A 56,651-nucleotide genomic window follows, 5' to 3' on the forward strand; every position below is an offset into this window, starting at 1 on the left:
GCAGTTCATCGAGCACGACATTCCGCCGGAATTGATTTGTTTCGAAATTACCGAGACCAGTGCCATTGCCAATCTGAGCAGCGCCATTCGTTTCATCAATGAATTGAAAGGCCTGGGGTGCCGTTTCTCGCTGGATGACTTTTGCGCCGGCATGTCGTCGTTCGTCTATCTCAAGCATTTGCCTGTAGACTTCCTGAAAATCGACGGTAGCTTCGTCAAGGACATGCTCGACGACCCCATCAACCGGGCCATGGTAGAGGTCATCAATCACATCGGCCATGTGATGGGCAAGAAAACCATTGCCGAATTCGTGGAAACGCCGTTGATCGAGCAAGCCTTGATGGAGGTCGGTGTCGACTATGCCCAAGGCTATCTGATAGAACGTCCGCAAGTATTCAACAGCGCCAGCCTGCAACGCCGTCACCAGCGCTCCAGGCCCTTGTTGTTCAAGGCGCCCGGCACGTTTCGCTGATGGTTGCACAGCCACCGAGTCAAAAGGAGTCGACAGTGACAGACGCGTTTAACCGAACCGGTCCCTTGATGGAGGTCGGTAGTTACCCTGCGTGGGCGCGGCAATTGATCCAGGATTGCAGCGAGAGCAAGCGCCGGGTCGTGGAACATGAGCTGTACCAGCGTATGCGTGACGCTTCGCTGAGCCCCAGGACCATGCGTCAGTACCTGATCGGTGGCTGGCCGGTGGTCGAGCAATTTGCCTTGTACATGGCACAGAACCTGACCAAGACCCGTTTCGCCCGCCATCCTGGCGAAGATATGGCGCGGCGCTGGTTGATGCGCAACATCCGGGTCGAGCTGAACCATGCCGACTACTGGGTGAATTGGAGCCAGGCCCATGGCGTCAGCCTCGAGGACTTGCAGGCGCAACAGGTGCCTGGGGAGCTTCAGGCACTGAGCCATTGGTGCTGGCACACCAGTTCTTCCGACTCTCTGGTCATCGCCATTGCCGCAACCAACTACGCCATCGAAGGCGCCACAGGCGAATGGTCGGCGATGGTTTGTTCCACTGGCGCCTATGCTGCCGCGTTTCCCGAAGAAGGGCGCAAGCGGGCGATGAAGTGGCTGAAGATGCATGCCCAGTACGATGACTCGCATCCCTGGGAGGCACTTGAAATCATTTGCACCCTGGCAGGCAACAATCCGTCCACTGCTCTGCGTGACGAGCTGCGGCGGGCGATCTGCAAGAGTTATGAGTATATGTACCTGTTCCTCGAACGCTGCATGCAGTTCGAGCAGCACCAACCCGCGCATGAACGGATGGCACTGCTCGAAGACTGAGGTGCTCGTTATGGCTTATTGGGCGTTGAACGCCTGGCCATTGATGCCGGCGCTGTCAGGGCCCATCAGGTACAGGTAGACCGGCATGATCTCTTCGGGCAACGGGTTGATGTCCGGATTCTCGCCCGGGTAGGCCTGGGCGCGCATGCTGGTGCGCGTAGCGCCAGGGTTGACGCTGTTGGCGCGGACCGGCGCCACACCATCCAGTTCGTCCGCCAGGGTCTGCATCAGGCCTTCAGTGGCAAACTTGGAAACGCCATAGGCGCCCCAGTAGGCCCGACCCTTGCGGCCAACGCTGCTGGAAGTGAAGATCACGGATGCATCCTGGGACAGCTTGAGCAGCGGCAGCATGGTGCTGGTCAGCATGAACATGGCGTTGACGTTGACGTGCATGACGCGCATGAAGTTTTCGCCAGACAGCTGTTCCAGCGGCGTTCTCGGCCCGATGATCGAGGCATTGTGCAGCAGGCCGTCCAGGCGACCGAACTCGTTTTCGATCATGGCCGCCAGTTCGTCGTACTGGTGGGGCAGGGCCGTTTCCAGATTGAACGGGATGACCGCCGGCTGAGGATGGCCGGCTGCCTCGATTTCGTCGTAGACCTCGATCAGGTTGGCTTCGGTCTTGCCCAGCAGCAGGACGGTGGCGCCGTGGGCGGCATAAGTCTTGGCGGCGGCAGCGCCGATTCCGCGGCCTGCGCCGGTGACCAGGATTACCCGGTCCTTGAGCAGTTCTGGGCGGGCGGAGTAGTCAAACATGGGTAGACCTCGAATTAGGTGGTGACTTCATCGCTGGCAAGCCAGCTCCCACAGTGGATCCCAGTAAATTCACAATTTTGTGAATGACACCTGAACTCTGTGGGAGCGGGCTTGCCCGCGATAAGGTCCAAAGGACCTTCAAATCAGCAGCTACACAAAGCGCTATCAAGCACCTTGCGCAAATCCAGCGGATGATCGACTACCACATCCGCCCCCCAGTTGTTCGGGTTGTCCTGAGGATGAATATAGCCATAGGTCACGGCGGCGGTGCGGGTGCCGGCATCGCGCCCGGACTCGATATCGCGCAGGTCATCGCCGACGAACAATACGCTGGCCGGGTCCAGGTCGAGCATCTTGCAGGCCAGGATCAGCGGCTCCGGGTCTGGCTTGCTGTTCTTGACGTGGTCGGGGCAGATCAGCAGGGCCGAGCGTTCGGCCAGGCCCAGTTGCTGCATGATCGGCTCGGCGAAGCGCACCGGCTTGTTGGTGACTACGCCCCAGACCAGGTCGGAGCTTTCGATGTCGGCCAGAAGCTCGGCCATGCCGTCGTACAGTTTGCTGTGGACCGCGCAGTTGCTTTGGTAGCGTTCCAGGAACTCAAGGCGCAGGGGCTCGAACTCTGGCGATTCGGGCGACAGGCCAAAGGTCACTTCGACCATGGCGCGGGCGCCACCGGAAATCACGTCACGAATCAGTTGTTCGTCCATTGCCGGCAAGCCGCGATCGGCGCGCATGCCCTGGCAGATGGCGATGAAATCCGGCGCCGTATCGAGCAGGGTGCCGTCCATGTCGAAAAGTACTGCTCTTAAACGCATGCTCATTCCTCGCGCAGGGTCTGGATCATGTAATTGACGTCTACATCGGCAGCCAATTTATAGTGCTTGGTCAGCGGGTTGTAGGTCAGGCCGATGATGTCCTTGACCGTCAGACCGGCGGCACGGCTCCAGGCACCCAGTTCGGAAGGGCGGATGAACTTCTTGAAGTCGTGGGTGCCGCGCGGCAGCAGCTTCATGATGTATTCGGCACCGACGATGGCGAACAGATACGCCTTTGGATTGCGGTTGATGGTCGAGAAGAACACCTGGCCACCCGGCTTGACCATGCGGAAACAGGCGCGGATCACCGACGCTGGGTCCGGCACGTGCTCGAGCATCTCAAGGCAGGTGACGACGTCGAACTGCTCGGGCATTTCCTCGGCCAGGGCCTCGGCGGTGATTTGCCGGTATTCGACGTTCACGCCCGATTCCAGTTGATGCAACTGGGCCACGGCCAAGGGCGCCTCGCCCATGTCGATACCGGTGACGGTGGCGCCGCGCTGGGCCATGGCTTCGCTGAGAATGCCGCCGCCGCAACCGACGTCGAGCACCTTCTTGCCGGCCAGGTTGACCCGCTCATCGATCCAGTTGACCCGCAGGGGGTTGATGTCGTGCAGTGGCTTGAACTCGCTTTCGCGGTCCCACCAGCGGTGGGCCAAGGCCTCGAATTTGGCGATTTCAGCGTGGTCGACGTTGCTCATGGACTGTCCTCTGAAGCTTGAAAATTCTGCGTGCTTGCCGGCAGGTCAGGCGCCTGCCGGTGGGTTATTCGGTGTGGCCGCCGATGCGTTTGCCCCAGGCCGTGGCCGTGGCATGCAGCTGTTGTTCATCCAGGCGAGTCAGGCGGCGCTCGTCGAGCAGCTGCTTGCCGGCGACCCAGACATGTTTCACGCAATCGCGACCGCTGGCATAAATCAGTTGCGAGACCGGATCGTAGATCGGTTGCTGGGCCAGGCCCGACAGGTCGAAAGCGACCATGTCGGCAGCCTTGCCAGGCTCCAGTGAGCCGATAGCGGCGTCCAGGCCCAGCGCCCTGGCGCCGTTGAGGGTAGCCATGCGCAGGGCGCGATGGGCATCCAGGGCGGTGGCGCAGCCGGCGACGGCCTTGGCCAACAGGGCAGCGGTACGGGTTTCGCCGAGCAGGTCCAGGTCGTTGTTGCTGGCGGCGCCATCGGTACCGACTGCGACATTGACCCCGGCTTGCCACAGACGTTCGACCGGACAGAAGCCGCTGGCCAGTTTCAGGTTCGACTCGGGGCAATGAATTACGCTGGTGTTGGTTTCTACCAGCAGGGTGAGGTCTTCGTCGCTGACCTGGGTCATGTGCACGGCCTGCATGCGCGGCCCGAGCAGGCCCAGGTGCGCCAGGCGAGCCAGCGGGCGCTCGCCACGTTGCTCGAGTGACTGTTGCACCTCGAAGGCGGTCTCCTGAACATGCATGTGAATGGCGGCGTCGAGTTCTTCGGCCAGCACACGGATCTTTTCCAGGTTTTCGTCGCTCACTGTATAGGGCGCGTGGGGGCCGAAGGCGACGGTGATGCGTGGGTGGTGCTTGAGATCGTTGAACAGCTCGACGCCCTGGTGCAGGGCGTGATCGGTGTCGCGGGCGCCCGGAATCGGGAAGTCCAGGATCGGAATGGCGATCTGGGCGCGAATGCCGCTTTCATGGATACGTTCGCTGGCAACTTTCGGGAAGAAATACATGTCCGAGAAACAGGTGATGCCGCCTTTGAGCTGCTCGGCGATGGCCAGGTCGGTGCCGTCACGGACAAACGCCTCGTCGACCCAGCGCCCTTCGGCCGGCCAGATGTGCTCCTCCAGCCAGGTCATCAAGGGCAAATCGTCGGCCAGGCCGCGGAACAGGGTCATCGCGGCGTGGCCGTGGGCATTGATCAGCCCGGGGCTGAGCAGGCAGCCCGGCAGTTCGCGGACCTCGCTGGCGGCGAGCTTCAACGCCTCTTCGCGTGGGCCGATATAGGCAATGCGGCCGTCGCGGACGCCGACGCCATGGGCTTGCAGGACCACGCCGGCCGGTTCCACAGGCACCAGCCAGGTGGGCAGGAGCAGGAGGTCGAGCGGGGCTGCAGGGTTGGGCATGGCGGCTTTCCAGTGCTTTTGAACGGTGATGGCGAAGTATACCCGAGCGTCTTGGCCGGGGGCTCGCTATAATCGACCGCTTTTGATGTCCGAGTACGGGGTGTGGCATGCGCGATCGACTATTGGCTGCGGAGAAGGTTAAGGCCATCGATTGGCGAGAGGACGCCTTGTACCTGCTCGATCAACGAATTCTGCCCTTCGAGGAAACCTGGCTGGCGTATACCGACGCTGCGGGTGTCGCCGAGGCGATTCGTTCGATGGTGGTGCGTGGTGCGCCTGCAATCGGTATCAGCGCGGCCTATGGCATCGTGCTGGGGGCGCGCAAGCGGCTGGCTGCCGGTGGTGACTGGCACGCTGCGCTGGAAGAAGACTTCAAGGTGCTGGCGGCTTCCCGGCCCACGGCAGTCAATCTGTTCTGGGCGCTCAATCGCATGCGCGATCGCCTGGAGCGGCTCAAGCGCAGCGATGACCCCCTGGCGGGTCTGGAGGCTGAAGCGCTGGCGATCCATGAGAGCGACCGTGAAGCCAACCTGACCATGGCGCAGTTGGGCGTGGACCTGATTCGCAGGCATCAGGGCAATGTTCAGGCGCTGTTGACCCACTGCAATACTGGCGCCTTGGCCACCGGTGGCTTCGGCACGGCCTTGGGGGTCATTCGCGGGGCCTGGCTGGAGGGTATGGTCGAGCGCGTCTATGCCGACGAGACACGGCCCTGGTTGCAGGGGTCGCGCTTGACTGCGTGGGAATTGGCCAATGAGGGCATTCCGGTCACGTTGAACGCTGATTCCGCCGCGGCGCACCTGATGAAGACCAAGGGTATTACCTGGGTCATCGTCGGCGCCGACCGGATCACGGCCAATGGCGATGTGGCGAACAAGATCGGCACCTATCAACTGGCCGTGACAGCCATGCACCACGGTGTGCGGTTCATGGTGGTGGCGCCGAGTTCCACCATCGATATGAGCCTGGCCAGTGGTGAGGATATCCCTATCGAAGAGCGCGACGGCAGCGAATTGCTGGAGGTTGGCGGGCGACGGGTCGGCGCGAATGTCGATGCTTACAACCCGGTGTTCGATGTGACGCCTGCGGATCTTATCGATGCGATCGTGACCGAGAAGGGCATCGTTGAGCGGCCGGATGCGGCGAAGATGGCGCAGTTGATGTGTCGCAAGCGGTTGCATTGATGTGACGTTGGGTGTTCTTTCGGGCCTCATCGCGGGCAAGCCCGCTCCCACAGGGGTTGGTGCTGGTCCCCTCTGTGGGAGCGGGCTTGCCCGCGATCGGTCGCACAGCGACCGCTGTACTCCCAAGAACAAGGCGATTGTGGTAATATCCGACGGTTTCCAAGACCGCCCGTTTGGGCTGTCTTTATTGCGCAAATCCATGGCATAACTCGTTGATTTGTCGTAAGTCGTTGCAAGGCACAGGCCTGCAGCGGCGAGCTTCGTTCGTCCCATATGGATGTGACGGAGTTTCACCCGAAAAAAGGAATCAGGCTTCTCATGGGCGAACTGGCCAAAGAAATCCTCCCGGTCAATATCGAAGACGAGCTGAAACAGTCCTACCTCGACTACGCGATGAGCGTGATTGTCGGGCGTGCACTGCCTGATGCGCGTGATGGCTTGAAGCCCGTGCATCGCCGCGTCCTGTTTGCGATGAGTGAACTGGGTAACGACTGGAACAAACCGTACAAGAAATCTGCCCGTGTGGTCGGTGACGTGATCGGTAAGTACCACCCGCACGGTGATACCGCGGTCTACGACACCATCGTTCGTATGGCCCAGCCGTTCTCCCTGCGTTACCTGCTGGTCGACGGCCAGGGCAACTTCGGTTCGGTCGACGGCGACAACGCCGCGGCCATGCGATACACAGAAGTGCGCATGACCAAGCTGGCGCACGAGCTGCTGGCCGACCTGCACAAGGAAACCGTCGACTGGGTACCGAACTACGACGGTACCGAACAGATCCCGGCGGTCATGCCGACCAAGATCCCCAACCTGCTGGTCAACGGTTCCAGCGGTATCGCCGTGGGCATGGCGACCAACATTCCGCCGCACAACCTCGGTGAGGTCATCGACGGTTGCCTGGCGCTGATCGACAACCCCGACGTGTCGATCGACGAACTGATGCAGTTCATTCCCGGCCCGGACTTCCCGACTGCCGCGATCATCAACGGTCGTGCCGGCATCATCGAGGCCTATCGCACCGGTCGCGGGCGCATCTACATGCGTGCTCGCTCGACCGTCGAAGACATCGACAAGGTCGGTGGCCGCCAGCAGATCGTCATCACCGAGCTGCCTTACCAGCTGAACAAGGCGCGTTTGATCGAAAAGATCGCCGAGCTGGTCAAGGAGAAGAAACTCGAAGGCATTACCGAACTGCGCGACGAGTCCGACAAGGACGGCATGCGCATCGTGATCGAGCTGCGCCGTGGCGAAGTGCCAGAGGTGATCCTCAACAACCTCTACGCCCAGACCCAGCTGCAAGCGGTGTTCGGTATCAACATTGTTGCCTTGATCGATGGTCGTCCGCGGATCCTCAACCTCAAGGACCTGCTCGAAGCCTTCGTCCGTCACCGCCGTGAAGTGGTGACCCGTCGTACCGTTTTCGAACTGCGCAAGGCGCGTGAGCGCGGGCACATTCTCGAAGGCCAGGCGGTTGCCCTGTCGAACATCGATCCGGTCATCGCCCTGATCAAGGCTTCGCCGACGCCGTCCGAGGCCAAGGAAGCACTGGTCAGCACGCCATGGGAATCGAGCGCTGTGGTGGCCATGGTCGAGCGCGCCGGCGCAGACTCCTGCCGTCCGGAAAACCTCGATCCGCAATACGGCCTGCGCGAAGGCAAATACTTCCTGTCGCCAGAGCAGGCTCAGGCGATCCTCGATCTGCGTCTGCACCGCCTGACCGGCCTGGAGCACGAGAAGCTGCTGGCCGAATACCAGGAGATCCTCAATCAGATCGGCGAGCTGATCCGCATCCTCAACAGCGCCGAGCGCCTGATGGAAGTGATCCGCGAAGAACTCGAGCTGATCCGTGCCGAATACGGTGATGTGCGCCGCACCGAAATCCTCGATGCGCGTCTGGACCTGACCCTGGGTGACCTGATCACCGAAGAAGACCGCGTGGTGACCATTTCCCACGGCGGTTATGCCAAGACCCAGCCGCTGGCGGCCTACCAGGCCCAGCGTCGCGGTGGTAAAGGCAAGTCGGCGACGGGCGTCAAGGACGAGGACTACATAGCCCACCTGCTGGTCGCCAACAGCCACACCACGCTGCTGCTGTTCTCCAGCAAGGGCAAGGTGTACTGGCTGAAAACCTACGAAATTCCGGAAGCCTCCCGTGCCGCCCGTGGTCGTCCGCTGGTCAACCTGCTGCCGCTCGATGACGGTGAGTACATCACCACCATGCTGCCGGTCGAGGAATACACCGAAGGGCACTACATTTTCATGGCCACCGCCGGCGGTACCGTGAAGAAGACCCCGCTGGAGCAGTTCAGCCGTCAGCGCAGCGTCGGTCTGATCGCGCTGGAGCTGGACGAGGGCGACGTACTGATTTCCGCGGCCATCACCGATGGCGAGCGCGAAGTCATGCTGTTCTCCGATGCCGGCAAGGTCACCCGCTTCAAGGAATCCGACGTGCGTGCCATGGGCCGTACGGCCCGCGGTGTGCGCGGCATGCGACTGGCTGAAGGTCAGAAGCTGATTTCGATGATTATCCCGGAAGAAGGCAGCCAGATCCTTACCGCTTCCGAGCGTGGTTACGGCAAGCGCACGGCAATCGGCGAGTTCCCCGAGTACAAGCGTGGCGGCCAGGGCGTGATCGCCATGGTCAGCAACGAGCGAAATGGTCGTCTGGTGGGGGCTGTACAGGTGCTCGACGGTGAGGAAATCATGCTGATTTCCGACCAGGGTACCCTGGTGCGTACCCGTGTCGACGAGGTTTCCAGCCTGGGTCGTAACACCCAGGGCGTGACCCTGATCAAGCTGGCCAGCGATGAAACGCTGGTCGGTCTGGAGCGGGTGCAGGAGCCGTCTGAAGTCGAAGGTGAAGAGGCTGAAGGCGAAGAAGGCTTCGAAGACGCCGATGTTGCTGTAGCTGAAGAGCCACAACTGGACGCAGCCGCCGACGAAGAAACACCGCAGGACTAAATGTAGAAGCGCAATCCTTGTGGGAGCGGCGGTGCGACGACTCGACTTGCCCGCCTTGACGGCCTTGCAGGCAGATCGCAGGCAAGTCGAATCGTCGCACCGCTGCTCCCACAGACATCAAGATCAGAGCGAGAGTGGATGTGAGCAACCGAGCCTTTAACTTCTGCGCAGGTCCTGCTGCGCTCCCTGAAGCTGTCCTGCAGCGCGCCCAGTCCGAGATGCTGAACTGGCGTGGCAAGGGCCTCTCCGTCATGGAGATGAGCCACCGCAGCGACGAATACGTGGCCATCGCCGAAAAGGCCGAGCAGGATCTGCGCGATCTGCTGTCGATCCCGTCCAACTACAAAGTGCTGTTCCTGCAGGGTGGCGCGAGCCAGCAGTTCGCGGAAATCCCGTTGAACCTGCTGCCTGAAGAAGGCACTGCCGACTACATCGAAACCGGCATCTGGTCGAAAAAAGCCATCGAAGAAGCGCGTCGCTTCGGCAACGTCAACGTTGCAGCCAGCGCCAAGCCTTACGATTACCTGGCCATTCCTGGTCAGAACGAGTGGAACCTGACCAAGGGTGCCGCTTACGTTCACTACGCCTCCAACGAAACCATCGGTGGCCTGGAATTCGACTGGGTTCCGCAAACCGGTGATGTTCCGCTGGTGGTGGACATGTCTTCGGACATCCTGTCGCGTCCTATCGATGTTTCGCAGTTCGGCCTGATCTACGCCGGCGCGCAAAAGAACATCGGCCCGAGCGGCCTGGTTGTCGTCATTGTTCGCGAAGACCTGATCGGCCGTGCCCGCAGCACTTGCCCGACCATGCTCGATTACAAGGTCGCCGCCGACAACGGCTCGATGTACAACACCCCGGCCACTTATTCCTGGTACCTCTCGGGCCTGGTTTTCGAGTGGCTGAAAGAGCAGGGTGGCGTCGAGGCCATGGAAGCGCGCAACCGCGCCAAGAAAGACCGCCTGTACGGCTTCATCGACAGCAGCGACTTCTATACCAACCCGATCGCGCACAACGCCCGTTCCTGGATGAACGTTCCGTTCCGCCTGGCGGACGAGCGCCTGGACAAGGCCTTCCTGGCCGGTGCCGATGCGCGTGGTCTGCTCAACCTCAAAGGGCATCGTTCGGTGGGCGGCATGCGCGCTTCCATCTACAACGCCCTGGGTCTGGATGCGGTCGAGGCTCTGGTGGCCTACATGACCGAGTTCGAGAAGGAAAATGCCTGATGTCCGAGCAAGAGCTCAAAGCGCTGCGGGTACGCATTGACAGCCTGGATGAAAAAATCCTCGAGCTGATCAGTGATCGGGCCCGCTGCGCCCAGGAAGTCGCCCGGGTGAAAATGGCTACCCTGGCCGAAGGCGAGGCGCCGGTGTTCTATCGTCCGGAACGCGAAGCCCAGGTGCTCAAGCGCGTCATGCAGCGCAACCAGGGCCCGTTGGGCAACGAAGAGATGGCGCGGTTGTTCCGTGAAATCATGTCCTCGTGCCTGGCGCTGGAACAGCCACTGAAAGTCGCCTATCTGGGGCCGGAGGGTACCTTCACCCAGGCTGCCGCCTTGAAACACTTCGGTCACGCGGTGATCAGCAAGCCGATGGCGGCCATCGATGAAGTGTTCCGTGAAGTCGCTGCCGGGGCGGTGAACTTTGGTGTCGTGCCTGTGGAAAACTCCACTGAAGGCGCAGTCAACCACACCCTCGACAGCTTCCTCGAGCACGACATGGTGATCTGTGGCGAAGTCGAGCTGCGCATTCACCATCACCTGTTGATCGGTGAAAACACCAAGACCGACAGCATCAGTCGTATCTATTCCCATGCCCAGTCCCTGGCCCAGTGCCGCAAGTGGCTGGATGCCCATTACCCGAATGTCGAGCGCGTGGCGGTTTCCAGCAACGCCGAGGCGGCCAAGCGGGTCAAGGGTGAGTGGAATTCGGCGGCGATCGCCGGCGATATGGCGGCGAGCCTGTATGGTTTGACCCATCTGGCCGAAAAGATCGAGGACCGCCCGGACAACTCCACGCGTTTCTTGATGATCGGCAACCAGGAAGTGCCGCCGACCGGCGACGACAAGACCTCGATCATTGTCTCGATGAGCAACAAGCCCGGTGCGCTGCATGAATTGCTGGTGCCGTTCCATGAGAACGGTATCGACCTGACGCGTATCGAAACGCGTCCTTCACGCAGTGGTAAATGGACGTACGTATTCTTCATCGATTTCGTCGGTCATCACCGCGATCCGTTGATCAAGGCAGTGCTTGAGAAAATCAGTCAGGAAGCCGTAGCACTCAAAGTGCTGGGTTCCTACCCGAAAGCGGTTCTCTGAGGTAATACCCATGAGTGATTTCCTCGCCCTTGCGCAGGCGGGCGTACAACAGCTGTCGCCTTATGTTCCGGGCAAACCGGTGGACGAGCTGGCCCGTGAGCTGGACATCGATCCGGCCACCATCGTCAAACTGGCGAGTAACGAGAACCCGCTGGGGGCCAGCCCCAAGGCGCTGGCGGCGATTCGTGAAGCCCTGGCCGAGCTGACCCGTTACCCCGATGGCAACGGTTTCGCCCTCAAGCAACGACTGGCCGAGTGTTGCGGCGTGCAGCCGAACCAGGTCACCCTGGGCAACGGTTCCAACGACATTCTCGAGCTGGTGGCGCGCGCTTACCTGGCGCCGGGTTTGAACGCGGTGTTCAGTGAGCACGCGTTTGCGGTCTATCCGATCGTCACTCAGGCCGTAGGTGCCCGGGCCAAGGTCACTCCGGCCAAGGATTGGGGGCATGACCTGTCGGCGATGCTGGCGGCCATCGATGCCGACACCCGTGTGGTGTTCATCGCCAACCCGAACAACCCGACCGGGACCTGGTTCAGTGCCGAGGCCCTGGACGAATTCCTCCAGGACGTGCCGGGCCATGTGCTGGTGGTGCTGGACGAGGCTTACATCGAGTACGCCGAAGGCGGCGACCTGCCAGACGGCCTGGATTACCTGGCGGCCTACCCGAACCTGCTGGTTTCGCGCACCTTCTCCAAGGCCTACGGCCTGGCGGCGCTGCGGGTCGGTTATGGCTTGTCCTCGCCGGTCATTGCCGACGTGCTCAATCGCGTGCGTCAGCCGTTCAACGTCAACAGCCTGGCCCTTGCCGCTGCCTGTGCTGCGCTGGATGACGCCGAGTACCTGGCCGAGAGCCGTCGCTTGAACGAAGCGGGCATGCAACAGCTGCAGGCTGGCCTGCGTGAGCTGGGGCTTGGCTGGATCGAATCGAAGGGCAACTTCCTTGCCGTGGACCTCGCGCGTGAAGCTGCGCCGGTGTTCCAGGGCTTGTTGCGCGAAGGCGTGATCGTTCGCCCGGTGGCCAACTACGGTATGCCAAACCACCTGCGGGTGACCATTGGCCTGCCGGCCGAGAATGCGCGTTTCCTCGAAGCGCTGAGCAAGGTTCTGGCTCGTGGTTGATGCCTTGCCGGTTCAACAGCCCATCGTTGGCCGCCTGGTCGTGGTCGGCCTCGGCCTGATCGGCGGCTCTTTTGCCAAGGGTTTGCGTGAAAGCGGGCTGTGCCGCGAAGTCGTCGGCGTCGATCTGGACCCGAAATCGCGCAAGCTGGCCGTCGAGCTGGGCGTGGTCGATCGCTGTGACGATGACCTGGCGCGGGCCTGCGAAGGGGCTGATGTCATTCAGCTGGCCGTGCCGATCCTGGCCATGGAGAAGCTGCTCGCCAAACTGGCGCAGTTGAACCTGGGTGGGGCGGTATTGACCGATGTGGGCAGTGCCAAGGGCAATGTGGTGCGGGCGGCAAACGAAGCGTTCGGCGGCAAGCTGGCGCGCTTCGTCCCCGGGCATCCGATTGCCGGCTCCGAGCAGAGCGGGGTAGAGGCCTCCAATGCCAAACTGTTCCGTCGCCACAAGGTCATTCTGACCCCGCTGGCAGATACCGATCCTGCTGCGCTGGCGCTGGTCGACCGGCTCTGGCGTGCGCTGGGTGCGGATGTCGAGCACATGCAGGTCGAGCGCCATGATGAAGTGCTGGCGGCGACCAGCCACCTGCCGCATTTGCTGGCTTTCGGCCTGGTCGATTCGTTGGCCAAGCGCAACGAGAACCTGGAAATTTTCCGCTACGCGGCGGGTGGTTTCCGTGATTTCACACGCATCGCCGGCAGTGATCCGGTGATGTGGCATGACATCTTCCTGGCCAACCGCGAAGCCGTCCTGCGTACGCTCGATACCTTTCGCAGTGACCTCGATGCCTTGCGCGATGCGGTCGATGCCGGCGACGGGCATCAATTACTGGGCGTTTTCACGCGCGCCCGGGTGGCTCGCGAGCATTTCGGCAAGATCCTGGCCCGTCGGGCCTATGTGGATGCCAAGAGCGGCGGCGACCAGGTCTTCCTGGCGAGCCCGGGTGGGCGCCTGTCCGGGCGCGTTCGCGTACCGGGCGACAAATCGATTTCCCATCGTTCGATCATGCTCGGCTCACTCGCCGATGGCGTGACCGAAGTTGAGGGGTTTCTCGAAGGTGAGGATGCGCTGGCAACCTTGCAGGCATTCCGTGACATGGGCGTGGTCATCGAAGGTCCGCACCATGGTCGGGTGACCATTCACGGTGTCGGTCTGAACGGCCTCAAGGCGCCGCCTGGCCCGATCTACCTGGGTAACTCAGGTACTTCCATGCGGTTGCTCGCAGGATTGTTGGCGGCACAAAGCTTCGATTCGGTTTTGACAGGTGATCCGTCCTTGTCCAAACGGCCGATGAATCGGGTTGCCGATCCCTTGCGGCAGATGGGGGCGCAGATCGAAACCGCCGAGCTTGGGCGTCCACCGATGACCATTCGCGGCGGGCAAACACTCAAGGGCGTGAAATACGCACTGCCAATGGCCAGTGCCCAGGTCAAGTCCTGCCTGTTGCTGGCCGGGATTTATGCCGAAGGCCGGACCAGTATCACCGAGCCTGCGCCCACGCGTGACCATACCGAACGCATGCTGCGCGGTTTCGGCTATCCGGTCGGTGTCGAGGGGGCGACTGTTTCGGTCGAGTCCGGGCACAGGCTGGCCGCGGGCCGCATCGAAGTGCCTGGCGATATCTCTTCGGCCGCGTTTTTCCTGGTGGCGGCGTCGATTGCCGAGGGTTCCGAGCTGCTGCTCGAGCACGTCGGCATCAACCCCACCCGCACCGGTGTGATCGATATCCTGCGCCTGATGGGGGCCGATATCTCCCTGGAGAACCCGCGAGAAGTCGGCGGCGAGCCGGTGGCTGACCTGCGCGTGCGTGCGGCCAGGCTCAGGGGAATTGAAATTCCATCGGCGCTGGTGCCGTTGGCGATCGACGAGTTCCCGGTGTTGTTCGTGGCGGCGGCTTGTGCCGAGGGCCGTACGGTATTGCGCGGCGCTGAAGAACTGCGGGTCAAGGAGTCCGACCGTATCCAGGTCATGGCCGATGGTTTGCTGGCCCTGGGTGTGAAGTGTGAGCCGACCCCCGATGGGATTATCATCGAGGGAGGCCAGATTGGCGGCGGTGAAGTCCATGGCCGCGGTGACCACCGGATTGCCATGGCTTTCAGTATCGCCTCGTTGCGCGCCAGTGCGCCGATTCGTATCCATGACTGCGCCAATGTCGCGACGTCTTTTCCCAATTTCCTGGCGCTGTGCGCTCAGGTCGGGGTCCGTGTAGCAAAAGAGGGTAGGTCGTGATTGTGGCTCCGGTTATTACCATTGATGGTCCAAGCGGTTCGGGGAAAGGCACCGTTGCCGGCATCCTGGCCAAGCGTCTGGGGTGGAATCTTCTGGATTCGGGCGCGTTGTATCGCTTGCTGGCCTTTGCTGCCGGCAACCACGGTATCGACCTGACCAACGAAGAGCAGCTCAAGGTGCTGGCCGCTCATCTGGATGTGCAATTCATCGCGGCGACCGAGGGTCAGTTGCAGCGCATCATTCTGGAAGGTGACGAAGTCAGCAACTTCATCCGCACCGAAACCGTCGGCGCCGGCGCTTCGCAGGTTGCGGCACTGCCGGCGGTCCGTGAAGCGCTGCTGCAACGCCAGCGAGCCTTCCAGGAGGCGCCTGGGCTGGTCGCCGATGGGCGTGACATGGGCACGGTGGTCTTCCCCGATGCACCGTTGAAAATCTTCCTGACGGCCAGTGCCGAGGAACGGGCTCGACGCCGTTACTTGCAGTTGAAGGCTGCAGGCAATGATGTTAGTCTGTCGAGTCTGCTAGATGAGATACGTGCGCGTGATGAGCGCGACACCCAGCGAGCGGTGGCCCCGCTCAAACCGGCGGCTGACGCCATACAGCTGGATTCCACGGAATTGTCCATCGAGCAGGTGCTTGAACGCATCACGAGCGAAATCGCACTCCGCGATATCGCCGGGTGACCAAGAAAGCGTGCGGGAGACCAGTCATAGTCCTGCAGGCATTCTTTTACTTGAACGAAACCCGCATTGTCTGGGATGCGGCTGATGGGCGTTTTCTCCGCCCTTATTTACAGGAATTAAAATGAGCGAAAGCTTTGCAGAACTCTTTGAAGAAAGCCTGAAAACCCTCAACCTTCAGCCGGGTGCGATCATCACCGGTATCGTTGTCGATATCGACGGTGACTGGGTTACTGTACACGCCGGTCTGAAATCCGAGGGCGTCATCCCGCTCGAGCAGTTCTACAACGAAGCTGGCGAGCTGACCATCAAGGTCGGTGACGAAGTTCACGTTGCGCTGGACGCGGTCGAAGACGGCTTTGGCGAAACCAAACTGTCCCGTGAAAAAGCCAAGCGCGCTGAGTGCTGGATTGTTCTGGAAGCAGCTTTCGCCGCCGAAGAAGTGGTCAAGGGCGTTATCAACGGTAAGGTTAAAGGCGGCTTCACTGTCGACGTTAACGGCATCCGTGCGTTCCTGCCTGGTTCCCTGGTTGATGTCCGCCCAGTGCGCGACACCACCCACCTGGAAGGTAAAGAGCTCGAGTTCAAGGTCATCAAGCTGGACCAGAAGCGCAACAACGTTGTCGTTTCCCGTCGCAGTGTCCTGGAAGCCGAGAACTCCGCCGAGCGCGAAGCTCTGCTGGAATCCCTGCAGGAAGGTCAGCAAGTCAAAGGTATCGTCAAGAACCTCACCGATTACGGCGCATTCGTCGATCTGGGTGGCGTCGATGGCCTGCTGCACATCACCGACATGGCCTGGAAGCGTATCAAGCACCCATCGGAAATCGTCAATGTTGGCGACGAGATCGATGTCAAGGTTCTGAAGTACGATCGCGAGCGTAACCGTGTATCCCTGGGCCTGAAGCAACTGGGTGAAGACCCATGGGTTGCTATCAAGGCACGTTACCCAGAAAGCACTCGCGTAATGGCGCGTGTAACCAACCTGACCGACTACGGCTGCTTCGCAGAGCTGGAAGAAGGCGTGGAAGGCCTGGTACACGTTTCCGAAATGGACTGGACCAACAAGAACATCCACCCTTCGAAAGTCGTACAAGTCGGCGACGAAGTGGAAGTCATGGTTCTGGACATCGACGAAGAGCGTCGTCGTATCTCCCTCGGCATCAAGCAGTGCAAGTCCAACCCATGGGAAGACTTCTCTGGCCAGTTCAACAAGGGCGATAAAATCTCCGGCACCATCAAGTCGATCACCGATTTCGGTATCTTCATTGGTCTGGACGGCGGCATCGACGGTCTGGTTCACCTGTCCGACATCTCCTGGAACGAAGTGGGCGAAGAAGCCGTACGTCGCTTCAAGAAGGGCGACGAGCTGGACACCGTCATCCTGTCCGTAGATCCAGAGCGTGAGCGCATCTCCCTGGGCATCAAGCAACTGGAAGACGATCCGTTCTCCAACTACGTTGCTGTCAACGACAAAGGCGCTATCGTCAAAGGTACCGTTAAAGAAGTTGACGCCAAGGGCGCTGTCATCACCCTGGCTGATGACATCGAAGCTACTCTGAAAGCCTCCGAAATCAGCCGTGACCGCGTTGAAGACGCGCGTAACGTCCTGAAAGTTGGCGAAGAAGTTGAAGCCAAGATCATCAGTGTTGACCGCAAATCCCGCGTTATCAGCCTCTCCATCAAGTCGAAAGACGATGCTGAAGAGAAAGAAGCTATCCAGAGCCTGAAATCGGCTCCGGAAGCTGCTGCTGCCGATACCACCATGGCTGCACTGCTGCGCGAAGCAATGGCCAAACAGAACTAAGTTCTGCTTGATCATGAAAAAGGGCGACTTCGGTCGCCCTTTTTTGTACCTGAAATTCCTCTCCTTTGCTGGCATTGACACCCGTAGCCGCTGCCGCCAGACTGCGCTGGGCGCAAAGCGCCCCCAATCACCTCGCCCTCCCGAATTTACAACCTCGCCAAAATCCGTACTGTTCAAATCCCTCCGGTCATGCTAAAACCTAGGTAGCACTGATCTAGCTGCTTGATAAAGAAGGGAAAAATATGACGAAGTCGGAACTGATCGAACGTATTGTTACCCATCAAGGGCTGCTCTCATCCAAGGATGTCGAGCTGGCCATCAAGACCATGCTTGAACAAATGTCCCAGTGCCTGGCCACTGGCGATCGCATCGAAATTCGTGGGTTTGGCAGTTTTTCGCTGCATTACCGGGCTCCGCGGGTGGGGCGCAACCCCAAGACCGGGCAGTCGGTTAGCCTGGATGGGAAATTTGTGCCGCACTTCAAGCCGGGGAAGGAGCTGCGGGATCGGGTGAATGAGGATGAGGAGCACGAACTTTAATTCGGATAAAGGGAGCTTTTTTGTGCGCAACCTCAAGCGGTCGATTGTGGTCATGTTTTTCTTGTTGCTTGTGGCTGCAGTATCGATTTTTGTGCTGGAAAATCAGCAGCCTGCATCCCTGGTTTTTTTTGGATTTGCGTTACCTGTGTTGCCGTTATCGGTATTTGTGCTGGTGGCGTTAGTAGTGGGGATGGCCGTAGGGCCATTGTTGGTATTCCTACATCGATTCTCCGGTTTAAACCGACGTTGAAGGAGTTTTTCTACAAGGTTTTCACGTAATTCTATGTAATTCTTACATGTTTAATAAATTTTTTGTAATATGCCTCTGAAATCAGGCGGGTGTAGGTCATTGTCTCCAGTGGCGACTCGTGTGTGATATTTGCATCTTTCGAAATTATAAGAGCGACTCCAGCCAGATAGGGTTGATGATAAATGCAGGGAAATTTACGTGTCGGGCCGACAGGTAGTGAAATTGATCTGGTTGAGTTGATGCGGGGGTTATGGGCGCGCAAGCTGCTTATTGCCGGTGTCACGCTGGTCGGTACGCTACTTGGGCTGCTTTATATCCTGGTTGTCACGCCTGTGTACGAGGCGCAAGGACTTGTCATTCCTCCCACTCAGCACAGCATCGCTGAGTTGAACAATGGACGAAGCGAAGCCGGCCTCCCCGTTTTCACGGTTACGGCTGTGTACGATGTGTTCACCCGAAACTTGCGTTCGGAAATATTGCGTCGACGTTTCTTCGAGGAGCAGTACCTGCCGTCATTGAGTGCTGAAGAGAGGAAAAAGTCCGTCGGGCTGCTGTACAGTGACTTTTCTAAAGCGCTGGGGGTGGCGCTGGTCGACAAAAATGTCTCTGATCGTTACTCCGTCATTGTGCGGTATCCTGATCCGGTAATTGCCGAAAAATGGGCGCAGCTCTACATCGAGCAAGCTGGTGCTGTTGCCCATCAAGAGGTGGTCGACAACGCCATGCGTGAAGCGGAGGTTCGGGCGAAAAACCTTGCGCAACAGATCAATACATTGCGTGAGACCGGTCGCAGGGTGCGTGAGGACTCCGTCATACGCCTGCGTGAGGCGCTACGTATTGCCAATGCGATCGGCTTGCGGGAGCCCCCGATGGTGCCCAACAAGATATCCAACGAAGTATCGTCCGATATGGAGGGGGATTTGACCTTTATGCGGGGCTCCAAGGCTCTTGAGGCAGAACTCAAGAATCTGGAGGATCGTCAATCGGATGACCCGTTTATCGACGGCCTCAGAAAGCTTCAGGCTAATTATGCATTCTATAAAAACCTGGAAATTGATGGCAATAAGCTAAAGGTTTTCCGCTTTGACGGTCCGGTGGATGTGTCGGATGCGCCGGTCAAGCCTAAGCGCGCCCTTAGTGTCTTGGGTGGGGCTTTGATTGGTTTGATTGTCGGTTTGCTGATCGCTTGCGGGGTCCTGCTGTTGGCCAGTCCCGCACCTGCTACACGCGAGACTTGAGGCATTTCAAGGCTTGTAGCTCTTTGTGGTAGTGGAGGGGCAGGTAATGCAGAATTGACATCAAGGGCGGTGCGTGAGCACCGCTTTTTTTTTGGGGGGGGAATATTTTACTCACCCTTCCGGCTCTCCATGCCGTTCTTCCCCATTTTTACGGCTGCACGCGTTGCGCGTCAGTATCGTGGATCCGTCATGGCGGTGATAATCGCCAAGTTGATTTTCTTGTGCCGAGGCCGAACTGCTGAAATGAGCGATAGTCAAAACCGACGCCGGTGATCTGGCGCCACCCTGAGCATGGCATAATGCTATTTCTTGAGTGCATTGAGCTCGCCCTTGGGGTAGGAGCCGGGCCTGCCGATTGGCAAAGTCGGTAGCTGCGCGGGGCAAGGGACGATATGATAACGCGCATCCAGGTGACGGTTTGCTATCGCATGCTCGAGCTGCTCTGATAGGGTTGAGGCTGTGTGGCCGAACTCTATCGTCTGCGCATATCAAGCAGGTGAATTGCCAAGTCAATCCGTTTTTTCAAATTTATAGTTGGAGTATTGGGGATGTCGCTGCACAAGCAAGCCAGCGTAGAGAAGTTCAAAAACAGGAAGGCTCTGATCGGAATTGTTGGGCTTGGTTATGTCGGCTTGCCGCTAATGCTTCGCTATAACGCTATCGGATTCAATGTCCTGGGTATCGATATTGACAGCGGTAAGGTAGCGCGCCTGAACAACGGCGAAAGTTACATTGAGCATATTCCTGCGGCCAAGATTAGTGCTGCGCGCAGCAGCGGGTTCGAAGCAACTACCGATTTTTCCCGTGCCGCAGAGTGCGATGCTCTGATTCTGTGTGTTCCTACTCCGTTGAACAAGTATCGCGAGCCAGACATGAGCTTCGTGATCAATACGACCGACGCTCTCAAACCCTACATGCGAGCAGGCCAGGTCGTCTCGCTGGAGAGCACCACCTACCCGGGTACCACCGAGGAAGAGCTTCTTCCGCGCGTGCAGGAAGGTGGTCTGGTAGTGGGTGAAGACATCTTCCTGGTGTACTCGCCAGAGCGTGAAGATCCTGGGAACCCGAACTTCGAAACCCGGACAATTCCGAAGATTATCGGCGGTGACACTGCCGCCTGTCTGGAGGTCGGCATCGCCTTGTACGAGCAGGCAATCGACAAGGTCGTTACAGTCAGCTCAACCAAGGCTGCCGAAATGACCAAATTGCTGGAAAACATTCATCGCGCTGTGAACATCGGCCTGGTCAATGAAATGAAAATCGTTGCCGACCGCATGGGTATCGATATTTTTGAGGTTGTAGATGCCGCAGCGACTAAGCCGTTTGGCTTCACTGCATACTACCCGGGGCCGGGGCTAGGTGGTCACTGTATTCCCATCGACCCTTTCTATCTGACCTGGAAAGCCCGTGAGTATGGCTTGCATACACGTTTCATCGAGCTGTCGGGTGAGGTCAACCAGGCGATGCCCGAGTATGTGGTCGGTAAGTTGGTGGATGGTTTGAATGATCAGGGCAAGGCGTTGAAAGGCAGCAGGGTTCTGGTGCTGGGTATTGCCTATAAGAAAAATGTCGATGACATGCGTGAGTCTCCATCTGTTGAGATCATGGAGTTACTCGAAGCCAAAGGTTGTGTAGTGGCATACAGCGATCCGCACGTTCCGGTTTTCCCGACCATGCGCGAGCACAGCTTTGCCCTGAGCAGCGAGCCACTGAATACGGAAAATCTTGCCAGCTTCGATGCTGTGGTGTTGGCTACTGATCACGACAAATTCGATTATGATCTGATCAAGTCGTCGGCGCGCCTGATCATCGACAGCCGGGGCAAATACCGCGACAGCGCGGCACACATTATCAAGGCCTGATTTCAATGAAAGTGGCCCGGATCGACGCTGCGGTTTGCTTCCGGGCTGCTTAGAAGGATATTTCTCACAATGAAGAATTTCGCTCTCATCGGCGCTGCCGGTTACATTGCTCCAAGACACATGCGTGCCATCAAGGACACTGGCAATGTGTTGGTATCTGCTTACGATATCAATGACTCGGTCGGGATCATCGATAGCATTTCGCCTGACAGCGAATTTTTCACCGAATTCGAGCGATTCCAGGAGCATGCTTGCCGAATCAAGCGCGATCCCTCGACGGCCCTGGATTATGTCGCCATCTGCTCGCCCAATTATCTGCACCACGCCCATATTGCCGCTGGCTTGCGTTTGGGGTGCGATGTTATTTGTGAAAAGCCACTTGTTCCAAGTTCTGCACTTCTGGATGAGTTGGCACTCATCGAAAAGGAGACGGGGAAGCGGGTTTACAACATACTCCAACTTCGTCACCACCAGGCGATTCTCGACCTGAAAGCAAAGGTTGCCGAGCAGCAGCGTGAGCAGAAATATGAGGTCGAATTGACCTACATTACTTCGCGTGGCAACTGGTACATGGAGAGCTGGAAAGGCGATCCACGCAAGTCATTCGGCGTGGCAACCAATATCGGTGTGCACTTCTACGATATGTTGCACTTCATCTTCGGTAAGTTGCAGCGCAATGTCGTGCATTATGCCGACAACTACAAGGCCGCCGGGTATCTCGAGTACGAAAAGGCCCGGGTTCGCTGGTTTCTGTCCATTGATGCCAATGATTTGCCGGAGATCGTTAAAGGGAAAAAGCCTACCTACCGCTCCATCACGGTTGATGGTGATGAGATAGAGTTTTCCGAAGGATTTACCGATCTTCATACCATCAGCTACGAGGAAATCCTTGCGGGTAGAGGCTATGGAATAGAGGACGCTCGTCATTGTGTGGAAACGGTAGAGGTTATTCGTACATCCGTCCCTTCCGTGCCTTCTCCGGGTGAGGCCCACCCTTTTCTCGCTTCGCTGACGCGAGATTGACGCGGTAGAGATTGAGGCTGAACTGAATGCCAGGCACGGGACGCTCCGTGCCGGTTCAGGAGCTGCGTTGAAACAATGGTAATCAAAATTTGAACGTATAGACCTAATTACTGTTATTGAGCGTAATTTCGTGTTCAGATTTGATGTGGAAGTCTTGGCGAAAGAGAGGAAAGGCCTTGCATACTCAGCATTCTAGCGCAATTGTCGACCCTGGAGCCGTAATTGGTGAGGGGACGCGTATATGGCACTTCGTGCATGTATGTTCCGGCGCGCGCATCGGGAAAGGTGTTTCTCTGGGACAAAATGTATTTGTAGGAAACAAAGTGGTTATCGGTGATAACTGCAAGATACAGAATAATGTTTCGGTTTATGACGATGTCGTGCTGGAAGATGGCGTTTTTTGTGGGCCGAGTATGGTATTTACCAATGTCTACAATCCTCGGTCATTGATTGAGCGAAAAAGTGAGTATCGCAGTACAATTGTGAGGAAGGGTGCAACTCTAGGAGCTAACTGCACGATTGTCTGTGGTGTGGAAATCGGCGAGTTTGCGTTTGTCGGGGCAGGTGCGGTCATTAACAAGAATGTTCCAGCTTATGCATTGATGGTTGGGGTACCTGCCCGTCAAATTGGCTGGATGAGTCGGTATGGTGAACAGCTCGACCTGCCACTGGTGGGGGAGGGTGTTGTCGTATGTCCGCATACCCAGGAGCGCTACATCCTTTCGGCAGGACAGGTAACCAGGGAGGCAGTTGGCAATGATTGAATTTATCGATTTAAAATCTCAACAGTTGCGTATCAAAAAGCAACTGGATGAAGCGATCCAACGTGTTCTGGCTCATGGTCAGTACATTCTTGGCCCGGAAGTTGCTGAGCTGGAGACTCGCCTGGCTGACTTTACGGGAGCCAAATATTGTATTACCTGCGCCAATGGTACCGACGCCTTGCAAATTGCCTTAATGGCACTCGGGGTTGGGGCCGGCGACGAGGTCATCACGCCCGGTTTCACCTACATCGCAACTGCCGAAACCGTAGCCTTGCTAGGCGCCAAGCCTGTGTATGTTGACGTTGATCCTCGCACATATACGCTCGACCCAACGCTGCTGGAAAGTGCGATTACCCCCCGAACCAAGGCAATCATTCCGGTTTCATTGTATGGGCAATGTGCGGATTTTGATGCTATCAATGAGATAGCGAGCCGTCATGGTGTACCGGTTATTGAGGATGCCGCTCAAAGCTTTGGTGCCACATATAAAGGGCAGCGCTCATGCAATCTGAGCACTATTGCCTGTACCAGCTTCTTTCCGAGCAAGCCGTTGGGATGCTACGGCGATGGTGGTGCGATTTTTACCAATGATGATGGGCTTGCCAAGGTCATTCGGCAAATCGCGCGACATGGACAGGAGCGTCGCTATCATCATGTGCGTGTCGGGGTAAATAGCCGGCTGGATACCTTGCAGGCAGCTGTCCTTCTCGAAAAGCTGGCAATCTTCGCCGAAGAGATCGAGTCGCGTCAGCGGGTTGCGAATGAGTACGACCGCCTGTTGACTGAAGCGGGTTTTGCCGTACCGTTTATTGAAGACTTCAATACAAGTGTCTATGCGCAGTACACCGTATGTGTCGACGATCGTGATATCGTTCAGGAACGCCTGTTGGCACAAGATGTTCCGACTGTTGTCCACTATCCTGTCCCCTTGAACAAGCAGATCGCGGTCGCGGATGCGGATGCCCACTTGCCAGTAGGTGATCAAGTAGCAGAAAAAGTACTGAGCCTGCCTATGCACCCTTATCTGGAATCATCTCAGATCGAACGAATTGTTTCGATGCTGACTGCGGTCCGTGAGTCGATTAATTGATTCGTAAACTGGCGATCTCGTCGTATTGGCGAGATATCGTGCTTCAGGCCTCAGGGAATAGCATTGCTCAGGTAATCGGAGTGGTCGGTATTCCCTTGTTGTCCAGGCTTTACACGCCTGAGGACTTCGCTACGCAGAACATTTTTTTGCAGCTTGTTATGTTTCTTGCGGGCGTCATGACCTGGCGTTATGAGTATTTCTTTCAGATGCTCAAGAGTCAGGATCAGGCCCGCTTGTTGCTGCAAAGCATAATGAAAGTTGGTGTGCTGACAGGCATTGCGTACACCTTCATTTTATATGTTTCCTTGCAGGCATGGAGCGGGGTATTCGTGTCGAGGGCTTCCCAGTCCTATATGCTGCTGGCGCCCCTGACGGCCCTATTTGTTTCGCTGGCACTAGCACTTCAAAATAATATGCAGCGGCGTGGTGATTTTCGAGTTTCTGCAGTCTCTGAGATCTTCGGTAAGTTTGCCTACGTAACAGCCGGGGGCGGGCTGAGTCTTATCGGAGGAGCAGGCCTAGTTGTCACGACGTTGTTCAGTGCAGTGGCGAAAGTTGTTTATATTGCTTGGTATTCGAAAGATCTTTTGCTGATCAGGGCTGATAAGGGATCTGCTCACGAGCATCCTTCGAACGTCCATCGGCGAGGTGCAAACGCAATGGTGGCCTCGCACCTTCTGTTAACGGTCAGTAGTGCGGCGCCTATTTTCTTTATTTCCTATCATTATGGCGCAGAGGTCCTGGGGCAATTCACCATGGTCATGACCACGATATTCTTGCCGTCAGGACTTCTGGGACTTGCAATCGGACAGGTTTTCTATCAGCGCGCCGCGGCCAGTTCGAATGATCCCGGTGTCGTGCTTGGACTATGGTTGAGTACACTGAAGCGACTGGCGCTTGTCGGCTTTCCGATTTATTTAATTGCGTCGTTATTATCGACCTTTATCTATCCTCTAGTCTTGGGGGGGCAGTGGGAGGATGCGGGGCGCTACGCACAGTTGTTTTCGGTTGCCGCATTTTTCGCCTTTATCAGTACTCCGCTGGATAGAGTGTCCCTCGTACTGAATGTCTCTTACTATCTGCCGTCACTACATACGTTGCGACTACTGTTGTCGATACTTACATTTTGTCTGGCGTTGTATTTTGACATGACCTTCATGGGGTTTTTGCTCGTGCACACTATTCAGATGTCGGTCGTTTACCTGATTGATTTGTTGATGGGGCGCTATTTTCTTGGGAAGGCCAAAGGGGCGTGTGGTGTGATGTAGCGCCTACGATGTTGTTGTTTTTAATTAATTGTGTTCGACAACAAGGAAGTTGGTTGAGAGTGCAGGAGGTCGCATTGAGCTTCATTGAGTCGGTCTGTTCGGAAAAAGAGCGTTCTTGGTCAGTATCCAAAGATCGCCTGTTGTTAATGTTTTGGGTTTTTGTCTATGGGGGGTCTATCGTCCTCGGGCATGAAAAGTATCTGGCGGTTGAGCAGACGTTCTGGGGATATGGTCAGCCCTATTATGATCTTGTAACACTACTGGTGGCATTCTTGTTTCTGATGGTTTCGGCTGCCTTTCTGCCACTGAGTTTTGAGAGGCCGTCATCGTTATTTATTTATGCTATTTTCTTCTTTGTATACGTTCCGTCGTTGATGATTGCGATGCTGAGTCATGAGGATTCGCTGGATAGATATTTCTGGCTTTTTTTTAATTTTTCAGTAGGTCTTGTGGTCTGCTGTATCGCCGTCCGTTGTGGCGGAGCTTTTAAAGAGGGGAATAAGCATCCCTCTGAGCTTGTGGTGTATGTCAGCTTGCTGGGGGGGGGGCTCTGCTTTGCCATTCTCTATGCTACGTACGGTGCAATTCTTTCCTTTTCTGGACTGGATCAAGTCTATCAGCAGCGGGAGGCCGGTGCTGCGACGTCGTTGTTTGTTGGATATTGCCAAGTCTATCTGGCCTACGTTTTTTCCCCATGCCTGTTTGTCATCGGTCTACTATACAAGCGCTTTCTACTTTTACTTGGAGGGCTTGCGGGGTTCGTGTTCGTCTACATGATAACTGCAGAAAGGACTGTCCTTTTGTTGCCGTTCGCACTTTTTTTCATATTCCTGATGTTCAAGTGGCGTGGTTTTGGGGCAAAAAATTCCCGCAACTTATTCGCTGTTGGGGCACTTGGAGTGGTTTTGGTTTCGTCTTTGTTTGACATATCCGGTGTGTTTAATCAACTGGGTTTCTATTATTTTACACGGCTGATTGCGGTTCCTGGGTTGTTCGTGAGTCAGTACTACGATTTTTTTTCAGTGGAGGGTTATACGTACTGGTCCCATGTAACGTTCATTGGTGGGCTTGTCGAGACACCATTGGCTTATGTGGGGGATGAGAAGTGGCCTGCGCTTGGGAAAATTATTGCCGAGCGGGTGATGGGGGTCGAGAGTCAGTCGAACGCGAGTTTTGTTGCTACTGATGGTGTTGCGGCACTTGGAAGTATAGGCGTTTTTTTAATTTTCCTTGTCTATTCTATTTGGCTGTTAGTGTTGGATAGGGTAGCGAACGGCTGGAGCAAGATGTTTGTAATCATGGTGCTTTTTCCGTTGGCATTCCTGTCTACCAATGGTTCGATGTTTACAATGCTGACCTCTTTTGGTGGAGTGTTCTGGCTTTCGGTTTTCTTTGCGGACAAATATAGTATTCGCTTGACGAGGGGGCGAAATGAATGATCGGATATCTCTATTCTAGGGTGTTAAAGAAGCTTCGGGGGAAAGCGGTTCGTCATTCGTCGATTCCGTCCACTTCCAAGGTCGAATCGGGCTGCACTGTGATCAACAGCGAATTCGGCGAGCATTCCTTCTGTGGTTATGATTGTTCGTTCATTCATACGTCGGTTGGGCGTTTCTGTTCAATTGCAAGTCGTGTTGTCGTCGGGGGCGCGCGCCATCCTATCGAGTATGTATCTACCAGCCCCGTCTTTCTCGCGCACAAAGAAAGCATCAACAAGAAGTTTTCCCGGCATGACTACCATTGGGAGCCGAAAACCGTTATCGGGCACGATGTCTGGATTGGCGAGGGGGTCTATGTGAAGGGCGGAGTCACGATCGGTGTGGGCTCGGTCATCGGCATGGGCAGTGTCGTGACCAAGGATGTCCCACCGTACGCAATCTATGCGGGTAACCCGGCGCGATTGATTCGTTACCGCTTCTCCGAGGCTATCATTACTGGGTTGTTGAAGAGTCGATGGTGGGAGTACTCTGACGAGAAGCTGACGGCCGTTGCTGCTCAATTCAATGATCCGGAAGCCTTCTTGAAAAGCCAAAATTTGTTATGAAAATAATACATCTCTGTTTGTCCTGCTTTTACATTGACAATTATCGCTACCAGGAAAACGAACTGGTGCGAGAACATGTCTCCGCAGGTCATGACGTGCTAGTCGTGGCCTCGACAGAAACTTATGTCGACAACCTCTCTCTCGGTTATGTCGCGGCGGGTGAATATATGGGAAGCGATGGCGCCAAAGTCATCAGGTTACCTTACGCCGGCCCGTTCCCATTTTTCATCAAGAAAAAGCTGAGGGTTCACCCAGGGGTCGCTGAGATTCTTCAGCATTTCTCTCCCGATGTCATCGTGTTTCATGGGTTGTGCGGCTGGGAACTGCGTACTGTTGCCAGGTACAAACGCGACAATCCGCGGGTGCGCTTGTACGTGGATAGTCATGAGGATGCCAATAATAGTGCGGTTGGTAAACTCTCCAAAGTCCTGCACCGCTACTACTACCGCCCGATCATTCGCCGTGCATTGCCTTTGATCGATAAAGTGCTGTGTATATCCTTGGAGACTATTGATTTTTGCAGGCGACAATACGGCATCCCCCAGAAAGATATGGAGTTCTTTCCGCTGGGCGGCTATATCGCCGATGACGCAACCTACCAAGCGAATCGTTCGCAGACCAGAGGAGAACTGCAGCTGGAGGAGGGGCAGACAGTTTTTCTGCAGTCTGGGAAGTTCGACAGCAAGAAGAAGCTCGTCGAAAGCCTGACCGCCTTTTCGGCGACCCGGTCCCAGAGCATGCGCTTCTTGGTCGTCGGTCGTGTCCATGAGTCGATTGAGCAGCAAGTCAGTAAGCTCTCCTCGGCGGACCCTCGAGTGCAATACCTGGGTTGGAAGACTGCCGATGAGCTGTACCGTCTGCTGTGCGCGGCCGATGTCTATGTCCAGCCAGGTAGTCAATCTGCCACTATGCAGATGAGCCTCTGTGCTCGGAGACCAGTAGTGATAGCGGATGTGCCGAGTCATCAGCCATTTGTAAAAGGCAATGGCTGGAAGGTCAGCAATCAGCAACAGTTGACGAATGCGTTCACGTCCATTGAAAAGGACCCATCGATGCTGGAGGAAATGTCACAGCGCTCTTTGGAAATCGCGTCCGACCTTTTAGACTATCGCCGTATGGCGAAGCGCCTTTTGGTTTAACCACGGAATCTACGATGTCCCACTACCAGATCTGTACCCAATGCATCATGGATACGCGTGATCCTCGTATCACGTTTGATGCCAATGGGGTCTGTGATTACTGCAATAATTTCAACACCACGATTAAACCGAACTGGCATACCGACCAGCGTGGTGAAGCTGAACTCATGGCGCTTGCTCAAAAGATCAAGGCTCATGGTCGCGGCAAGGACTTCGACTGCATCATCGGCTTGAGTGGCGGCTTGGATAGCTCGTATGCCGCTTATGTCGCCAAGGAGAAGATGGGCCTGAGGCCACTGTTGTTTCATGTCGATGCGGGATGGAACACCGACCAGGCTGTGGGTAATATTGAAAAGCTGGTGGACGGTCTCGGTCTTCACCTCTATACCGAGGTAGTCAACTGGGAGGAAATGAAGGATCTGCAAGTAGCCTTCCTACGTTCTCAGATTGCTGACCAGGACCTGCCGCAAGATGCTGCGTTTTTCTCAGGCCTGTATAAATTTGCACGTGAAAATAAGATTAAATACATACTGACAGGGGCAAACTACTCCACAGAGTGCTGCCGCGAACCTGAAGAGTGGGGTGGGTACCCGGGTATCGATACAACCTTATTTAAAGATATTCACAAGAAATTTGGCACCCGGAAGCTCAAGAGCTTCCCGCTGATCGATATTCTCATTTATAAGGTTTTTTATCAGCGTGTTCTGGGGATGGAAGTGGTCAAACCACTTAACCTTGTACCCTATATCAAGAAAGATGCTGAGGATACCCTTGAGCAGCGCTTTGGCTGGAAGCGGTTCAAACATAAACACCATGAGTCACGGTTTACGCGCTTCTATGAGGATTACTGGATGCCGCGTAAATTTGGCTACGAGAAGCGTCGTGCACATTTTTCGAGCCTGATCATGACCGGCCAGATGACCCGGGAAGCCGCCCTGGAGCGAATCGCCTCACCCGAATTGGACGAGCAGTTTCTCAAGGGTGAGTTCGAGTATGTGGCAAACAAGCTGGACCTGACGGTCGAGCAGCTGCAGGAAGTTTTCGCCGGTGAGAACAAAACGTACCGCAATTACCGCAACAAGCGCTTCCTTATCGGCGTCGGTTCGCGTGTAATGAGCGCTTTGGGCTTGGAAAGAAGGCTGTTCAGATGATCACGATCATCGATTACGGATTGGGTAACATCCAGGCGTTTGTCAATGTCTACAAGCGCTTGAACATTCCCGTGAGCGTTGCCAGGCAGGCAGATGACCTCACTGGTGCGCAACGCCTGATCCTCCCGGGAGTCGGTGCTTTCGACCACGCCATGGAGCGCCTCGACGCATCCGGTATGCGTCCCGCCCTGGAGCATATGGTTCGCGAGGACAAAGTACCTGTACTGGGTATATGCGTTGGGATGCAAATCCTGGCGTCCGCGAGTGACGAAGGTTCGTTGCCCGGTCTGGATTGGGTGAGTGGCCGGGTCAAGTCCTTCGCCAGTGCGCCGGGTCTGAAAGACTTGCCGTTGCCACACATGGGCTGGAATGATGTGCGCCCGCTGACAGGCTCCGCGCTATTCAAGGGTATGGAAAACGATGCGAGATTCTACTTCCTGCACTCGTTCTACTTCGATTGCGAAGGTGCCGAGGGGGCAGCGGCATCAGCATCCTATGGCCAGGATTTTGTCTGCGCGGTCGCACAAGGCAACGTTTTCGGAGTTCAGTTCCACCCGGAAAAAAGCCATCACTGGGGTTCCAACCTCCTGAAGAACTTCGCGGAAATTTGACATGCTCAGGCCCAGAATTATTCCTTGCCTCCTGATTCAGGATGGTGGACTGGTCAAGACCGTCCGCTTCAAAGACCCTAAATATGTGGGTGACCCGATCAATGCGGTCAAGATTTTCAATGAAAAGGAAGCCGACGAGCTGGTTGTACTGGATATCGATGCCTCGGTAAGGGGCGCGGAGCCAAACTACAAGCAGATTGCAAATCTGGCCGCAGAATGCCGCATGCCACTTTGTTATGGTGGCGGTGTGCGTACTCCTGAACAGGCAAGAAAAATCATCAGCTTGGGTGTAGAGAAGGTTGCAATCAGTGCCGCAGCGCTGGAGAACCCGCATCTGATCACTCGGATCTCTCAGGAAATAGGTCGGCAGAGTGTTGTGGTGGTCCTTGATCACAAACGGCGTTTGCTGGGTAACACTCAGGATGTCTGGACCCACAACGGAACTCGTAACACCAAACGCCCGGTACTTGATGTTGCGGCAGAGATGGCGGAGCTTGGAGCAGGTGAAATTGTTATCAATTCGATAGATAACGATGGTCGCATGAAAGGGTACGATGTCGGCTTGGCTGCGAAATTGCGTCAGACCGTCAAGATCCCAATCACCATCCTCGGTGGCGGTGGTTCGCTTGATGACATGCAAAAGGTCATTGCTGAATGTGGTGTGGTGGGAGTTTCAGCTGGTAGTTTCTTTGTGTTCAAGGGGCCTTACCGTGCTGTATTGATCAGCTATCCAAGCGCACAACAAAAGGACGACCTCATCTTCTCGGCCCTGCAGTCAAACTGACAGGCGCTTGCATAGAATTCAGGAATTATTATGTTCAGTGGAAAAAAACTTCTTATTTCTGGCGGCACCGGTTCCTTTGGCAATGCGGTGCTCAAGCGTTTTCTCGATACTGATATTGCAGAAATTCGCATATTCAGCCGTGATGAGAAAAAACAGGATGACATGCGTAAGCGTTATGCCAATAGCAAGTTGAAATTTTATATTGGCGACGTTCGTGATTATCAAAGTGTCCTGAACTCCACGCGTGGCGTTGATTACATCTTTCATGCCGCGGCCCTGAAGCAGGTTCCGTCTTGTGAGTTCCATCCAATGGAAGCAGTCAAGACTAACGTCATCGGCACTGAGAACTTGCTGGAGGCCGCAATACAGAACAAGGTTCGTCGAGTCGTTTGTCTGAGTACCGACAAAGCAGTCTACCCCATCAATGCCATGGGTATTTCCAAGGCAATGATGGAAAAAGTCATGGTGGCCAAGTCCCGCAACCTGGATGACACCAAGACGGTTATCTGCGGTACCCGCTATGGCAACGTCATGGCCTCCCGCGGCTCGGTAATTCCTTTGTTCATCGAGCAAATTCGCGCCGACAAAGCGTTGACCCTGACCGACCCGAACATGACGCGTTTCATGATGACGCTGGCCGATGCGGTGGACCTGGTGCTTTATGCCTTCAAGCACGGCAATAATGGTGATTTGTTCGTACAGAAAGCGCCCGCTGCGACGGTGGAAGTCCTAGCACGAGCTTTGACTGATTTGGTCGGCAAACCCGAGCACCCAATCCAGGTGATCGGTACTCGCCATGGCGAAAAGCTCTATGAAGCGCTGCTCAGTCGGGAAGAAATGGCCTGCGCTGAAGATATGGGTGACTACTTCCGCATTCCGCCGGATCTGCGTGATCTCAATTACGCCAAGTTTGTCGAGCAGGGCGAAACCAAGATTTCACGCACTGAAGATTACAACTCGCACAATACTGAACGCTTGGACGTGAAGGGCATGCAGCAGTTGCTGCTCAAGTTGGACTTCATGCGTGCCATCCAGCGTGGCGAGCACGCAACGCCCGAGGAGTAAGCAATGAAGGTTTTGATTACAGGTGCCAATGGTTTCGTCGGCCAGAATCTGATCGCACATCTGGGGGAACGAGCTGACGTCGAAGTGCTGCGCTTTACCCGTGAAAATTCGCAGGGAAGTTTGTCAGGCCTGGTTGCTCAAGCGGATTTCATTTTTCACTTGGCTGGCGTCAATCGCCCACAGGATCCGCAGGAGTTCCAGAAAGGCAACACTGATCTGACGCGTGCGCTGTGCGACGCGGTCAAATCCAGTGGCCGGCAAATACCTGTGCTGTACACGTCGTCCAGTCAAGCGGAGCTGGACAATCCTTACGGAAGCAGCAAGCGTGGGGCCGAACAGGTATTGCTTGATCTAGAATCCGCTCATGGTTCTGTTGTACACCTGTTCCGCTTACCCAATGTTTTCGGGAAGTGGGCACGTCCCAACTACAACTCGGCTGTGGCGACTTTTTGCAATAATATTGCCCGTGATCTGCCGATCCAGATCAACGATCCGCAAGCACGCATCAACCTTGTCTATATCGACGATGTGATCGCTCATTTCATCGCCGTTTTGGATGGCACGTTGGCGGGGCAGCCGTTTGTCAGTGTAGTGCCGCAGTACAGCATCACAGTAGGCGAGCTTGCTGAACAGTTGCATGCCTTCCGTGATAGCCGTACGACCATGATTACCGAACCTGTGGGTACCGGATTGGTCCGTGCGTTGTATTCCACATATCTAAGCTATCTGCCGCCTGAGCATTTCACTTACGAGGTCCCCAAATACGGCGACTCGCGTGGTGTGTTCGTGGAAATGCTTAAAACTCCGGATGCAGGTCAGTTTTCCTACTTCACGGCCCATCCAGGTATTACGCGCGGTGGGCATTACCACCATTCCAAAACGGAAAAGTTTCTAGTCATCAAGGGTAGGGCCTGCTTCCGCTTCCGGCACATTGTTTCCGGTGAGTTCTACGAACTGTTCACGACTGGCGAGCACCCTGAAATCGTGGAAACCGTACCCGGCTGGACGCATGACATCACGAACGTCGGCGAAGACGAAATGGTGGTGATGCTTTGGGCCAATGAGATTTTCGACCGCGAACACCCGGATACCTACGCTCGGCCGGTGGGCACCGAAGCTTGAGCCGCTGTTAACAGGAAACTGCAATGAAAAAGCTGAAAGTTGTGACTGTAGTGGGGACTCGCCCGGAAATCATTCGCCTATCACGAGTGATGGCCAAGATGGATGAGCACTGCGAGCATATCCTGGTACATACTGGCCAGAATTACGATTACGAACTCAACGAGATCTTTTTTCAGGACCTGGGTATCCGCAAACCGGATCACTTCCTGAATTCCGCTGGTGCAAGCGGTGCTGAGACCATTGGTAATGTGATCATTTCGGTAGACCGAGTCCTGGCTGAGGTGCAACCTGAAGCGCTGCTGGTACTGGGCGATACCAATAGTTGTATGGCAGTGCTTCCTGCCAAACGACGCAAGATTCCGACATTCCACATGGAAGCAGGAAACCGTTGCTTCGATATGCGCGTACCAGAGGAGATCAACCGACGTATCGTCGACCATACGGCTGATATCAACCTGACGTATAGCACCATTGCTCGCGACTATCTGCTGCGCGAAGGCTTGCCACCGGATCGTGTCATCAAGACCGGCAGCCCGATGTTTGAAGTGCTGAATCATTACCGCGAAGGTATTGATGCGTCCGACGTGCTGGCTCGACTAGGCCTGGAGCCTGGAAAGTTCTTTGTGGTCAGTGCCCACCGGGAAGAAAACATCGATTCGGATAAGAACTTTTTGAAACTGGTCGACGTGCTCAACAACGTAGCCGAGCATTTCGGTTTACCCGTTATCGTGTCGACTCACCCGCGAACTCAAAAGCGGGTAGATGCCATGGGCGTCATATTCCATGCGAACGTGCGGCTATTGAAGCCATTAGGTTTCAAGGACTACAACAAGCTGCAGTTCGAGGCCAAGGCCGTATTGTCTGACAGCGGGACTATCAACGAAGAGTCTTCAATTTTGAACTTCCCTGCTTTGAACATCCGCGAAGCACATGAGCGTCCGGAAGGCATGGAAGAAGCGGCAGCGATGATGGTAGGCCTGGAGGTCGAGCGGGTAATGCAGGCCCTGAGCATTCTGGAAAGTCAGGATCGGGGAGACAAACGGAGTTTGCGTCTTGTGTCTGACTACGGCATGCCCAACGTTTCGGATAAGGTTGTGCGAATCCTGCATAGTTATACCGACTATGTGAATCGTGTTGTCTGGAAACGTTACTGACCTGAGGCACTAATGTCTGACGAAAAGCTACGAGTTTTGGTAGTTACTCAGTACTTTTGGCCGGAAAACATGCGGATCAATGATCTTGTCCGCGATTTTTCGGCTAAAGGCCACGACGTTACGGTACTCACCGGATTGCCCAACTACCCCGAGGGCGAGGTATTCGAAGCCTATCGAAGCAACCCTGGAGAATTTCAGTCTTATGCGGGTGCAAAGGTGATTCGTGTGCCTTTGATACCGCGTGGTAAGCGCGCTATCCGTTTGGTACTCAACTATCTTTCATTTTTTTTGATGGCTTCCACTTTGGGAGTCTTCAAACTGCGCGGTAAAAAGTTTGACGCCATATTCGTTTATGCTGTGTCACCTATCATGGCCGCTATTCCTGCAGTAGTGATTGGTCGGCTGAAGCGTGCGCCAGTATTCGTCTGGGTACTGGACCTCTGGCCGGAAACGCTGAAGGCGGTCAATGTCATTCATGCGCCCAAATTACTAGGTCTGGTTGGTAATCTGGTGTCATGGATCTACAACCGTACTGACTATCTGTTACTGCAGTCTCACGGTTTCTTCGAGAATGTCCGAAAGTACTGCACAAAAGAAATCGCGGCTGAACGACTGGTGTACTTTCCAAGTTGGGCTGAAGATGATTTTTCAGCGCCTGCTTCACTAGGTGCTGCCTTGATCGAGCATGATCCCTCGGTGTTCACCGTTGTGTTTGCCGGTAATCTCGGTGAAGCTCAGGACTTTCCAGCGGTTCTCGATGCGGCGCAGGCCTTACAGGGGCAAGTGGCAGTGCGATGGGTCATCGTCGGTGATGGTCGTATGAGTGAATGGCTCGAGGAACAAGTCAGAAGCCGCGGATTGGATAACGTGTATTTGTTGGGGCGTCATCCTCTGGAATCCATGCCCGGGCTTTTTGCTCAAGCGGATGCCCTGTTGGTTTCATTGCGCACCAATGAGGTCTTTGAAAAGACTATTCCAGGCAAAGTGCAGGCTTATCTGGCTTCTGGTCGCCCTATTCTGGCTATGATAAATGGTGAGGCCGCGCGCGTCATCCAGGAGTCCAAGGCGGGTTTTGCTTGTGATTCCGGGGATGCGCAGGGATTGGCGCATATCACGCTGAAGCTGGCTATGACATCTGCGGACCAACGTCAGCAGATGGGAGAGGCGGGACGTCAGTACTACCATCAGCAATATTCTAAGCCCGTTCTCCTGGCACGACTGGAGAATCTTTTCCGCGAAGCTACCTTACGCAAGGCAGGTTAATGATGCCGCATTCCGTTTTTTTGACCGGCGCCAGCGGCTTTGTCGGCAGGGCGATACTGGATAGACTGCAAGCTGACGATGTCTCGGTCGTTGTGGCATTGCGTCATAGTTCCAAGCTGCTCGGCGTTTCAGTGCCTAGTGTTCGCTTTGAGGCCTTCGACGGTGATAACGACTGGGGGAGTTCTCTTGCACAATGTGATGTGGTGATTCACTCCGCGGCTCGTGTGCATGTAATGAACGATACCGAAGTTGATCCATTGGCCGCTTTTCGCAAGGTGAATGTGCAAGGAACTCTTAACCTTGCCCGGCAGGCTGCCAGTGCAGGAGTGAAACGTTTCATTTTCATCAGCTCAATCAAAGTCAACGGTGAGGGCACGACGCCAGGTACGGCATATACGGCAGATGATACTCCAGCACCGGCTGATCCTTACGGCATATCCAAGATGGAAGCTGAGCAGGGGTTGTGGGAGATTGCCCGGGCAACTGGCATGGAAGTCGTCGTCATTCGGCCAGTACTGGTATATGGGCCAGGGGTGAAAGCCAATTTCCTTAGTATGATGCGTTGGCTAGATAAAGGTATTCCTTTACCCTTTGGTGCGATTGACAACAGGCGGAGCCTTGTTGCTCGGGATAACCTGGTGGATCTCGTAGTGACATGTATAGCTCATTCCGCTGCAGCAGGTCAGACATTCTTGGTCAGCGATGGTGAGGATCTGTCAACCACTGGATTGTTGCGCAAGATGGCGAAGGCGCTGGATAAGCCTGCTCGTCTGTTACCAATTCCTAGTTGGGTTTTGGAGTCTGGTGCCCGATTGCTGGGAAAACGAGCACTTTCACAGCGTCTTTGTGGATCGCTCCAAGTGGATATCAGCAAGACGCGATCTCTACTTGGTTGGGTACCCCCCATCAGTGTCGATGAAGCTCTAAAAATTACTGCGCGGCATTTTCAGGAAAGTTCAAAAAAATGACCTACTGGTGGATAATTCCGGTTGTTGCTGCTGTGTCGTTACTATTGACGGCCATTTTGCGGCGCTATGCATTGGCACGCAGCATTATCGATATTCCAAACGCCCGCAGTTCACATTCAGTACCAACGCCGCGAGGCGGAGGTGTTGCAATCGTCGTGACTTTTCTGTTTAGCCTTCCATTGGTGGCATGGGAGGGGCTGGCTGCAACTTCAGGATTGATTGCGCTCGGTGGTGCGGCTGCTCTGGTAGCGCTCATAGGTTTCATGGATGACCACGGTCATATCGCTGCTCGCTGGCGACTGCTGGGTCATTTTGCTGCAGCCATCTGGGCGTTGTGCTGGTTGGGTGGCCTTCCTGTTGTCAGAGTCTTTGGTATGGACATCGACTTGATCTGGTATGGCCAGATACTTGCGGCTGTCTATCTCGTCTGGATGCTCAATTTGTACAACTTCATGGACGGCATTGATGGGATTGCCAGTGTCGAGGCGATGTGCACCTGCCTTGGAGCATGCTTGCTCTACTGGTTGAGTGGCTTCGAGGACATGATATTGATGCCTTTGATTTTGGCTATGGCTGTTGCCGGCTTCCTGTTTTGGAACTTTCCTCCTGCGCGTATATTCATGGGGGATGCCGGGAGTGGGTTCTTGGGAATTGCACTTGGTGTCATGTCCATCCAGGCTGCATGGGCGTCCGCCCCGTTGTTCTGGGCCTGGTTGATCCTGCTGGGAGTTTTCATTGTTGATGCAACATTCACATTAATGCGCCGGTTGTCACGCGGTGACAAAGTCTATGAAGCGCATCGCAGCCATGCGTACCAGTTTGCTTCACGACAATTTGGCAAGCACCTACCTGTAACGCTTGCGGTAGGGGCGCTCAATCTGTTTTGGTTACTGCCGATTGCACTCTGCGTGACGTTATTCGATCTGGACGGTGCATTGGGGCTGGTGATTGCGTACGTGCCTTTGGTGATGCTGGCAGTGAAATTTCACGCTGGAGAACTCGAGAAAGCCGAGCCGGGTCGGTTATCCTGACTGTTTTGTACAGTGTTTGTAGGTTCAGCTAATTGCCTTGAAGAAAATGCAGATTCACGATAGGAGCGGTTGACGGTGTTCGAAGGGGTAATGGATAAGTTACGTAGATTTTTGCTTGGACTACCACGACGAAACAAGCGATTGGTTCAGGTCGCTGCTGACGTTGCGTTGGTTTGGTTCGCTCTTTGGATGTCATTTGTTGTGCGTCTTGGTGTCGATGACCTGATCAACCCTCTAGAGGGATATCGTTGGCTGTTCATCAGTGCCCCTGTGATCGCTATTCCGCTGTTCATTCGTTTTGGCATGTACCGGGCGGTAATGCGTTATTTCGGCAATGATGCGCTGATAGCAATCATCAAAGCAGTCAGTCTGGCTGCATTGTTGCTGGCATTGGTGGTTTACTGGAATACCAATCCTTCACGTACAGTGCCCCGTTCCATCATCTTCAACTATTGGTGGTTGAGTTTGATAATGCTGGGTGGGTTGCGGTTGGCAATGCGTCAGTATTTTCTAGGTGACTGGTTTAGCGCTGCACAACATGTGCCTTTCGCAAGCAGGGAAGATGGACTGCCCAAGGTTGCCATTTATGGTGCGGGGTCTGCAGGTAACCAGTTGCTGGTCGCCCTACGGATGGGGCGGTTGATGCGCCCGGTAGCGTTCATCGATGATGACAACAGTATTGCTGATCGTGTGATATCCGGGTTACAGGTCTATAAGCCTGAACAAATTCAACGAATGATCAATGATACCGGCGCCGAGGAAATCCTTCTGGCAGTGCCTTCAGCGAGCCGCGGGCGACGGCGAGAAATTCTAGGATTTCTCGAAGCCTTTCCGTTGCATGTGCGAAGCATACCGGGCTTTATGGACCTGGCCAGCGGTCGGGTCAAGGTCGATGATATCCAGGAAGTGGATATTGCAGATCTTCTTGGGCGTGATGCTGTGCCTGCACAAGAGGACCTGTTTGAACGCTGTATTGCAGGGCAATCGGTTTTGGTAACAGGCGCGGGCGGTTCCATTGGCTCGGAGTTGTGCCGACAGATAATTCAGGCCGGGCCGAAAACGCTGCTGTTGTTGGAGCATAGCGAGTACAACCTCTACAGCATCGTTTCGGAACTGGAGCAGCGAGTCACTCGGGAATCCCTTTCAGTCAAGGTGTTGCCGATCCTGGGTTCCGTGCGTAATCAGCATCAATTGCTCGACGTGATGAAAACGTGGCGAGTCGATACTGTCTACCATGCTGCTGCCTACAAACACGTACCGATGGTCGAGCATAACATTGCCGAAGGTGTACTTAACAACGTCATTGGCACACTCAATACTGCCCAAGCTGCTCTGCAGGCAGGTGTTTCCAATTTCGTACTGATTTCGACCGACAAGGCTGTTCGCCCGACCAACGTCATGGGAAGTACCAAACGTCTTGCCGAAATGACCTTGCAGGCCCTGAGTCGCGAACTGGCGCCGGTATTGTTCGGAGACTCGAGCAACATTTCCCGCGTCAACAAGACTCGATTCACCATGGTCCGTTTTGGCAATGTGCTTGGTTCCTCGGGGTCGGTGATACCGCTATTCCACAAACAGATCAAATCGGGCGGTCCACTGACAGTTACTCACCCGAAAATCACCCGATACTTCATGACTATCCCGGAAGCTGCTCAACTTGTGATTCAAGCAGGGTCGATGGGACAAGGTGGTGACGTGTTCGTGCTGGACATGGGTGAGCCCGTAAAAATTGTTGAACTGGCCGAGAAGATGATACATCTCTCAGGCTTGAGCATACGCTCGGACAAGAACCCTCATGGTGACATCGCCATAGAATTCAGCGGCCTGCGGCCGGGTGAAAAGCTTTACGAAGAGTTGTTGATTGGCGATAACGTCGAGGCAACCCAGCATCCAATGATCATGAGTGCGAACGAAGACTATTTGTCCTGGGATGTATTGAAGGTCAAGCTCACCGAGTTGCTGGCGGCAGTTGGCCAAGACGATTACTCGAAGGTACGGCAACTGTTGCGCGAAACCGTCAGCGGCTACGCGCCTGATGGCGATATAGTGGATTGGATATATCAGCAGCGAAGGCTTGAGCCTTGAATATTCAAGCTAAGCTCTGAGGGAAGCAAAAAGCGCTTGCTGGTAGTGGGCGCTTTTGTTTTTTTGTATTTATGAAAGGCTGAAGGTTAAAAGTGAGCAATCAGGGCGGTGATTTTGAAGCGGTAACTGTTTCGTCCAATTTGACGAGGTCATCAAGTTATATTGAGTCTTTTTTAATCGCGCTGCCTGTTGTTTCTGGTCTTGCCATTCTCGTTTGGTTGATGGCTTATAGTGGTTATGGCTTTGATTTTACAGATGAAAGTTTTCATCTGGTCTCGCTGTTAAATCCAGGGCTATATAGTTGGTCGCTTACGCAGTTCGGGTTTGTCTATCATCCGCTTTATTTGCTCTTGGGGGGGGATATTGCGCATCTAAGGCAGGCGAATATACTGGTGACTTTTGGCTTGTCTTGGGCGTTGGTTGATGTAGTTATTAAACAGTCTTTGTCTGTAAAGACGGATGATAGAGTCAAGCGGCTTGCGATCTCTTTCGGCTTTGCCAGCGGTAGTTTGATTTTTTTTAGCACCTGGCTGCTTTCGCCGAGCTATAACAGTTTGAATCTGCAAGCACTTTTAATTGTAGCGATTGGAATGTTTTCTGCGCGGTCAGAACTCAATCGAAATAGCCTGGTTGGCTGGTTGCTTATAGGGGTTGGAGGGTGGCTGGCGTTTATGGCCAAACCTAGCACAGCTGCCGCGCTTGGATGCTGCGTTTTTTTCTATCTGCTACTTGCAGGGAAGACCAATATTCGATTTATGGTGTTCACCTTTGCATTATTGTTAAGTCTGTTGCTGGTCAGTGCATTAGCTATTGATGGCTCAGTCGCTGGGTTTGTAGAGCGGATTAAGATTGCGGTGGCATTTGGTGAGTATTTGGCGGGTAGCAGTGTCATTGGCAATTCAATACGCTTCGACGACTTTGTGCTGACTCCGCAAGACGTTTTATTTTTTAGGGTTTTGTTGGCGGTTTCTTTTTTTTCTGCTTTTTCTTTGTGTTTGGGGAACAGATATTTTAATTTGGTGGGGTGTCTTTGTTCGTGCCTGATTTCGTTTTTGATTTTTATGTTGGTGTCGGAAAATTTGTTTGTTGGTCTCAATTATAGTAATTACCATGGTCTCTTGGTGTTTGCGGTGCCGGCCTCAATGGTGCTTTTGGGAGGGTGCGTTTATAGGCAGGCATTTTTTTCGAATTTGCCGATCTCTCGTTGTTTGGTTGCATTTGTGCTGGTGTTGTTTCCACATGTGTATGCTTTCGGTACCAACAACAATTATTGGCAGGCTGGTAGCTCAGCGGGTTTTTTCTGGTTCCTTGCAGGGCTGGTGCTCGTCGCTCCAATGATGCGTGACTCTAGAGGTTTTGCAACGCTCACTCCGTTTGTGTTGACGATTCAATTGATTGTCGCGGTATTGGTGCAGGCAGGAATGGAGTCCCCGTACAGGCAGATGCAGCCTTTGAGGTTGAACTCTACCGTTGTACAGATAGGGCCGAGTAAGGCGAATCTTGTGTTATCTGCGGAGTACAGCAATTACCTAACCGCGGCCATGACGGCAGCAGAACAGGCAGGGTTTGCACCTGGTACTCCGGTTATCGATCTGAGCGGACAGTCTCCCGGCATTCTTTATGCGATAGGTGCTACCAACATTGGGCAAGCATGGACTATTGGCGGCTATCCGGGCAGCTTCAAGCTGGCCAGTGAAGCATTGCAAAAAGTTTCTTGCAGTCAAATGGCCATTGCTTGGCTTTTACTCGAACCAACAGGCCCCCGAAGCATTTCCGATTCGCTGCTTTCTACCTTTGGCGCCAACCTGGGCGAGCATTACCAAGAGGTAGGTTCCTGGAGTACCGCATCTGGAGCAGGCGGATACACCGAACTCCGAAGACAAAAATTGTTCAAGCCAGTCAGGGACGCAACTACTTCCAACAAAAGCTGTATCGAAGCGCGCAAGCAGATCTAATGCTTGCTGATCTGAAATATCCTTTTTCATGTTTATGCCATGAATCTGGTGGTTGATGTTTGACAGCGAGCCTGGAGTTACTAAAGTTCAATGGCAGCCAAGGAAATGCTGCCCTTGAATTTTATTGCAATGGAGTTCTCCCTATGAATAAAGCTTATTTTTCCTCCCTCCTGTTTGCATTGATAACCAGCCTGTCACTATCCGTCCATGCCGCGCCTCCTCCAGCTACATCAGTCGACAAGCCGATCGCCGCGCAAGTGGCAAACAGCGCAAAGCTCAACCTCAATACAGCGGATGCCCATACGCTACAGACGGAGCTTACTGGCATCGGTCGAGCCAAAGCGGAAGCCATCGTCGCCTATCGTGAGGCCAACGGCGCGTTTACGTCAGTCGACGAGTTGCTTGAGGTCAAAGGCATTGGCAAGACGCTGCTCGACAAGAATCGGGATCTGATCAAGATCAATTAACCCGGTTTCAGCCAAGCAAAAGGCCGATCATTGATCGGCCTTTTGCTTTTCTGCACCTGCACTTGACGGATAAAATTATAGTTATAATATTGGCGACCTCCGATAACCCTTTCGCAATTTCCGTTGGAGGAGTAGTCATATCTGCAACGACCATTGCAGTGGCCGGCGTGTCATCCGGCAGATGCGCAGACTACACTGAGCGTCTTGCCATGCTTCACGTCGACCAGTCATTTCAAATGCGGCAGTCACTCGCTACCGATTGCCGCTAAACCCATGATCGAGGTACGCACTGCATGAGTGGACATAGAGTCGTAGTAACTGGCATGGGTCTGGTCTCGCCACTGGGATGTGGCTCAGAGAACGCCTGGGAACGACTCCTGAGCGGCCAATCCGGCCTCAAGCGGCTACCTGACGAGGTCGTCGATGATCTGCCGGCAAAGGTCGGCGGCCCCGTGCCGTCAATCGCGGACGACCCAGTGGCCGGCTTCGACCCCGACGCAGCCATCCCCCCCAAAGAACAAAAGAAAATGGACCGCTTCATCCAGTTCGCCCTGGCAGCTGCCAAAGAGGCACTGGCTCAGGCGAAATGGGCACCCGAGGATGAGCAAGGCCAGCTCCGCACCGCAACCATAATTGGCTCCGGCGTCGGTGGTTTCGGCGCGATCGCCGAGGCGGTCAGAATCACCGATACCCGCGGACCGCGGCGTCTGTCGCCGTTCACCATCCCATCCTTCCTGGTCAACCTGGCCGCCGGGCATGTGTCCATCCAGTACGGCTTCAAGGGCCCGCTGGGTGCGCCGGTGACGGCGTGCGCGGCGGGTGTGCAGGCGATTGGCGATGCGGCGCGGCTGATTCGCAGCGGCGAGGCCGATATTGCGCTCTGCGGTGGCGCCGAGGCGTGCATCGACCGGGTCAGTCTGGCCGGTTTTGCCGCAGCACGGGCGTTGTCCAGTGGCTTCAATGAGACGCCGTCACGCGCCTCCCGACCCTTTGACAGCAGCCGTGATGGCTTTGTCATGGGGGAGGGCGCCGGTCTGTTGGTGATCGAATCGCTCGAGCATGCGCTTGCTCGTGGCGCCACGCCGATTGTCGAGTTGGTCGGCTATGGCACCACGGCCGATGCCTATCATCTGACTGCCGGGCCGGAAGATGGCAGTGGCGCCCGGCGTTCGATGGAGTTGGCCATCGCCCAGGCGGGTATTTCAGCCGGGCAGATCCAGCACCTCAATGCCCATGCCACCTCGACGCCAGTGGGTGACAAGGGCGAGTTGGCGGCGATCAAGGCGGTGTTCGGGGTCAATAATTCTGTTGCGGTTACCTCGACCAAGTCCGCCACGGGGCATCTGCTCGGTGCGGCGGGTGGTCTGGAGGCGATTTTCACGATTCTGGCGATTCGCGATCAGATTGCGCCGGCAACGCTCAATCTTGAAGTGCCCGATGAGGATGCCGCGGGCGTGGATATCGTCAGCGGCAAGGCCCGGCCCATGGCCATCGAGTATGCCTTGAGCAATGGTTTCGGCTTTGGTGGGGTCAATGCCAGCGTGTTGTTCAAGCGCTGGCAGGCTTGACCGTCTGTTGTTTCAGGTGCTCGCGTACGGTGTCCAGGATGTGATCGGAAAAGTCACTGTCCTGGACACTGCGTGACAACAGCAGTGCACCGACAAGTGTCGACAGCATGACGATACTTTGTTCATCACCCTCTGTTTCACCCATGGCATTGCCGAGCATGGCCAGGCGCAGCCTGACGGTTTCGTCTGCAATCGGGCTGGCTTCGCCGCGTTGACCCATTTCGGCTGCCATGGTGGGTAGCGGGCAGCCATGTTCCGGCGTTTGCCGGTGATTTTTGCTCAGGTAGCTGTCTATAAAAGCGGGCAGCGGATCTTCCTTGGCAAAGATTTTTTCACAGAATTCATTCAGTTCATCCGAAGCGTCGCGCAGTGCGGTTTCGACCAGATCGTCCTTGGACTTGAAGTGGGCATAAAAGCCGCCATGGGTCAGCCCCAGCGCTTTCATCAGGGGTTGCAGGCCGGTGGCACCGATGCCGTCGCGGCGGAAGCGGGCGGATGCTTCCTTGACGATACGCTGGTAGGTCTGGGCTTTGTGATCTTGCGAATAGCGCATGGCAGGGCCTCCATGTCGTTACAGATTGGATGTTGATTATAATTTTACACGAGTGCGGTTTTTTTGCCGCAGTAATGCGTGCAGGCCTTGTGCAGAGTAAAGGGATCGCTCCCGCGGGGCACGGGAGCGACCAGCAGTCAGCGGTCTTGCGCGTCCTTGGCATCCATTTCGGCATTGCGTTCATGGATGCGTTTGAGCTGTTCTTCGGTCAAGGGCAGCTCTTTGGCAGTGTCGCGCAACAGCATCAGGCCGCCAACGATCGAGCCGATTGCAATCACTAGAATTAACCAGCCATACCAGGGCATGTTGACCCTCCTTGAAGGCAGGACCGCGACGAGGGGGTTCCCGTGCGAATCTGCACTCATATCATTTTGAGCGATTATTGAGGATAGTGGTTCAATTATTGCGGGCGTGGTGTAGTTTTTGCCGATTACCGGGTCCCGGACAGCCGCTGCATCCGCTACAATGCGCGCCGATTTCGACCTTGCCCAGAGAGCCCATCCATGTCCGTCTGCCAGACTCCTATCATCGTCGCCCTGGATTTCCCGACCCGTGACGCCGCATTGAAGCTGGCCGATCAGCTGGATCCCAAGCTGTGCCGCGTCAAGGTCGGCAAGGAACTCTTCACCAGCTGTGCCTCGGATATCGTCGAGACGCTGAACGCCAAGGGTTTCGAAGTGTTCCTGGACCTCAAGTTCCACGACATTCCCAACACCACGGCCATGGCGGTCAAGGCGGCGGCGGAAATGGGCGTGTGGATGGTCAACGTGCATTGCTCCGGTGGCCTGCGCATGATGGCGGCCTGCCGTGACGTGCTCGATCAGCGCAGCGGTCCCAAGCCGTTGCTGATCGGCGTGACCGTGCTGACCAGTATGGAGCGTGAGGACCTGGCGGGCATTGGCCTGGATATCGAGCCGCAGGAGCAGGTGCTGCGCCTGGCCGCGTTGGCGGAAAAAGCTGGCATGGACGGTCTGGTGTGCTCGGCGCTGGAAGCCCAGGCGCTGAAGGCGGCGCATCCGTCGCTGCAGTTGGTGACGCCGGGGATTCGTCCGGCGGGCAGTGCCCAGGATGATCAGCGGCGAATTCTGACGCCGCGCCAGGCGCTGGATGCGGGTTCGGATTATCTGGTGATCGGGCGTCCGATCAGCCAGGCGGCGGATCCGGCGAAGGCGTTGGCGGCGGTGGTGGCTGAGCTCGCATAGTCATTTTTTGCGGCCGCGTTGCGGCCGATCGCTGGCAAGTCGAATCGTCGCACCGCAGCTCCCACAGGGTATGTACACTGCCGAACCCTGTGGGAGCGGGCTTGCCCGCGATCGAGTGCGGAGCACTCGTAAAAAATTAAACTTTTAGCACCAACTTCCCAAAATTCTCCCCGCTGAACAATTTCAACAAGGTCTCGGGAAACGTTTCCAGACCTTCGACGATATCTTCCTTGCTCTTCAATTGCCCCTCGGCCAGCCATCCGGCCATTTCCTGCCCGGCGGCAGCGAATTGCGCGGCATAGTCCATCACCACGAAACCTTCCATGCGTGCACGGTTGACCAGCAGCGCCAGATAGTTGGCCGGGCCCTTGACCGCTTCCTTGTTGTTGTACTGGCTGATGGCACCGCAGATCACCACGCGGGCCTTGAAAGCCAGGCGGCTGAGCACCGCGTCGAGGATGTCGCCGCCGACGTTGTCGAAATACACGTCCACGCCTTTCGGGCATTCGCGTTTGAGCCCGGTGATGACGTCTTCGTTCTTGTAGTCGATAGCGCCATCGAAGCCCAGTTCATCGATCAGGAACTGGCATTTGTCCTTGCCGCCGGCGATGCCAACGACTCGGCAGCCCTTGAGCCTGGCAATCTGCCCGGCAATGCTGCCGACCGCGCCGGCGGCGCCCGAGATCACCACGGTTTCACCGGCCTTGGGAGCGCCAACGTCAAGCAGGGCGAAGTAGGCGGTCATGCCGGTCATGCCCAGCGCCGACAGGTAACGTGGCAGAGGGGCCAGTTTCGGGTCGACCTTGTAGAAACCGGTAGGCTCGCCGAGGAAATAATCCTGCACGCCGAGGGCGCCGTTGACGTAATCGCCGACGGCAAAGTTCGGGTGCTGCGATGCAACCACCTTACCCACACCCAGTGCCCGCATGACCTGTCCGATGGCGACCGGCGGAATATAGGATTTGCCTTCGTTCATCCAGCCGCGCATGGCCGGGTCCAGTGACAGGTATTCAACCTTCACCAGAATCTGGCCATCGGCAGGCGTACCCACAGGCTCGTCGCGGAAGGTGAAGTTGTCTCGGGTTACGGCTCCGACCGGGCGCTGGGCGAGGAGAAATTGACGGTTGGTTTGGGCAGTCATCTCAGGCTCTCAAGGGAGGAATCAAGCTGTGTTGATAGACCGTCGAGGCTTCGGGAGCAAGGTATTCAGATGTTGCGAATAGGTCTTGATCGATCCTGATGATGCACTATTTGGCTGTTATCACTGCAACTCATAAACCGCCAACCGGCCCTGTAATAGTGCTGCCAGGCCCGCTCACCGGCTCACTAGACTGCGAATCGATTACCCACACAGCAGAGGACCGATCTATGAGCATGACTTTTTCCGGGCAAGTGGCAATGGTAACCGGCGCGGCCGCAGGCATCGGCCGCGCAACAGCGCTGGCATTTGCAGCCGAGGGTTTGAAGGTTGTAGTGGCGGATCTGGATACAGCTGGCGGTGAGGGCACGGTCGAGCTGATTCGTGCGGCAGGTGGCGATGCCGTTTTTGTGCCGTGCAACGTTACCCGAGAAGCCGATGTTCAGCAGTTGATGGAGCAGACCATCAGCACCTACGGGCGCCTGGACTATGCGTTCAACAATGCTGGTATCGAGATCGAAAAGGGCAAGCTGGCCGAAGGCAGCGAGGCCGAGTTCGATGCAATCATGGGCGTTAACGTCAAGGGTGTCTGGTTGTGCATGAAACACCAGTTGCCGTTGATGTTGGCCCAGGGCGGCGGCGCCATCGTCAATACGGCTTCGGTGGCCGGCCTGGGCGCTGCGCCGAAGATGAGCATCTACAGCGCTTCGAAGCATGCTGTGATCGGTTTGACCAAATCGGCGGCTGTCGAATACGCGAAGAAAAAAATCCGTGTCAATGCAGTCTGTCCGGCAGTGATCGACACCGACATGTTCCGCCGTGCTCATGAAGCAGACCCGCGCAAGGCCGATTTCGTCGCGACCATGCACCCGGTCGGGCGTATCGGCAAGGTCGAAGAGATCGCCAGTGCCGTGCTTTACCTGTGCTGTGACGGGGCGGCATTCACTACGGGTCATGCCCTGGCCGTGGACGGGGGCGCGACGGCTATTTGATCGTCAGGCCGACCTCGACCGTCCTGAATGCGACGCCGACGTAGCTTTTTGCCATTAATCCGGCGCCACAGGCTTGTGCAGTGACCGGCGCCATTGCCACTCTGCGCCGATCATCGGTGGGCTTGTCGCCATTGAGCATCGGATGGGGGAGTGCGTGCAATGAATGGGGCCGTGAGTGGACGCTTTGCCAACCTGGGCATGGCAAAGAAAATGGGGGTGGGCTTTGCCCTGGTGTTGCTGCTGACTGCACTGGTCGCAGCGATCGGCATTATCTCGCTGCAGACCATCAGCCAGCGTTTCGATGGTCTCAAACAGATGTCGGCGCTCAATCGCGGCTTGCTCAAGGTGCGCCTGCTGGAGCAGGAGTTCGCCTTGCATTCGGACGTCAAGGCAGTCGATGCCTTGCATGAAGGGGTCGAGGGTTTGCAGGCGCAAGCGGCGCAGCTCAAGACCTTGGCAGCGGCCAATGTGCCGGTGATGAATGGGGTCGAGCAGGCGCTCGTGGACTATCGCCAGGCCTTCGATCAGTTCGTGGAGTTGACCCAGTCGAAGGATCTGGCGCTGGACATGGCCAGTTGGTCGGTGTCGAGCGTTGCCAATAACCTCGATGTACTCCAGGCCGGTCTTGCCGACGATGGCAGCTATACCCTGAAGGATTCCCAGGGGCAGAAAGGGGCTGAATTCATCGAGCAGGCCAATCAGGTCAGTCAGGTTGCCCGCCTGATGCTGCAGGCGATGGATGAGGCGCGTGTACGCCTGGATCAAAGCCGCAAGGGCACCGACGACAGCGCAACCCAAGGCAAGATCGCACAGGCCGACCAGGCCTTGGCGCTGGCGGGTGAACTCAAGAACAAAGTGCAGGACGCCGGCTATCAGACAGTGCTGGGTGAAGTCATCACCCATATCACCAGCTTCAGCGAGAAACTGTCCGAATACACCGATCTGCTGGCAAAGGAAAAGCAGGTCAACCTGCATCTGCATGAGCGCGCCGACCAGGTGGTGACGCTGGTCGACCAGGCCTATGTCGCCCAGGACGACGCGATGCAGGTGGAGTTGAAGAACAATGCGATGCTGATTATTGCCTCATCGGTGCTTGCCCTGCTGGTCGGGGTGCTGGCGGCCTGGATCATCACGCGTCTGATCGTCGGTCCCTTGCGCAGTGTCATTGGCCGCGCCCAGCAGATTGCCGCAGGTGATTTGAGCGGTACGATCGAAGTCAACCGACGCGATGAAATCGGCCAGTTGATGCAGGCCATGCAGCAGATGGGCACTGGCTTGAGCGGCATCGTCAGCGGCTTGCAGGCCGGGATCGAGCAGTTGGCCAGTTCCGCCCAATCGCTGTCGGCCGTGACCGAGCAGACCAATCTGGAAGTCAGCAGCCAGAAGGAGGAAACAGAGCAGGTCGCCACTGCCATGAACCAGATGACGGCCACGGTGCACGATGTGGCGCGCAATGCCGAAGAGGCGGCCCAGGCAGCCCAGACGGCCGATGACAAGGTGGATAGCGGCCAGCAAGTGGTGCGTCAGAGCTTGCAGCGGATCGAACAATTGGCCAGCTCCGCGACATCCGCCAGCCAGAGCATCGAGAGCCTGAGTGCCGAAATTCAGAACATCGGCACGGTGCTCGAAGTCATCAAGAGTGTCGCCGAACAGACCAACCTGCTGGCGCTCAACGCGGCGATCGAGGCGGCCAGGGCCGGTGAGCAGGGGCGCGGTTTTGCCGTGGTGGCCGATGAGGTGCGGGCGCTTGCCCGGCGCACGCAACAGTCCACCGAGGAAATCGAGCGGCTGGTCAGTGCCTTGCGCAGCGGGGCGCAATCGTCTGTCGCGCAGATCCAGAGCAGCGGCGAGCTGGTGAAACTGGCGGTGAGCGACGCGCTGCAGACTGAAAGTGCACTGGGCAGCATTGCGGCGGCGGTGTCATTGATTCAGCAGATGAACCAGCAAATAGCCGCGGCTGCCGAGGAGCAAAGTTCGGTGGCTGAAGAGATCAACCGCAGCGTTACCAGTATCCGCAGCAGCGCCGATCAGTCGGCGCTGGCGATGCAGGGCAATGCGGCGTCCAGTATCGAGCTGGCGCAGTTGGGGCGTGAGTTGAAGGGGATGGTGGGGCATTTCCGGCTTTAGGCTGTCACATACTTTGTTGCCTGTCAGGGCCCCATCGCTGGCAAGCCAGCTCCCACAGAGACAGGCATCCTAAGTCCTCTGTGGGAGCTGGCTTGCCAGCGATGAAGGCCTCAGTCATTACGCCAATTCAAAATCAGCAACGTCACCACCCCCGCCACAATCCCCCAGAACGCCGAACCGATCGAAAACAACGTCAACCCCGAGGCGGTGACCATAAAGGTAATCAGCGCCGCCTCGCGCTCCCTGGCTTCGTTCATGGCAATGGTCAGGCCGTTGATGATCGAGCCGAACAAGGCCAAGGCGGCTATCGACAGCACCAGTTCCTTGGGTAGGGCGGCGAACAGCGCCGCGAGGGTTGCGCCGAAGGTCCCGGCGATGCCGTAGAAAATCCCGCACCAGACCGCCGCCGTATAGCGCTTGTTACGGTCTTCATGGGCATGCGGACCCGTGCAGATCGCCGCACTGATGGCTGCCAGGTTGATGCCGTGGGAGCCAAAGGGGGCCAGCAGCAAAGAGGCGAAACCAGTCACCGAGATCAGCGGTGAAGCCGGGACGTTGTAGCCATCGGCGCGCAGGACCGCGATGCCGGGCATGTTCTGCGACGTCATGGCGACCACGAACAACGGGATGCCGATGCTGATGGTGGCGGCGAGTGAGAACGACGGTGTGGTCCACACTGGGGTCGCCACCTCCAGGCTGAAACCGCTGAAATCCAGTAGCCCCATGAAGCCGGACAGGGCCGTGCCGATCAGCAGGGCCGCGAGTACCGCGTAGCGCGGTGACAACCGTTTCATCAGCAGGTAGGTGAAGAACATGCCCAGCACCAGACCGGTGCGGTGTTGCGCGGCGACGAAAATCTCACTGCCGATCTTGAACAGAATGCCGGCCAGCAGTGCCGCCGCCAGGGAGGAGGGCAGGCGCTTGACCAGGCGTTCGAAGCTGCCGGTCAGGCCGCAGATCAGGACCAGCACGGCGCAGGTGATGTATGCACCGATGGCCTCACCGTAACTCACCCCCGACAGACTGGTAATCAACAGGGCCGCGCCCGGTGTCGACCAGGCCACGGTGATCGGCGTGCGATAACGCAATGACAGGCCAATGCTGCATGCCGCCATGCCGATCGACAGGGCCCAGATCCACGAGGATATCTGCCCGCTGCTCAGCCCGGCGGCCTGGCCGGCCTGGAACATCAGCACCAGCGAACTGGTGTAGCCGGTCATCATTGCAATGAAACCGGCGACGACGGCAGACGGGGATGAGTCGGCCAGCGGGCGCAATTGTGCAGGCGTGGCGTCGGACATGGGAGCAATCCTTTAGCAGGTGTAGGCAGTTTTTTCAGACTACCGCGCAGCCCGGGGAGTGTTGCGATACAGCGAGAGTCGCAATTAGCCATACAGTCATGGGCGCATTGGTAGGCCTGCATCCATTAGACTCTGGATGACAATCAATGGAGTGCCTATGCGATACCTCTTCTCGAGCCTTGTGCTGGTGGCAGCAATACTTCCTTTCACTGCCCACGCCGCAGAAGATTGCGACGCCAATCAGCAGGCCATGAACCAATGCGCCAATAGCGAACTCGCCAAGGCCGATGCCGACCTCAATCGCTATTACAAGGAGCAGCTGGCGTACTTGCAGAATGCGAAACAGCAGCAGGCATTCAAGGACGCCCAGCGCAAATGGATCGCCTTTCGCGATGCCGATTGCCTGTATCAGGTGGGGAAGGCCGAGGACTCGGGTTCGATCTGGCCGCTGCTTCAGGCCAAATGCCTGGCCGAGCATACGCGGCTGCGGGCGCAGCAGTTGAAGGCATTTACACAGTGCCGCAGCGAGGATTGCCCTCGCTGACGACGCGGTTGCCGCGTTGTAGCCGCTGCCGCAGGCTGCGCTCGCGCGCGATAGCGGGCGTAAGATTTCAAGACCGCATTGGAGGTCCTGTCGGACCTCAGCGCAGCCTGGCGGCAGCGGCTACAGGTTATGCGGCGGCGAAGCGCTTGTTCAGGTAATCGATGATCACCTTGGATTCATACATCCAGGTGGTCTTGCCGTTCTCTTCGATGCGCAGGCACGGCACCTTGATCTTGCCGCCTTCGTTGAGCAGTGTCTGGCGATCCTGCTCGTTTTTCCTGGCGTCACGCAGGGCAACCGGCACATTCAGGCGGTGCAGGGTACGGCGCGTCTTCACGCAGAATGGGCAGGCGTGGAATTGATACAGGGTCAGCCCCTTGGCGGCCTGTTCGACCTGTTTCTGGGCCGCAGCGCTGCGTTTCTGCTTGCGTGGGCGAGTAATGAAGTCGAGGAAAACGATAAGCTGGCCCAGGCCAACCCGCAGTGCTTTGACAATCATGGATTGAACGCTCCGAACAATAAAAAAAACCGACCTGAACAGGCCGGTTTTTTGAGTAGCCGATTACTTGATCAGGCTAAGAAACTCGCTGCGAGTCGCCGCGTTTTCGCGGAAATCACCGAGCATTACCGAAGTAATCATCTCCGAGTTCTGTTTTTCCACACCGCGCATCATCATGCACATGTGCTTGGCTTCGATCACTACCGCGACACCCAGGGCACCGGTCACTTGCTGGACCGCCTCGGCGATCTGGCGGCTGAGGTTTTCCTGGATTTGCAGGCGGCGGGCATACATATCCACAATCCGCGCGACTTTCGACAGGCCCAGCACTTTGCCATTGGGGATATAGGCGACATGCGCCTTGCCGATGAAAGGCAGCAGATGGTGTTCGCACAGCGAGTACAACTCGATGTCCCTGACCAGGACCATTTCGCTGTTATCGGAGCTGAACAAGGCACCATTGGTGACTTCTTCCAGGGTTTGTTCATAACCGCGGCAAAGGTACTGCATGGCTTTGGCAGCACGCTTTGGCGTGTCGCGCAGGCCTTCACGGAATGGATCCTCGCCGATCTGGCCGAGAATCGCGGTGTAGTTCTGTTCCAGGGACATGGTCCTACCTGTAGGATTTTTATCGCAAACGCGAAGGGTACGGCGGCTGTGACGGCGCTGCAAGTACAAGCTATTCGTCACGACCCTCGAGCATGGTTCGCTTGAGCATCACATAGACCGCGCCGGCGCCGCCATGACGGGGTTGGCATGAAGTGAAGCCCAGCACCTGAGGGTGTTGACGCAGCCACGTGTTGACGTGACTTTTTATCATAGGACGTTTGCCGTCCAGACGCACGGCCTTGCCATGGGTGACGCGTACGCAGCGGACCTCGAAACGGGTAGCCTCGGCGAGAAAGGCCCACAGGGTTTCCCGGGCTTTCTCGACACTCATGCCGTGCAGGTCCAGGCTGCCTTCGAAGCCGATCTGGCCGAGCTTCAACTTGCGCATCTGGCCTTCCTGAACGCCGTCGCGCGACCAGTGCAGTTCGTCTTCCGGGCCGACATCGATCACAAACTGATCGGACAAGCCATCAACCGTGGTGTCGTTGCTGCGAATGGTTGCTGCCTGGCGCAGGGTGTCCAGATGTTTGCGATCAGCCTTGGGTTTGCCAGTGTCGGCCCGATCATGCTTGATCGGCTTGACGCCGTGCATCTGGCTTTTGAACAGGGAAAAATCGTCGTCTTGCATGTAAGCCTCCGCTAGGAGGTCCAGTTTACGCGACTCGCCCTGCAGAGGGTTCTGCTCAGTCGTGTTTTTTCATCAGGTGCGGTGCCAGGTTCAGTTCCTGGCCACGGCGCATGCGGCGCCGGCAGGCGCGCCACAAGCGGACGCCGAGATACAGCAGCAACACGCCGGCCGCAATGACCAGGGCAGCACCCAGCGGGCTCGCATTGAGTTCGCCCAGGGCCGGTGGGTGCCCAAGCAGGCTGGCGGCACCGGCCATGGCCAGGAGCACGCCCAGGGTTGCCAGCAATGCGGAAAATGCCGCGCCCAGTCGCATGCGCCAATTGCGCGGTTCGCGTTGGCGCAGTCGTCGGGCGTCGAAACCATCGGATAACTTCATTCCGATTTCCTCTATGGATATCGGGCCTTGGACCGAAACGGTGCAAGGTGGTTCCGGCGTTCTGGTCATTTACCACAGTTGCCGGGTCTAATCGGATGGACGGCCATCGGGCCATCGCTCCGGAGCGCACATCAAATCAAATCTTTGGTCAGTGCCACACTGGCGAAGTTGTCCGCCATGATTGCCATTTCGGTCTGTTGAACATGCAGAGCGCTGAGCACGCCGTCCTTGAAGGGCAGGTCGCGGGTGGCGCAGGCATCTTCAGCCAGGGTGCAACGGTAACCATAGTCCTTGGCCGCACGTACGGTGGTGCTGACGCTGGAATGGCTCATGAATCCGCAGACGATCAGGTCCAGGTGGCCGAGTTTTTCCAGCAGGGTCTGCAGGTTGGTGCCGTGGAATGCGTTGGGCAGGCGTTTTTCCACGATGGCTTCGTCGCCCTGGGGTGCAAGCTCCGGAATGAAGGCGCCGCGCTCGCCCTGTGGGTCGAACAGGCCACCCACCGTACCCAGGTGGCGAACGTGCACCACGGGACGACCGGCCTTGCGCGCGGCAGCCAGCAATTGCGCGATGTTGGCAACCGCCTCATCCATGCCCGACAGTGCCAGGGGACCGCTGAGGTATTCCCGTTGCGCGTCGATAATCACCAGGCTGGCATGGTGGGTCTTCAGAGTGGCCGGCGGATAGCCTTTGCCACTGAGTTGGAACATCGTCTTTGGAACGGGCATCGAGGGCTCCTTTGAGTAGGGCTTTTGCGACATTGTCCCCTGCTGGAGCACTTATGTGAATCGCTTCGCTTGCAGGCAGCGTGGTTACTGGCGTGTAGCCACTTGCCAGAACACCGAAACAACGCTTCAGGGAATCAAAACCTGCGTTTGGCTGTTAGAATCGCAGGTCGTATTTCAAGGAGTTTACCGTGATCACTTCCCGCCTGCGCACCCTGCGCGACCACATCCGTTGGGCTGTCAGCCGTTTCCATCAGGAAGAGCTGTTTTTCGGTCATGGCACCGACAACGCCTGGGACGAGGCGCGGCTATTGGTGCTGGGTGCCGTCCATCTGCCATGGGAAATCGCCGACAGCTATCTGGACTGCCGCCTGGAAGACGATGAGCTGGTTCACGTGCAGCAACTGATCAAGCGTCGTATCGAAGAGCGCGTGCCCACGGCCTACCTGTTGGGCGAGGCCTGGTTCTGCGGCATGTCCTTCATTGTCGATGAGCGTGTGCTGATTCCGCGCTCACCGATTGGCGAGCTGATCGAAAAGCGCTTCGAGCCCTGGCTGCACGCCGAGCCTGCGCGCATTCTCGACCTGTGCACCGGTTCGGGCTGCATCGGCATTGCTTGCGCCGATGTTTTTCCCCATGCCGAGGTGGTGCTGGCCGACTTGTCATTCGAAGCCCTGGAAGTGGCCAACCAGAACATCGAACGACATGGTCTGGAGGAGCGGGTCTACGGCGTACAGGGGGATGGCTTCAGTGGTCTGCCGGGACAGCGTTTCGACTTGATCGTATCCAACCCGCCCTATGTCGATGCCGAAGACTTCGCCGACATGCCCGAGGAGTATCACCACGAGCCGGAGCTGGGGCTGGCCTGCGGCGACGACGGCCTGGACCTGGTGCGGCGGATGCTGGCCGAGGCGGCGGACCATCTCAATGAAAAGGGCTTGCTGATCGTGGAGGTCGGCAACAGTCAGGTGCATGTCCAGGATCTTTACCCGGAAGTGGACTTCGCCTGGCTGGAGTTCGCTCGCGGTGGGCATGGGGTGTTCATGTTGACGGCCGAGCAGTGCCGGCAGCATCAGGGGTTGTTTGCTTCCAGAGTTTGATTGGTCTTGAGGGCCTCATCGCTGGCAAGCCAGCTCCCACAGGGTTCGGCAGTACACATACCCTGTGGGAGCTGGCTTGCCAGCGATGAGGCCCGCACGGACACACCCGATTCAACGATGCGTAGCAATCCAGATCAACAACCCCGCCTGGAACACCGCAAAGGCCACCAGGCAGGTGATGGTAAAGCGCAAGCCGATATCTTCGCGCTTGTACTGGCTGACCCGCTCTTCCTTTTCACGCAGTTTGACGTCCAGCTCCTGCAGGTTCTGCTCGGCCTGTTGCAGCATGCTCGCGGCGTCGAGGATTTCCACGACCTGCACTTTCTCCTTGTTCCAGGTCCCGGTCAGTTCACCCACCTGAACCTCCGCGAAGCGCGCCTTCAGGTGCTGTGCATCCGCGTATTCAACGATCAGGCCATGGCTGCGCAAGACATGATCGCGGCGCAGGCGGGTATCCTCGTTCAGGCCATCCTTGCTCGGCAGAGCCATGCCTTCGACGCGATAGTGCGACCATCTTTTTTGCGCCCAGAGAATGCCTTGGGCGATCAGAAAGCGTCCCAGGCCCCGGTTGAGCGGCTCCATTTGCAGGCCGCCGGTCGGCTCGATCTGTACGTGGTGCGTCTGATGGTCGACCCAGACGTCCAGGTGATTCTGTTCCTTGCGTACTCGCTGCCCTGGTAGTTGCACGGCCAGTCGCAGCAGGCTGAGATCCTTGCTGTGACGTTCGGCGCGGCCATATTGGACAAAGCGCAACGGACGCCCGCCGGTGCTGCGGTCGGTCGGCAGCGGGGCCAGGCGCAGCATATGGAACTGCTCGGGCACAACGTCCGCCCACGGTTTGGCCACTTCTTCCACAGCAGGCTGCTCGGCAGCGACTTCGGGAGAGTCCTGGGTTTGGGCATCAGTCATCAAGGCGATCCTCTTTCGCGCAGCAAAACCGGCAACGAACTGACTGCCAGCATTGGCTTATCGGCCAATTTCTCCAGGACTGGAGGGTGCCTTGCGTGCAAATTCGCTCAACTTGCCGGTAACGCCTGAATGAAGCCGATGACTCGACGACCCATTTGCGCAGCCAGCGGCAGGCTTGGGTCGTCGTAAGAGTCCAGTTGCTGTTTCAGGTCCTGGGGAACAATGCGCAGCACATGATTCATGC

The 56,651-nt window shown here is 56.5% G+C and carries 54 protein-coding genes and 1 pseudogene (2 of these 55 only partly in view); 40 read left to right on the forward strand and 15 right to left on the reverse strand.

Going from position 1 to position 56,651, the window contains the following annotated elements; genetic code table 11:
- Nucleotides 1-472 carry the final stretch of an EAL domain-containing protein gene (locus F2S13_RS03705; protein ID WP_166359098.1) on the forward strand. Its footprint begins 1,988 nt before the window's first position, so the window shows 472 of its 2,460 coding nt (coding positions 1,989-2,460); its start codon lies beyond the left edge, outside the window; it ends in the stop codon at nucleotides 470-472.
- Nucleotides 472-1,293, forward strand: coding sequence for an iron-containing redox enzyme family protein (locus F2S13_RS03710; RefSeq protein ID WP_218583789.1), 822 nt, complete (start codon nucleotides 472-474; stop codon nucleotides 1,291-1,293). The genes F2S13_RS03705 and F2S13_RS03710 overlap by 1 nt, the downstream gene beginning before the upstream one ends.
- A gap of 15 nt (nucleotides 1,294-1,308) precedes the next feature.
- Here F2S13_RS03710 and F2S13_RS03715 read toward each other — a convergent pair whose 3' ends face one another.
- The 4 genes from F2S13_RS03715 to F2S13_RS03730 form a co-directional block, all read right to left on the reverse strand.
- A complete protein-coding gene (locus F2S13_RS03715; RefSeq protein ID WP_166359100.1) occupies nucleotides 1,309-2,049 on the reverse strand; it encodes a YciK family oxidoreductase in 741 nt (246 codons plus the stop codon).
- A gap of 143 nt (nucleotides 2,050-2,192) precedes the next feature.
- Entirely contained in the window at nucleotides 2,193-2,864 is a 672-nt protein-coding gene (gene mupP, locus F2S13_RS03720) for an N-acetylmuramic acid 6-phosphate phosphatase MupP (RefSeq protein WP_166359101.1), read from the reverse strand.
- Between the two features lie 2 nt (nucleotides 2,865-2,866).
- On the reverse strand, nucleotides 2,867-3,565 hold the full coding sequence (gene ubiG / locus F2S13_RS03725; RefSeq protein WP_166359102.1) for a bifunctional 2-polyprenyl-6-hydroxyphenol methylase/3-demethylubiquinol 3-O-methyltransferase UbiG: 699 nt from the start codon (nucleotides 3,563-3,565) through the stop codon (nucleotides 2,867-2,869).
- 64 nt (nucleotides 3,566-3,629) lie between these two features.
- On the reverse strand, nucleotides 3,630-4,961 hold the full coding sequence (locus tag F2S13_RS03730; RefSeq protein WP_166359103.1) for a TRZ/ATZ family hydrolase: 1,332 nt from the start codon (nucleotides 4,959-4,961) through the stop codon (nucleotides 3,630-3,632).
- A 107-nt stretch (nucleotides 4,962-5,068) separates the two neighbouring features.
- Between F2S13_RS03730 and mtnA the strand changes: the two genes are divergently transcribed.
- From mtnA to fabF, 32 genes are all read left to right on the forward strand, one after another.
- The gene (mtnA, locus tag F2S13_RS03735) at nucleotides 5,069-6,145 is read left to right on the forward strand and encodes an S-methyl-5-thioribose-1-phosphate isomerase (protein ID WP_166359104.1); all 1,077 of its coding nucleotides are present in this window, start codon (nucleotides 5,069-5,071) and stop codon (nucleotides 6,143-6,145) included.
- A gap of 318 nt (nucleotides 6,146-6,463) precedes the next feature.
- The gene (gyrA, locus tag F2S13_RS03740) at nucleotides 6,464-9,109 is read left to right on the forward strand and encodes a DNA gyrase subunit A (protein ID WP_166359105.1); all 2,646 of its coding nucleotides are present in this window, start codon (nucleotides 6,464-6,466) and stop codon (nucleotides 9,107-9,109) included.
- 140 nt (nucleotides 9,110-9,249) lie between these two features.
- A complete protein-coding gene (serC, locus tag F2S13_RS03745; RefSeq protein ID WP_166359106.1) occupies nucleotides 9,250-10,335 on the forward strand; it encodes a 3-phosphoserine/phosphohydroxythreonine transaminase in 1,086 nt (361 codons plus the stop codon).
- Nucleotides 10,335-11,429, forward strand: coding sequence for a prephenate dehydratase (pheA, locus tag F2S13_RS03750; RefSeq protein ID WP_166359107.1), 1,095 nt, complete (start codon nucleotides 10,335-10,337; stop codon nucleotides 11,427-11,429). Before serC ends, pheA begins: the two co-directional genes overlap by 1 nt.
- Nucleotides 11,430-11,439: 10 nt before the next feature.
- Nucleotides 11,440-12,549, forward strand: coding sequence for a histidinol-phosphate transaminase (hisC, locus tag F2S13_RS03755; RefSeq protein ID WP_166359108.1), 1,110 nt, complete (start codon nucleotides 11,440-11,442; stop codon nucleotides 12,547-12,549).
- Between the two features lie 22 nt (nucleotides 12,550-12,571).
- Entirely contained in the window at nucleotides 12,572-14,779 is a 2,208-nt protein-coding gene (locus F2S13_RS03760) for a bifunctional prephenate dehydrogenase/3-phosphoshikimate 1-carboxyvinyltransferase (protein ID WP_166359213.1), read from the forward strand.
- A complete protein-coding gene (gene cmk, locus F2S13_RS03765) occupies nucleotides 14,776-15,462 on the forward strand; it encodes a (d)CMP kinase (protein ID WP_166359109.1) in 687 nt (228 codons plus the stop codon). The genes F2S13_RS03760 and cmk overlap by 4 nt, the downstream gene beginning before the upstream one ends.
- Nucleotides 15,463-15,583: 121 nt before the next feature.
- Entirely contained in the window at nucleotides 15,584-17,263 is a 1,680-nt protein-coding gene (gene rpsA, locus F2S13_RS03770) for a 30S ribosomal protein S1 (RefSeq protein ID WP_166359110.1), read from the forward strand.
- A gap of 242 nt (nucleotides 17,264-17,505) precedes the next feature.
- Nucleotides 17,506-17,802 (forward strand): integration host factor subunit beta, encoded by a 297-nt coding sequence (gene ihfB, locus F2S13_RS03775; protein ID WP_166359111.1) that lies wholly within the window; start codon nucleotides 17,506-17,508, stop codon nucleotides 17,800-17,802.
- Nucleotides 17,803-17,824: 22 nt separating this feature from the next.
- Nucleotides 17,825-18,052 (forward strand): lipopolysaccharide assembly protein LapA domain-containing protein, encoded by a 228-nt coding sequence (locus F2S13_RS03780; protein ID WP_166359112.1) that lies wholly within the window; start codon nucleotides 17,825-17,827, stop codon nucleotides 18,050-18,052.
- 182 nt (nucleotides 18,053-18,234) lie between these two features.
- Nucleotides 18,235-19,290 (forward strand): LPS O-antigen chain length determinant protein WzzB, encoded by a 1,056-nt coding sequence (locus tag F2S13_RS03785; protein ID WP_166359113.1) that lies wholly within the window; start codon nucleotides 18,235-18,237, stop codon nucleotides 19,288-19,290.
- Between the two features lie 548 nt (nucleotides 19,291-19,838).
- The gene (gene wbpA / locus F2S13_RS03790) at nucleotides 19,839-21,152 is read left to right on the forward strand and encodes a UDP-N-acetyl-D-glucosamine 6-dehydrogenase (RefSeq protein WP_166359114.1); all 1,314 of its coding nucleotides are present in this window, start codon (nucleotides 19,839-19,841) and stop codon (nucleotides 21,150-21,152) included.
- A gap of 69 nt (nucleotides 21,153-21,221) precedes the next feature.
- Nucleotides 21,222-22,175 carry a UDP-N-acetyl-2-amino-2-deoxy-D-glucuronate oxidase gene (wbpB, locus tag F2S13_RS03795; RefSeq protein ID WP_166359115.1) on the forward strand — a complete coding sequence of 318 codons (954 nt, stop codon included), beginning with the start codon at nucleotides 21,222-21,224 and terminating at the stop codon, nucleotides 22,173-22,175.
- Between the two features lie 143 nt (nucleotides 22,176-22,318).
- The gene (locus F2S13_RS03800) at nucleotides 22,319-22,939 is read left to right on the forward strand and encodes an acyltransferase (RefSeq protein ID WP_166359116.1); all 621 of its coding nucleotides are present in this window, start codon (nucleotides 22,319-22,321) and stop codon (nucleotides 22,937-22,939) included.
- Entirely contained in the window at nucleotides 22,932-24,029 is a 1,098-nt protein-coding gene (locus tag F2S13_RS03805) for a DegT/DnrJ/EryC1/StrS family aminotransferase (RefSeq protein WP_166359117.1), read from the forward strand. Before F2S13_RS03800 ends, F2S13_RS03805 begins: the two co-directional genes overlap by 8 nt.
- On the forward strand, nucleotides 24,026-25,297 hold the full coding sequence (locus tag F2S13_RS03810) for an oligosaccharide flippase family protein (protein ID WP_218583791.1): 1,272 nt from the start codon (nucleotides 24,026-24,028) through the stop codon (nucleotides 25,295-25,297). The genes F2S13_RS03805 and F2S13_RS03810 overlap by 4 nt, the downstream gene beginning before the upstream one ends.
- Nucleotides 25,298-25,371: 74 nt before the next feature.
- Nucleotides 25,372-26,736 carry a hypothetical protein gene (locus F2S13_RS03815; protein WP_246237720.1) on the forward strand — a complete coding sequence of 455 codons (1,365 nt, stop codon included), beginning with the start codon at nucleotides 25,372-25,374 and terminating at the stop codon, nucleotides 26,734-26,736.
- Entirely contained in the window at nucleotides 26,733-27,341 is a 609-nt protein-coding gene (locus F2S13_RS03820; protein ID WP_166359118.1) for a CatB-related O-acetyltransferase, read from the forward strand. The genes F2S13_RS03815 and F2S13_RS03820 overlap by 4 nt, the downstream gene beginning before the upstream one ends.
- A gap of 65 nt (nucleotides 27,342-27,406) precedes the next feature.
- Nucleotides 27,407-28,480 (forward strand): glycosyltransferase family 4 protein, encoded by a 1,074-nt coding sequence (locus F2S13_RS03825; protein ID WP_343047179.1) that lies wholly within the window; start codon nucleotides 27,407-27,409, stop codon nucleotides 28,478-28,480.
- Between the two features lie 14 nt (nucleotides 28,481-28,494).
- Nucleotides 28,495-29,631 (forward strand): N-acetyl sugar amidotransferase, encoded by a 1,137-nt coding sequence (locus tag F2S13_RS03830; protein WP_166359120.1) that lies wholly within the window; start codon nucleotides 28,495-28,497, stop codon nucleotides 29,629-29,631.
- Nucleotides 29,628-30,242 carry an imidazole glycerol phosphate synthase subunit HisH gene (gene hisH / locus F2S13_RS03835; protein WP_166359121.1) on the forward strand — a complete coding sequence of 205 codons (615 nt, stop codon included), beginning with the start codon at nucleotides 29,628-29,630 and terminating at the stop codon, nucleotides 30,240-30,242. Before F2S13_RS03830 ends, hisH begins: the two co-directional genes overlap by 4 nt.
- Nucleotide 30,243: 1 nt before the next feature.
- Entirely contained in the window at nucleotides 30,244-31,026 is a 783-nt protein-coding gene (locus F2S13_RS03840) for an AglZ/HisF2 family acetamidino modification protein (protein ID WP_166359122.1), read from the forward strand.
- 30 nt (nucleotides 31,027-31,056) lie between these two features.
- Complete coding sequence (locus F2S13_RS03845) at nucleotides 31,057-32,091, forward strand: polysaccharide biosynthesis protein (protein WP_166359123.1); 1,035 nt, start codon at nucleotides 31,057-31,059, stop codon at nucleotides 32,089-32,091.
- Between the two features lie 3 nt (nucleotides 32,092-32,094).
- The gene (gene wbjC, locus F2S13_RS03850; RefSeq protein WP_166359124.1) at nucleotides 32,095-33,213 is read left to right on the forward strand and encodes a UDP-2-acetamido-2,6-beta-L-arabino-hexul-4-ose reductase; all 1,119 of its coding nucleotides are present in this window, start codon (nucleotides 32,095-32,097) and stop codon (nucleotides 33,211-33,213) included.
- Nucleotides 33,214-33,236: 23 nt separating this feature from the next.
- Nucleotides 33,237-34,367: a non-hydrolyzing UDP-N-acetylglucosamine 2-epimerase gene (gene wecB, locus F2S13_RS03855; protein WP_166359125.1), complete on the forward strand. Its 1,131-nt coding sequence runs from the start codon at nucleotides 33,237-33,239 to the stop codon at nucleotides 34,365-34,367.
- 12 nt (nucleotides 34,368-34,379) lie between these two features.
- Entirely contained in the window at nucleotides 34,380-35,630 is a 1,251-nt protein-coding gene (locus tag F2S13_RS03860; protein ID WP_166359126.1) for a glycosyltransferase family 4 protein, read from the forward strand.
- A 2-nt stretch (nucleotides 35,631-35,632) separates the two neighbouring features.
- A complete protein-coding gene (locus F2S13_RS03865; protein ID WP_166359216.1) occupies nucleotides 35,633-36,598 on the forward strand; it encodes a UDP-glucose 4-epimerase family protein in 966 nt (321 codons plus the stop codon).
- Nucleotides 36,595-37,629: an MraY family glycosyltransferase gene (locus F2S13_RS03870; RefSeq protein WP_166359127.1), complete on the forward strand. Its 1,035-nt coding sequence runs from the start codon at nucleotides 36,595-36,597 to the stop codon at nucleotides 37,627-37,629. Before F2S13_RS03865 ends, F2S13_RS03870 begins: the two co-directional genes overlap by 4 nt.
- Before the next feature lie 90 nt (nucleotides 37,630-37,719).
- Complete coding sequence (locus F2S13_RS03875) at nucleotides 37,720-39,714, forward strand: polysaccharide biosynthesis protein (RefSeq protein ID WP_166359128.1); 1,995 nt, start codon at nucleotides 37,720-37,722, stop codon at nucleotides 39,712-39,714.
- Nucleotides 39,715-39,806: 92 nt separating this feature from the next.
- A complete protein-coding gene (locus tag F2S13_RS03880) occupies nucleotides 39,807-41,669 on the forward strand; it encodes a hypothetical protein (protein ID WP_166359129.1) in 1,863 nt (620 codons plus the stop codon).
- A 143-nt stretch (nucleotides 41,670-41,812) separates the two neighbouring features.
- Nucleotides 41,813-42,136 carry a ComEA family DNA-binding protein gene (locus tag F2S13_RS03885; RefSeq protein WP_166359130.1) on the forward strand — a complete coding sequence of 108 codons (324 nt, stop codon included), beginning with the start codon at nucleotides 41,813-41,815 and terminating at the stop codon, nucleotides 42,134-42,136.
- Nucleotides 42,137-42,429: 293 nt separating this feature from the next.
- Nucleotides 42,430-43,704 carry a beta-ketoacyl-ACP synthase II gene (fabF, locus tag F2S13_RS03890; protein WP_166359131.1) on the forward strand — a complete coding sequence of 425 codons (1,275 nt, stop codon included), beginning with the start codon at nucleotides 42,430-42,432 and terminating at the stop codon, nucleotides 43,702-43,704.
- Here fabF and F2S13_RS03895 read toward each other — a convergent pair.
- Entirely contained in the window at nucleotides 43,685-44,257 is a 573-nt protein-coding gene (locus F2S13_RS03895; RefSeq protein WP_166359132.1) for a TetR/AcrR family transcriptional regulator, read from the reverse strand. The genes fabF and F2S13_RS03895 overlap by 20 nt on opposite strands.
- Nucleotides 44,258-44,394: 137 nt before the next feature.
- The gene (locus F2S13_RS03900) at nucleotides 44,395-44,562 is read right to left on the reverse strand and encodes a DUF2897 family protein (protein ID WP_166359133.1); all 168 of its coding nucleotides are present in this window, start codon (nucleotides 44,560-44,562) and stop codon (nucleotides 44,395-44,397) included.
- Nucleotides 44,563-44,760: 198 nt separating this feature from the next.
- Here F2S13_RS03900 and pyrF point away from each other — a divergent pair, with 198 nt between their 5' ends.
- Entirely contained in the window at nucleotides 44,761-45,459 is a 699-nt protein-coding gene (gene pyrF / locus F2S13_RS03905; protein ID WP_166359134.1) for an orotidine-5'-phosphate decarboxylase, read from the forward strand.
- A 136-nt stretch (nucleotides 45,460-45,595) separates the two neighbouring features.
- Here the strand turns inward: pyrF and F2S13_RS03910 are convergent, their stop codons facing one another.
- Nucleotides 45,596-46,600 carry an NADP-dependent oxidoreductase gene (locus F2S13_RS03910; protein ID WP_166359135.1) on the reverse strand — a complete coding sequence of 335 codons (1,005 nt, stop codon included), beginning with the start codon at nucleotides 46,598-46,600 and terminating at the stop codon, nucleotides 45,596-45,598.
- A gap of 227 nt (nucleotides 46,601-46,827) precedes the next feature.
- Between F2S13_RS03910 and F2S13_RS03915 the strand changes: the two genes are divergently transcribed.
- The 3 genes and pseudogenes from F2S13_RS03915 to F2S13_RS29770 all read left to right on the forward strand — a co-directional run bounded on the left by F2S13_RS03915 (nucleotide 46,828) and on the right by F2S13_RS29770 (nucleotide 49,716).
- On the forward strand, nucleotides 46,828-47,589 hold the full coding sequence (locus F2S13_RS03915) for an SDR family oxidoreductase (RefSeq protein ID WP_166359136.1): 762 nt from the start codon (nucleotides 46,828-46,830) through the stop codon (nucleotides 47,587-47,589).
- Between the two features lie 1,068 nt (nucleotides 47,590-48,657).
- A pseudogene (locus F2S13_RS29765) lies at nucleotides 48,658-48,855 on the forward strand (HAMP domain-containing protein); the annotation flags it as partial.
- Nucleotides 48,853-49,716, forward strand: a complete 864-nt coding sequence (locus F2S13_RS29770; RefSeq protein WP_425500211.1) for a methyl-accepting chemotaxis protein — start codon at nucleotides 48,853-48,855, stop codon at nucleotides 49,714-49,716. The pseudogene F2S13_RS29765 and the gene F2S13_RS29770, both read left to right, overlap by 3 nt.
- Nucleotides 49,717-49,826: 110 nt before the next feature.
- Here F2S13_RS29770 and F2S13_RS03925 read toward each other — a convergent pair whose 3' ends face one another.
- Nucleotides 49,827-51,017, reverse strand: a complete 1,191-nt coding sequence (locus tag F2S13_RS03925) for a benzoate/H(+) symporter BenE family transporter (protein WP_166359138.1) — start codon at nucleotides 51,015-51,017, stop codon at nucleotides 49,827-49,829.
- Nucleotides 51,018-51,174: 157 nt separating this feature from the next.
- On the opposite strand from F2S13_RS03925, the gene F2S13_RS03930 reads away from it, so the two are divergent.
- Nucleotides 51,175-51,561: a lysozyme inhibitor LprI family protein gene (locus F2S13_RS03930; RefSeq protein WP_166359139.1), complete on the forward strand. Its 387-nt coding sequence runs from the start codon at nucleotides 51,175-51,177 to the stop codon at nucleotides 51,559-51,561.
- Between the two features lie 127 nt (nucleotides 51,562-51,688).
- Here the strand turns inward: F2S13_RS03930 and F2S13_RS03935 are convergent, their stop codons facing one another.
- The 5 genes from F2S13_RS03935 to F2S13_RS03955 form a co-directional block, all read right to left on the reverse strand.
- Nucleotides 51,689-52,060 carry a glutathione S-transferase N-terminal domain-containing protein gene (locus F2S13_RS03935; RefSeq protein WP_166359140.1) on the reverse strand — a complete coding sequence of 124 codons (372 nt, stop codon included), beginning with the start codon at nucleotides 52,058-52,060 and terminating at the stop codon, nucleotides 51,689-51,691.
- 63 nt (nucleotides 52,061-52,123) lie between these two features.
- Nucleotides 52,124-52,669, reverse strand: coding sequence for a GTP cyclohydrolase I FolE (folE, locus tag F2S13_RS03940; RefSeq protein ID WP_178118974.1), 546 nt, complete (start codon nucleotides 52,667-52,669; stop codon nucleotides 52,124-52,126).
- Between the two features lie 70 nt (nucleotides 52,670-52,739).
- Nucleotides 52,740-53,297: a Smr/MutS family protein gene (locus F2S13_RS03945; RefSeq protein ID WP_166359142.1), complete on the reverse strand. Its 558-nt coding sequence runs from the start codon at nucleotides 53,295-53,297 to the stop codon at nucleotides 52,740-52,742.
- 55 nt (nucleotides 53,298-53,352) lie between these two features.
- Nucleotides 53,353-53,673: a hypothetical protein gene (locus F2S13_RS03950; protein ID WP_166359143.1), complete on the reverse strand. Its 321-nt coding sequence runs from the start codon at nucleotides 53,671-53,673 to the stop codon at nucleotides 53,353-53,355.
- Nucleotides 53,674-53,804: 131 nt separating this feature from the next.
- Nucleotides 53,805-54,401 carry a cysteine hydrolase family protein gene (locus F2S13_RS03955; RefSeq protein ID WP_166359144.1) on the reverse strand — a complete coding sequence of 199 codons (597 nt, stop codon included), beginning with the start codon at nucleotides 54,399-54,401 and terminating at the stop codon, nucleotides 53,805-53,807.
- A 188-nt stretch (nucleotides 54,402-54,589) separates the two neighbouring features.
- Here F2S13_RS03955 and prmB point away from each other — a divergent pair, with 188 nt between their 5' ends.
- A complete protein-coding gene (gene prmB / locus F2S13_RS03960; protein ID WP_166359145.1) occupies nucleotides 54,590-55,498 on the forward strand; it encodes a 50S ribosomal protein L3 N(5)-glutamine methyltransferase in 909 nt (302 codons plus the stop codon).
- A 111-nt stretch (nucleotides 55,499-55,609) separates the two neighbouring features.
- Here the strand turns inward: prmB and F2S13_RS03965 are convergent, their stop codons facing one another.
- Nucleotides 55,610-56,407, reverse strand: a complete 798-nt coding sequence (locus F2S13_RS03965) for a hypothetical protein (RefSeq protein WP_166359146.1) — start codon at nucleotides 56,405-56,407, stop codon at nucleotides 55,610-55,612.
- A gap of 107 nt (nucleotides 56,408-56,514) precedes the next feature.
- A protein-coding gene (locus F2S13_RS03970) for an alpha/beta hydrolase (RefSeq protein WP_166359147.1) crosses the window boundary here: on the reverse strand, nucleotides 56,515-56,651 show its final stretch. It continues 826 nt past the right edge of the window; 137 of the gene's 963 nt are visible here — the last part of the coding sequence; its start codon lies off the right edge, out of view — the gene reads right to left on this strand; the stop codon is at nucleotides 56,515-56,517.

It is taken from the genome of Pseudomonas akapageensis, assembly GCF_011355085.1.
GTDB lineage: Bacteria > Pseudomonadota > Gammaproteobacteria > Pseudomonadales > Pseudomonadaceae > Aquipseudomonas > Aquipseudomonas akapageensis.

What these genes read in the sequence shown, in the direction of transcription:
- F2S13_RS03875 (WP_166359128.1), top strand. Translation starts at nt 37,720, where the DNA reads ATGGATAAGTTACGTAGATTTTTGCTTGGACTACCACGACGAAACAAG.
- F2S13_RS03925 (WP_166359138.1), bottom strand. Translation starts at nt 51,017, where the DNA reads ATGTCCGACGCCACGCCTGCACAATTGCGCCCGCTGGCCGACTCATCC.
- F2S13_RS03710 (WP_218583789.1), top strand. Translation starts at nt 472, where the DNA reads ATGGTTGCACAGCCACCGAGTCAAAAGGAGTCGACAGTGACAGACGCG.
- F2S13_RS03895 (WP_166359132.1), bottom strand. Translation starts at nt 44,257, where the DNA reads ATGCGCTATTCGCAAGATCACAAAGCCCAGACCTACCAGCGTATCGTC.
- folE (WP_178118974.1), bottom strand. Translation starts at nt 52,669, where the DNA reads ATGTCCCTGGAACAGAACTACACCGCGATTCTCGGCCAGATCGGCGAG.
- F2S13_RS03900 (WP_166359133.1), bottom strand. Translation starts at nt 44,562, where the DNA reads ATGCCCTGGTATGGCTGGTTAATTCTAGTGATTGCAATCGGCTCGATC.
- F2S13_RS03820 (WP_166359118.1), top strand. Translation starts at nt 26,733, where the DNA reads ATGATCGGATATCTCTATTCTAGGGTGTTAAAGAAGCTTCGGGGGAAA.
- ihfB (WP_166359111.1), top strand. Translation starts at nt 17,506, where the DNA reads ATGACGAAGTCGGAACTGATCGAACGTATTGTTACCCATCAAGGGCTG.
- F2S13_RS03860 (WP_166359126.1), top strand. Translation starts at nt 34,380, where the DNA reads ATGTCTGACGAAAAGCTACGAGTTTTGGTAGTTACTCAGTACTTTTGG.
- F2S13_RS03805 (WP_166359117.1), top strand. Translation starts at nt 22,932, where the DNA reads ATGATTGAATTTATCGATTTAAAATCTCAACAGTTGCGTATCAAAAAG.
- F2S13_RS03865 (WP_166359216.1), top strand. Translation starts at nt 35,633, where the DNA reads ATGCCGCATTCCGTTTTTTTGACCGGCGCCAGCGGCTTTGTCGGCAGG.
- F2S13_RS03885 (WP_166359130.1), top strand. Translation starts at nt 41,813, where the DNA reads ATGAATAAAGCTTATTTTTCCTCCCTCCTGTTTGCATTGATAACCAGC.
- F2S13_RS03910 (WP_166359135.1), bottom strand. Translation starts at nt 46,600, where the DNA reads ATGACTGCCCAAACCAACCGTCAATTTCTCCTCGCCCAGCGCCCGGTC.
- F2S13_RS03950 (WP_166359143.1), bottom strand. Translation starts at nt 53,673, where the DNA reads ATGAAGTTATCCGATGGTTTCGACGCCCGACGACTGCGCCAACGCGAA.
- mtnA (WP_166359104.1), top strand. Translation starts at nt 5,069, where the DNA reads ATGCGCGATCGACTATTGGCTGCGGAGAAGGTTAAGGCCATCGATTGG.
- wbjC (WP_166359124.1), top strand. Translation starts at nt 32,095, where the DNA reads ATGAAGGTTTTGATTACAGGTGCCAATGGTTTCGTCGGCCAGAATCTG.
- F2S13_RS03930 (WP_166359139.1), top strand. Translation starts at nt 51,175, where the DNA reads ATGCGATACCTCTTCTCGAGCCTTGTGCTGGTGGCAGCAATACTTCCT.
- pyrF (WP_166359134.1), top strand. Translation starts at nt 44,761, where the DNA reads ATGTCCGTCTGCCAGACTCCTATCATCGTCGCCCTGGATTTCCCGACC.
- F2S13_RS03800 (WP_166359116.1), top strand. Translation starts at nt 22,319, where the DNA reads ATGTGGAAGTCTTGGCGAAAGAGAGGAAAGGCCTTGCATACTCAGCAT.
- F2S13_RS03840 (WP_166359122.1), top strand. Translation starts at nt 30,244, where the DNA reads ATGCTCAGGCCCAGAATTATTCCTTGCCTCCTGATTCAGGATGGTGGA.
- ubiG (WP_166359102.1), bottom strand. Translation starts at nt 3,565, where the DNA reads ATGAGCAACGTCGACCACGCTGAAATCGCCAAATTCGAGGCCTTGGCC.
- F2S13_RS03845 (WP_166359123.1), top strand. Translation starts at nt 31,057, where the DNA reads ATGTTCAGTGGAAAAAAACTTCTTATTTCTGGCGGCACCGGTTCCTTT.
- fabF (WP_166359131.1), top strand. Translation starts at nt 42,430, where the DNA reads ATGAGTGGACATAGAGTCGTAGTAACTGGCATGGGTCTGGTCTCGCCA.
- pheA (WP_166359107.1), top strand. Translation starts at nt 10,335, where the DNA reads ATGTCCGAGCAAGAGCTCAAAGCGCTGCGGGTACGCATTGACAGCCTG.
- wecB (WP_166359125.1), top strand. Translation starts at nt 33,237, where the DNA reads ATGAAAAAGCTGAAAGTTGTGACTGTAGTGGGGACTCGCCCGGAAATC.
- hisC (WP_166359108.1), top strand. Translation starts at nt 11,440, where the DNA reads ATGAGTGATTTCCTCGCCCTTGCGCAGGCGGGCGTACAACAGCTGTCG.
- F2S13_RS03785 (WP_166359113.1), top strand. Translation starts at nt 18,235, where the DNA reads ATGCAGGGAAATTTACGTGTCGGGCCGACAGGTAGTGAAATTGATCTG.
- F2S13_RS03945 (WP_166359142.1), bottom strand. Translation starts at nt 53,297, where the DNA reads ATGCAAGACGACGATTTTTCCCTGTTCAAAAGCCAGATGCACGGCGTC.
- mupP (WP_166359101.1), bottom strand. Translation starts at nt 2,864, where the DNA reads ATGCGTTTAAGAGCAGTACTTTTCGACATGGACGGCACCCTGCTCGAT.
- hisH (WP_166359121.1), top strand. Translation starts at nt 29,628, where the DNA reads ATGATCACGATCATCGATTACGGATTGGGTAACATCCAGGCGTTTGTC.
- F2S13_RS03935 (WP_166359140.1), bottom strand. Translation starts at nt 52,060, where the DNA reads ATGATTGTCAAAGCACTGCGGGTTGGCCTGGGCCAGCTTATCGTTTTC.
- wbpB (WP_166359115.1), top strand. Translation starts at nt 21,222, where the DNA reads ATGAAGAATTTCGCTCTCATCGGCGCTGCCGGTTACATTGCTCCAAGA.
- F2S13_RS03915 (WP_166359136.1), top strand. Translation starts at nt 46,828, where the DNA reads ATGAGCATGACTTTTTCCGGGCAAGTGGCAATGGTAACCGGCGCGGCC.
- F2S13_RS03830 (WP_166359120.1), top strand. Translation starts at nt 28,495, where the DNA reads ATGTCCCACTACCAGATCTGTACCCAATGCATCATGGATACGCGTGAT.
- F2S13_RS03870 (WP_166359127.1), top strand. Translation starts at nt 36,595, where the DNA reads ATGACCTACTGGTGGATAATTCCGGTTGTTGCTGCTGTGTCGTTACTA.
- gyrA (WP_166359105.1), top strand. Translation starts at nt 6,464, where the DNA reads ATGGGCGAACTGGCCAAAGAAATCCTCCCGGTCAATATCGAAGACGAG.
- F2S13_RS03955 (WP_166359144.1), bottom strand. Translation starts at nt 54,401, where the DNA reads ATGCCCGTTCCAAAGACGATGTTCCAACTCAGTGGCAAAGGCTATCCG.
- rpsA (WP_166359110.1), top strand. Translation starts at nt 15,584, where the DNA reads ATGAGCGAAAGCTTTGCAGAACTCTTTGAAGAAAGCCTGAAAACCCTC.
- F2S13_RS03715 (WP_166359100.1), bottom strand. Translation starts at nt 2,049, where the DNA reads ATGTTTGACTACTCCGCCCGCCCAGAACTGCTCAAGGACCGGGTAATC.
- F2S13_RS29770 (WP_425500211.1), top strand. Translation starts at nt 48,853, where the DNA reads ATGGGCACTGGCTTGAGCGGCATCGTCAGCGGCTTGCAGGCCGGGATC.
- wbpA (WP_166359114.1), top strand. Translation starts at nt 19,839, where the DNA reads ATGTCGCTGCACAAGCAAGCCAGCGTAGAGAAGTTCAAAAACAGGAAG.
- F2S13_RS03965 (WP_166359146.1), bottom strand. Translation starts at nt 56,407, where the DNA reads ATGACTGATGCCCAAACCCAGGACTCTCCCGAAGTCGCTGCCGAGCAG.
- F2S13_RS03730 (WP_166359103.1), bottom strand. Translation starts at nt 4,961, where the DNA reads ATGCCCAACCCTGCAGCCCCGCTCGACCTCCTGCTCCTGCCCACCTGG.